Below are 57,671 nucleotides of genomic sequence, written 5' to 3'. Positions count from 1 at the left end.
GCGGGCGGAACGGAAAACATCGGAGGCCGCATCCTTATGTACAGTTGGTGGACAGTATCAATGATATGGCTGCAAATCTGAAGGCTATGGAAAAACTGCGGGAGGAGTTTATTTCGAACGTATCCCATGAAATCGGCTCACCACTGACCTCGATAATCGGATTCGCCAAGGCGCTTAAGGATGAGAATCTGGATCGTGAGCAGCGAGATCGGTATTTGACGATCATCGAGACGGAGTGTATTCGTCTATCCAAGCTAAGCGATAATCTCATGAAGCTGGCGATTCTGGATTCGGAGCGGTATCCGTTTCGTCCGTCCCTTTATCGGCTGGACAAGCAGCTGATTTCGCTTATTCTCGCCTGCGAACCGCAATGGGAGGCTAAAAAAATCGAGATGACTGTTGAGGTGGATATAGTTGAGGTCAACGCGGACGAGGATCTGATGGGCCAGGTTTGGGTGAATCTTCTTCACAATGCCATTAAATTTACACCACAGGGTGGAAGCATATCTGTTTCTCTTTCAAGTAACGGTGATCAGGCGGTTATCTGCATTGCGGATACGGGACAGAGCATCAACGAACAGGATCAGCAGCGCATTTTTGAACGTTTTTATAAAGCAGACCAGTCACGGGCCCGAACTGCTGGAGGCAGTGGCTTGGGACTTTCCATTGCTTATAAAATAACAGAGATGCATACCGGCTCTATCTCTGTATCCAGCAAGGTGGGAGAAGGAACGGTATTTACAGTTATGCTGCCGCTGCACCAGAAAGTAATGAAAGGCAGCAGCAACTGTGAAATGTACAACGGCACAGTAATTTAAAAAGGAGCGTCTTCAAAGCCACAAACGGCTGAAGGACGCTCCTTTTTAGTTCCCATACTTATACTCTTATGGCATATGCGTATGTGCTCAGGACTTAGATGTATTTACCGGCTGCATCTCCTGTATAGCTTCTTTCAAGCTTTGTGAGCATTGCTCATATAGCTGTTTTCTTTGTTGCTCACTGGAACCAGATGCGAGTTTTTGCAACTCCGTTGTGCATTGTTCCAGCAAAGTCAGCACGGCTTGATTCGAATCCTGCACCTTGTTTAGCTGTACATTGTCACTATATTGGTCAATGTACAGTTCTCCTTGCGGGTCCACCTGCGCGAAAAACACATCTTTGACTGTTAAACTCTTTTCCTTTAGCTTGGCATCCAGCCATTGTTGAGTGATCCCCATATATGCCATTTGTTGCTCCATAAGTTGTCCATCCATAATGACTGCTGTTGGTTCCTTCTCCGGTAATTGCTGCATATTCAAATCCTTAAGTGTCACAGGCTGCTTGTCTTTGGTTAACAGCACATTGACTTCGCCACTGGTTTCCATAAGAGCAAATTCAACGTCAGATACTTTGAATACATTTTTGCTTCGAAGCTGCTCCATGAGTTCATCCAGGGTGAGCCGTTCTTTTCTCAGATTATCCTCTAAAATTTTGCCGTCTTTGATCAGGATTGTTGTCCTTCCATCTGTTATATCTCTGATTTTCTTGCTTTTAATTTGCAAATATTCAATGCCAAGTGTTGTCAGTACCCATACTGACAAGGCTATGAGGCCTAGATACCAGGTGGATTCACGCTCCATAGGAATGGTAGCAGCCAGGTTACCTATCGTGATTCCTGTTATATATTCGAACAAGGAAAGCTGGGATACCTGACGTTTTCCAAGAATTTTGGTGATTAAAAATAATATAGCGACAGCCATTAATGTGCGTATAGCAACCTCGGCCCAATCCTGCATTTGCTCAACCTCATTTCATTTCGCCACAAGGACGCTACTATTCCAAGGATATCCGCGTCAAGGCACATTTAAACTCCAATTCCCCTAAATTTAAATAACCAAGCTGCCAATAAGCGATGAAATACAATATATAATTAAAATTTTCTATCGATGAATTATCATTGTCTATTGCACAAGCGATTGACGGAAAGGAGGGGGGAGGATACATTATAGATATAATTCTTATTTAATTCATCGGGATTATAAACATTAAGCTCACGGAGGTATGTATATGTCGTCCAAACCTAAAGTTGTATTGTGGAGTAAAACCGGCTGTCATTTTTGTGGAGAGATCAAATCGTACCTGGAATCCCAAAATCAGCCGTATGAAAATATCCAAGTGGACGGAAATGATGCGCTGCGTGACGTGCTGGAGACCAAATATGGTATTCGTTATGTCCCTGTCGTCGAGGTAGGCGGGGATAATAAATATGAAGCACTGCTCAACCCGGATCTGGAAGAGTTGGGTAAAGTGCTGGAAAGTTACAATCAAGTAGTATAGGCCAATAGGAAAAGGATCAGTTACTCCGCTGCCTATACAAAATAAGTAGCGGAGACTGCCCTACAAACCATTAGCAGCCTAGCTGCCCTAAAAAAATGATAGCCGTAGGATAACAATTATGTTCAAGAGAGGTGGAAGAGTTATGGCTAAGAATAGACAAATTAAATTTGGTGCTATTATTCACGGTGTTGGGGGAAGCATGACGACTTGGCGTCACCCTGAAGTACCTGCGGATGCGAGTGTTAACTTTGAATTTTATAAAACGCAGGCGCAAAAGGCAGAGGAAGGAAAGTTTGACCTCGTATTTATCGCAGATGGCCTGTTCATTAACGAAAAATCCATTCCCCACTTTCTGAACCGTTTTGAACCAATTACGATTCTGTCCGCTTTGGCTGGGGTGACGAAGCATATCGGACTGGTCGGCACACTGTCGACTTCCTATAGCGAACCGTTCACGGTAGCACGCCAGTTTTCTTCCATTGATCATATTAGCGGAGGTCGTGCAGGCTGGAATGTGGTAACTTCTCCGCTGGAAGGCTCTGCCCTTAACTTTAGCAAAGGCGAGCACCCGTCGCATCCGCAGCGCTATAAAATTGCAGAGGAATATTTACAGGTTACCAAAGGACTGTGGGACTCGTGGGAAGAGGATGCGTTCGTTCGTGATAAGGAAGCCGGCGTATTCTTTGATCCTGAAAAGCTGCATACATTGAACCATAAAGGTGAGTTTTTCTCTGTGCAGGGTCCACTGAACATTGGACGATCCAAGCAGGGACAGCCGGTTATTTTTCAGGCAGGTTCCTCGGAGGATGGCAAAAACCTGGCCGCCAAGGAAGCGGATGCTGTATTTACAGGACATGAAACGTTAGAGGAAGCGCAGCAGTTTTATCGTGATGTGAAAGAACGTGCGGTACGCTATGGTAGATCCGAAGAGGATATTGTCATTTTGCCGGGCATATCGCCGATTATTGGCAGCACGACGGAGGAAGCGGAACGTAAGTATGAAGAGATCACTAATCTGGTGACGATTGAGGCTGCGTTAAAATATTTGGGACGTTTCTTCGATCATCATGATTTCTCACAATATCCGCTGGATGAGCCATTCCCTGAGCTTGATGGTATTGGCAGCAATGCGTTCCGCAGCGGTACAGATAAAATCAAACGAGTAGCCAAGGAACAAAACTTGACCTTACGCGAGGTTGCGTTGCGTTCAGCTACGCCGAGAACCTCTTTTATCGGAACCGCTGAGCAGGTGGCGGATCGAGTGCAGGAGTGGTTTGAAAGAAAAGGAGCAGACGGATTCATCATTGGTTCTGATGTACCCTCGGGTCTGCATGACTTCGTAAATCTGGTTGTGCCTATTTTGCAGGAACGCGGTATTTACCGTCAGGATTATGAATTTAGCACACTACGTGAAAACCTGGGCGTGCCTATTCCTGAGAACCGCTATACAGCAGCCAAATCCAAAGTGAAGGTTGACGCATAACAGAAGGAGGAAAAAATATGTCCAAGGTTGTCATCCTATCAGGCAGTCCGTCTACACAATCCCGTTTATACGGCTTGATTAACTATACAACGGAGCAGTTGCAGCAGGCTGGAGCGGAGATTACATTACTGAATGTGGTTGACTTGCCAGCTGAGGATCTGGTCACAGCTAACTTTAACAGCCCCGACGTCACAGCATCACTTGCGCTGATTGCAGCAGCGGATGCCGTTATTGTGGCTTCTCCAGTCTATAAGGCGTCCTATTCAGGACTATTGAAAATATTCCTGGATTTGGTTCCGCAGGAGGGGCTAAGAGGGAAACCTGTCCTGCCTTTATTTATCGGAGGCACGCTGGCTCACCTGCTGGTCATTGACTATGCCTTGAAGCCGGTTATTAATGCACTGGGCGGAAGACATATTCTTGGCGGGGTGTACGCAGTGGATCAGTGGGTCGAACGTCTACCAGATGGAGCATACGGGTTGTCCGAAGAATTGGTTGCACGGTTGGAACGTTCTGTTAAAGAACTAAATGAGCTATTAAAATTATAGATATTTTCAATATTTCCATTGACAGGTCGTTCAGTGAGTTTTATGATACAAAAAAACCAAGTTAACATATTGGATAAATGTATATAAAACTTACTGGGGGACTTACGTATGAATATCGAGAATATGGAAGCCTTTGTATACGTGAATCATTATGGGAGCTTTAACAAGGCGGCAGAAGCCTTGTTCTTGTCCCAGCCCTCCGTTACAGCACGGATTCAGACGCTAGAGCGCGAGCTAGAATGCAAGCTGTTCGACCGCCAAAGCAAGCAAACGGTTCTGACGGAGGATGGACGAAAGTTTCTTCCTTATGCGGAGCAGATGCTTCAGGTGCTGCAAAAAGGGAAGCAAAAGCTCCAACAGCGTAAGAAAGCCCCTCAGCAAATTCGAATTGGCTGCACGATATCGGTGTCGAACTACATCATTCCTGAAATATTAAAGCAGCTTCGTGCCCGTTATCCAGAGGTTAACTACAAAATTGTGACGGCTACGACGGATCAACTGGTACATAAACTGTTGAACCGTGAGGTAGACATTAGTTTTGTCCGTAAAGTGATGCATCCGGCTATCCGTACGCTTGCTTTTTATGAAGATCCGATTTCCCTGTATGTATACGACGGCCATCCGTTTATGAAAACAGGAAAGGCCAGCATACAGGATATTCAACGTGAAACACTGGTATTTTTCGAATGCGGATCACTAGATTGGATGAGGATTCATCGCGCTTTTGAATCACTGGAGCAGCCACCGGACATTGCTTTTCAGGTAGACAATGTGGTCACGGCCAAAAAGCTGGTATTGGAAGAAGCGGGTATCGCCTTTTTGCCGGATGTCTGTGTGAACCGTGAAGTGAAAGATCAGAAACTGTTCCGTATCCATGTTCCAGAGGTAGCTGGGGTGTCTATGCAGATTAGCATAATAGCGACCAAAGAAGACTGTGCAGTGACCTCGGATTTTGCAGATGCACTGACAGAAGGTTTCCGGGGTGCTGTTTTGTTATAGGAATGTTCTATAGCTTGGTGGATTGACGTATAGGTTTCCAGGTGTTAAATTAATCACATCCTAAAACCAATTAAGCTTATAGGAATTATGAATTATTGGATGTTGTAGCTACCATGTATGTCGCAAACTGCTGATATACAAAGAGATGAGGGGGATTCATATGAAAAAGTGGTTTGCAATATTGTCTGTTATGGCAATCATCCTGGTGTTGGCAGGCTGCGGTTCCTCAGATAACGAGTCTAGCGCGTCAGGTTCAAGCGGAGACGTGAAGAAAATTATCGTAGGCACAGGTACTCAATTCAAAAATGTATGCTTTATTGACGAAAACGGAAATTTAACAGGTTTTGATGTGGAGCTGATTAAGGAGCTGGACAAGCGCCTGCCTCAATACGAATTTGAATTCAAAACGATGGACTTTGGAAATTTGCTGCTAAGTCTCGATGCCGGCAAGATTGATCTGGTATCGCATCAAATGGAAAAAAACCCGGAGCGCGAAGCCAAGTATCTGTTCAACAAAAATCCGTATAGCATTTTTCTGAACAGAGTCGCTGTAGCGAAGGATAACAATACCATTCATTCAATTGATGATTTGAAAGGGAAAAAGGTACTCACCAGCCCAACCAGTAATGCGGCGTATGTGCTGAAAGAGTATAACAAAACCCACGGAGATGCCCTGAATATCGTTTATACGAGTGGTGCAGCCAATGATACGGTGCAACAAATTACGAGCGGCCGTATAGATGCTACCGTTACGACAGACTTTGCGAACCGTTTTAACACCGATGAAAAAGGAGAAGTAGCTCTGAAGACCGTTGGTGATCCTTTGACTCAATCGGATGTACTGTATGTACTGAACAAAAATGAGCAAGGGTTGGCGGATGACCTGGACAAAGCCATTCAGGAAGTGAAGGACGACGGTACGTTGTCGAAGCTGAGCATTAAATGGCTTGGAGAGGATTTCACTAAGTCTCTGGAAGATGTGAAAAAAGAAGGTAGCAGTAAGAAATAAGGATAGACTTGGACATTTCAGCGGTCAGGGTACTCTATGTATTCTGACCGTTGATGTATAGAAAGGAGGCAGGCATATGAGCAGAGAGTTCAATATTGACTATGTTTTTAGCTTTATCCCGAAAATGCTGTCTTACTTACACATCACCTTGTTTATTGTGGCAAGCTCGCTTGTATTGGGGCTTATCATTGGTCTGTTGGTTGCGCTGCCTCGCATGTATAACATTCCATTTCTCAAACGTGTTTCTCAAGTGTATGTTTCCTTTTTTCGCGGAACACCTATTCTAATCCAATTGTTTCTGGTGTATTACGGCCTGCCAGAGCTACTAAAGCTGGTGGATATCAATTCCTCCAGATGGGATGTGCTGTGGTTTGCCGTAGCAACCTACGCGCTCAATAGTGGAGCCTTTATTTCCGAAATTATCAGGTCAGGAGTAGAGGCAGTAGATCGAGGACAAATCGAGGCTGCGCAGTCCGTCGGCATGTCAGGCTATCAGACCTTCACACGTATCATAATGCCGCAAGCGCTGGCTGTGGTGGTTCCGGTATTTTCCAATCTGGTGATTGGCAATCTAAAGGATACTTCGCTGGCATTTACGATCGGAGCGATGGAGATGACAGGGAAATCACAGACATTAGGGTCGGCTACCCAGCATTTTGTTGAAACCTATATCGCGTTATCCCTTATCTATCTGGTGATCAGTCTGATTTTACAAAAATTGTTCAAGGTGCTGGAAAATACGCTTCTCCGGCATGAGCATCGGGATGCAGTACAGAAAGAACCCGAAAAACGAAAAAGTTTTGTGGTGCGCTACCTGAGAAGTCCTCGTCTTAGTAAAGGAGGTAAAGGCATATGAGTCTGGATTTTGGATTTATATATACTGCCTTTTTAGGGTTGTTCTCCGCGCTACCCAACACTTTAATTATTACGGTGGTTTCCGTACTGGCAGGGTTGGTCATCGGTATTATAACGGCACTGGCGCGAATCTATAAGGTTCCTGTGTTGTCCCAAATTTCTCACGGTTACGTTACCTTTATCCGTGGCACACCGATGCTGATGCATTTGCTGCTTATTTATTTCAGTTTGCCTTTGTTGATTGATGCGGGAGCGAAGCATTTCGGCTGGCCTCTGCATTCCAAAGATGTTCCTTATATGGTATTTGCACTCATTTCGTTTTCCATTACCAGTGGCGCGTATATGTCTGAGGTCGTCCGTTCTGGAATCCAATCGGTCAACAAGGGGCAAATCGAGGCGGCTTATGCCGTTGGTATGACGACGTGGCAAGTGCTGAGACGGATTGTATTTCCGCAGGCGTTCGTGGTGAGTTTGCCAAACCTGACGAATTCCGTTATTGGGATGCTTCATGGCTCTACCTTGGCCTTCACGGTTTCGGTCACAGAAATCCAGGCACAGGCTGAAATTCTGGCATCTACCAACTGGAAATATTTAGAGGTATATATCGCGGCTGCACTGCTATTTTGGGGCTTGACGGTATTAATTGAGCGAATATCCGGCTTGGTGGAGAAAAAAATCAATGTGTTTAATGGAGGTCGAGCATCATGATCCGTCTGCAAAATATTACGAAGTCGTTCGGCAAACATGAAGTGCTCAAAGGCATTGATTTGACCGTGAACAAAGGCGAGGTCGTCGTTATTTTAGGCCCGAGCGGTTCAGGAAAAACGACTCTGCTACGCTGCATTAATTATCTGGAAAAGCCGAATGATGGGGAAGTTAGCATTGGCGATTTTACAGTGAACTGCAAGCGACCTGCGAAGAGGGATGTTTTGGCTCTACGTCAAAAGACGGCTATGGTTTTCCAGCAATACAATTTGTTCAAGCATAAAACAGCGCTGGAAAATGTCATGGAGGGACTTGTCGTTGTCCGTAAGGTCAAGCAGGAGGAAGCGAAAAAAATTAGCATTGAAGTGCTGGAAAAGGTCGGTCTGGGTGAAAAGCTGAATCATTATCCAAGCCAGCTATCCGGCGGGCAGCAGCAGCGTGTTGGCATAGCGCGTGCCTTGGCGCTGAACCCGGAAGTGATTTTGTTCGATGAGCCGACTTCGGCGCTGGACCCTGAATTGGTGGGTGAGGTGCTGTCGGTGATCCGCAAGATTGCGAAGGAAGGCATTACAATGATTGTCGTTACACATGAAATGGGCTTTGCGCGCGATGTTTCAAATCATGTGGTATTTATGGATGGCGGTCATATTATCGAGGAAGGCACACCGGACGACATTTTTAACCACCCCAAAGAGGAACGTACCAAACAATTCCTGAAACGGATTACACCGGAATATAACTATTCAATTTAGACGGGAGAGGGAGACATGAGTATTAAAATCGGAGTATTGGATCAAAGCCCTATACACGAGGGGGAAACGGCAGCGCAGGCCCTTCGTAATACGATTAAGCTAGCACAGCGTGTAGAGGAATTGGGGTTTACGCGCTTCTGGGTATCAGAGCATCACGATTCCGAGCAGGTTGCGGGCTCTTCGCCAGAGGTACTCATTTCCCATTTGCTGGCACGCACTGAGCGTATTAAAGTCGGTTCTGGTGGAGTGATGCTTCAGCATTACAGCCCTTATAAAGTAGCTGAAAACTTTAATGTGCTGTCCTCTCTTGCACCGGGTCGCGTAGATTTGGGAATTGGACGCGCGCCGGGCGGGTTGCCGAAATCCACACAGGCGTTACAACGAAACGTTCATGACGCGCCTTCTCTCGAAGAAAAAATTGATGAAGTAAGTCGCTATATTCATAATATTCCGTCTGAAGAAGGACCGTTAGCCGGGTTACAGGCGAATCCGATTCCAGAAACACCAGCGGATATTTACGTTTTGGGTACAAGTACAGACAGTGCTGGAATTGCTGCGCGTTTGGGGTTGCCCTACGTTTTCTCGCAATTTATCAATAGTAATGAGCAGATTGCAGTGGAATCATTCCGTACGTATCGGGAGTCTTTCGATTATAGTTATGGACGTGAGCCGAAAGCTCTTTTTGCGCTTTCAGTCATCGTAGCGGACACTTCCGAGGAAGCTGCGGAGTTAGCAGGGGAGCACAAGCTGTACAAAATTCATCTGGCCAGTGGCAAGACGGCTACGGTGGGCACGCTGGAAAGTGCAGAAGAGTTCGGCAAGCAATCAGGTGAAGAATATACAATTGAAGCTACACAAGCGCAAATTAACAAAGGGAATAAAGACGAAATCTATGCTGTGTTGACGGAAATTCAAGCGAAGTATCAGGCCGATGAGCTAATTGTTACGACAGGAATAAGGGATATACACAAGCGCGTGCGCTCGTTCGAGTTATTGCATGAAGCTTTTGCCGGGTTGCCTGTGCAGTCCTAGATGTTGTTGGTCTGAGAGAATTGTAACTATTTTGGGTTCACGAAGGAGGAATAGGGATGAGTGGATCAACCGGGACGAAGGAGCAGGTTTTGGAGCAGAAGCTGGTGGACATTCGCCGCCATCTGCATCGAAATCCCGAGTTATCTAACGAGGAGGTTGAAACTACCGCCTTTATCCGCCGTCTGCTGGAAGAACAGAACATAACCATTCTGGATGTGCCGCTGCGTACCGGATTAGTAGCGGAAATCGGCGGACAGCAGGAGGGACCAACTGTCGCGCTTCGTGCAGACATTGATGCGTTGCCTATTCAGGAAGAGACGGGATTGCCTTATGCTTCGGTGCATCCCGGCAAGATGCATGCCTGTGGGCATGATTTTCATACCGCATCCCTGTTAGGAGCAGCCGTATTGTTGAAGCAGCGGGAGCAGGAGCTGAAAGGCACGGTTCGGCTGGTGTTCCAGCCAGCTGAGGAAAAGGCCAAAGGCGCTGCCCAAGTGCTGGACAGCGGTGCGTTGGCAGGGGTGCAGGCCATATTTGGCCTACATAACAAGCCGGACCTGCCCGTAGGCACGGTCGGCATCAAAGAAGGTCCGCTAATGGCAGCGGCGGATGGTTTTTACATCGAGGTGGAGGGTCTGAGCACACATGCGGCAGTGCCGCATGCAGGGATTGACCCCATCGTGGTATCGTCACATATCATTACGGCGCTGCAATCCATTGTGAGTCGGAGCGTTAATCCGCTGGATAGCGCGGTCATTAGCGTCACGAAGCTGCACAGTGGCAACGCCTGGAACATCATTCCTGACCGCGCCCATTTGGACGGAACAATTCGCACATTTGACGAAAATGTTCGCGCCCAGGTGACTAAGCGCTTTGAGCAGGTCGTAAAAGGCGTTGCGGATGCTTTCGGCACGAAAGCATCCATCCGCTGGATCGAGGGTCCGCCGCCTGTGCTGAACGACGGTAAGTTGGCCGTCATCGCGGAGGAGGCGGCAGAAGCGGTCGGTCTGGACGTAGTTCGTCCCATACCATCCTCGGCGAGCGAGGATTTTGGGTTTTATCAGAAGAACATCCCCGGTGTATTTGTCTTTGTCGGCACTGCGGGAAGCCAGGAATGGCATCATCCTGCCTTTGATCTGGACGAACGCGCGTTGCCCGGAACAGCGAAGCTACTGGCTTCACTGGCAGAATCGGCATTGATATCCATAGAGTAGGAGTGCGAGCCTAGTCTATGGATACTTATCCCCTCCTTGTAGAGGGGATATTTTTGTTTGACGCTATATCATTCCAATGATAGTATAAAATTGTAATTTTATTCAAAATCGAGAGTGGGTGTAATAAGAGAGTAGGCGTTGTCGTTTTAGATGTTTCGTAAAAATAAAAGGTATGGAGGTTAAATAAATGCCGAAGAAAAATGGAATGATCATGGCTTCTTTTTCATTGGTAGTGGCTGCTTCTTTACTGGTTGGCGGGGCTAACGTTGGTTCAGCAGCCTCAGATTTGGAAAGCACTTCCGATATAGAGTCGACAAATATTAATTTGGCTGCTGCTGATATACCTGCTAAATTTAAGCCATCGGTAGAATGGGTTTGGAAGAATAGAATGGTCAAAGAAGGCTCCACCAACCGTAAAAATTTGATTTTTGATCAAATCTATGCGGGAAAAGGAACGCTAAATTATGTAGTGCGTTGGCAATCCTCTAAAAATATCACTCTTCAGCAGCGTAAAGATATGGCTTCCATGCTGAGTCGCCAAATCAATAATTGGAATAAGCAGTTGAAAGGGTATGATGGCTGGCCTTATAACAATATTACAGTAAAAATAGTAGGCTGGGCCGTTGCGAATCCATCACAGATTCTTAACAAACAATCTAATGAAATCGTTTACACGGATACCATTACGGATGACTTAAGTAAAACAGACCCGAATATTCCAGCTAAACTTCCGGTTGCTCCTAACGCACTATCGAGATTTGAACATTTTATGGACCCTAACTATTCTTACCCAGGTGGCCTGGACAAGCGGTTTGATATGTACTTATGGGGAACGTCCAATTTTCAAGGCGGAGCCGGCGGGGATTGGGGGCAACGTATGCCTGATGATTATATCCTGAACACCTTGAATTCGGATGAAATCCAGATTACAGAGCACGAGATGGGGCATGGATTCGGCTTGCCTGACTTCTATGAAGAACATGAGCGTCCACCCGGTGGGTTTCCTGTGCCAACTATTATGTGGGCCGGAAATTCCCCCAAAATAACAGAGTGGGATACCTGGATGTTGCGTTATACCTGGAGCCAGGTTAAGAAGGATACCTCTCGTTTTCCTAACCGCTAAAAAATGCTAGAGTAGTGTGAAAAAAGCTTATAAATAGAGCCGTTTGTTCCAAAATCAAATTCTATGGTGGAATTGATTTAGTGAATAAACGGTTTTTTCATTTTATAAAATACCAGTTTTGTGCATGCAAAGATCAAGTATATGTTCCAAGATACGATTAAAATGACTAATTTAAATCATTAAGGAAAATATTGACGATGCAATAATCCAGTGATAATATGATTTGTGATTATTTACAAAAAACGACAAGGAGATTTGATAGTGTAATCTTAATCTCCTAGATTAGTTCGCAAACACGAAAAGAGAGGTGATAGAGATAGTTATTTCAAGAAAACTATTGCAATAATACAAATGGATATGGAGGTACATACATGTTGAACAGAAAAGGAATGATGATGGCTTCTTTTTCAGTAGTCATTGCTAGTTCATTACTGATGGGAAACGCTAGTTTTGTATCAGCGGATTCTCATCTAAACGGGAATTCTGTGGTTGCGGTAACGGGTGATTCGACGTTAGCTGATATGCCAGCTTATCTCAAATCCTCAGTGGAATGGGTTTGGAAGAATAGGATGTTGACTGAAGGCTCGACGGTTCGTAAAAATACGATTTTTGATCAAATTTTTGCGGGAAAAGGGACTCTTAATTATGTTATACGCTGGCAATCCTCTAAGCCCGTCACACTGAAGCAACGCCAGGATATTGCTAAAATGATAGATCGGCAGATGAACCATTGGACAGATCATCTTCAAGGATATGACGGTTGGCCCTATAAGAATATTAAAGTAAAAGTGGTAGGCTGGGCTGTTGCCGATCCTTCACTGCTCCTGAACAAGCAGCCTGACGAGGTCATTTATACGGATACCATTACAGATACACTAGCTTCTGAAAAACCGGAAATTCCTGCTGCGCTTCCAGTTGCGCCTAATGAAATATCCCGGTTTGAGCATTTTTCGGACCCGAACTATTCGTATCCGGGTGGATTGGATAAACGCTTTGATATGTATCTCTGGGCCACAGAAAATTTTGGCGGGGGAGCCGGCGGCGACTGGGGACAGCGTATGAATGATGAATACGTTCTGAGTACGGTGAACGCTGATGAGATTGAGATTACTGAACATGAAATTGGTCACGGATTTGGATTAAACGATTTTTATGAAGAACATGAGCGTCCACCAGGTGGATTCCCAACGAACACCATTATGTGGGCCGGCAATTCCGATCATATCACCGACTGGGATGTTTGGATGCTGCGTTATACCTGGAGTCAAATCAAAAAGGATACGGCTCGTTTCCCAATCACGACTAAAGACGACGATGGCCCAATTGAAACAGATCCTGATGAGATCGTGAACATAGCACCTGCGGCAACGGCTAGCAGCTCTTATACTTCATCTTGGGAAAATGTAAGCGCGCTAAACGATGGATTTGAACCTGCCAATTCCAACGATAGAAGTCATGCTGTATATGGTAACTGGCCTGAGACAGGTACACAATGGGTCCAATATGATTTTGATCAAGAATATACGATATCCCAAACCGATGTATATTGGTTCAAAGATGGCGCTGGCATTGATGTTCCTAAGTCTTACAAGATTAAGTACTGGAATGGTCAGGGCTGGTCTAATGTCAAGCAGGCCAAAGGGCTGGACACCGCGGTAGATCAATATAATACGACTACTTTTACGCCTGTAAAAACAACCAAAATAAGAATTGAAATGGTGTCCAAAGGATCGGCATCTACAGGAATCTTGGAGTGGAAAGTAGCAGCGAATCAGTAAGTAATCTCTTGAAATGAGATGGAGGGAAACGACGAATGTTGAAGAAAAAAGGAATGATGGCGGCTTCTTTTTCAGTAGTCATTGCTGGTTCATTACTGATGGGAAACGCTAGTTTTGTATTAGCGGATTCTCATCTAAACGGGAGTTCTGTGGTTGCGGCAACAGGTGATTCGACATTGGCTGATATGCCGCCCTATCTCAAATCCTCAGTGGAATGGGTTTGGAAGAATAGGATGTTGACTGAAGGCTCGACTGCTCGTAATAACACGATTTTTGATCAAATTGATGCGGGAAAAGGGTCACTCAATTACGTTGTGCGCTGGCAATCTTCTAAGCCCGTTACACTGCAACAACGCCAAGATATTGCTAGAATGCTAGGTCGCCAGATGAATCATTGGACGGAGCATCTCAAAGGATATGATGGCTGGCCCTATCAGGATATTAAAGTAAAAGTAGTAGGCTGGGCTGTTGCTGATCCTTCACTATTACTGGACAAGCAACCTGACGAGGTCGTTTATACGGATACGACTACAGATGAGTTAGCTTCCGAAAAACCTGAAATTCCCGCTGTACTCCCGGTTGCGCCGGCAGCCTTGTCCAGATATGAGCACTATTGGGACCCATACTATTCGTATCCGGGTGGATATGATAAACGCTTTGATATGTATTTGTGGGTAACCGAAAATTTTGTAGGAGGAACCGGTCAGGATTGGGGCCAACGTGTGAATGATGATTACCTTTTTAGCACTTTAAACTCGGATGAGATTGAAATCACGGAACATGAAATTGGGCATGGATTTGGCTTAACTGATTTTTATGAAGAACACGAGCGTCCACCGGGTGGATTCCCAACCAACACCATTATGTGGGCTGGTGATTCCGATCATATCACAGACTGGGATATCTGGATGCTGCGTTATACCTGGAGTCAGCTCAAAAAAGATACTTCCCGTTTCCCTAATACGACTAGAGGTAATGAGGGTCCTATCGATACATCACCTGATGAAAACGTAAACATTGCGCCAGCTGCAACGGTCAGCACTTCCTATACTTCACCTTGGGAAGATATAAGCGCACTCCATGATGGATTTGATCCAACCAGCTCTAATGATCGAAGTCATGCCGTGTACGGCAATTGGCCTGAGACGGGTACACAATGGGTTCAATATGATTTTGATCAAGAATATACGGTATCCCAAACGGATGTATATTGGTTCAAAGATGGCGCTGGCGTTGATGTTCCTAAATCTTACAAGATTAAGTATTGGAATGGTCGTAGCTGGTCCAATGTCAAGCAGGCTAATGGATTGGGTACTTCGGCAGACCAGTATAATACGACCACTTTTACGCCTGTAAAAACAACGAAATTAAGAATTGAAATGGTATCCAAAGGTTCAGAATCCACAGGAATATTAGAGTGGAAAGTAGCAGCTAACAAACTTTAAACATCATATTATTTGTCCAAAGGTTGTCTCCTGCGATATTTGTGGGAGACAACCTGAACAGTTAGAGTCTGATGAGATCAGGCTTTTTTTTCGTCTTGATTATGATGCTTGTTTCCTTCATATTTGTATCAGTGTTTTGCTAAATTCTCGTATGAATGGATCACTAAGAATGAACGGGTGTACGATAGTATGTATAATGGACATCAGACATGAAAGAAAAGAGGACAGAAAGCGATGAGTCACGACGTGAATGCTCCTTACGATGTACATGTAGCATATGGACCGGTGTTTGAGCTGCTCAGCAGCTTACACACCTTTATTTGCCGCAAGGCTTACAAGAAGACCGATTTATCAGCCGGGTGGGCGGAGCAAGTGCGTAGAACGCTGTCTCCAGGTTTGTCTAAATTGCTGGAGTCCATGGAAATCAATGCAGATTGGAAGGTTATTTATGGACTCGTCTGTATGCTTTCTGATCAGGGGAACGTTGAAGAGGTCGTAGACCGTCTGGAGAACCGGGCTGTACAGCAATTAAATGAACAGGCATCAGCCTTTGGGGTCCCGCTGCCTGACGATATGGAGAAGCTTCGTAAACTTGCTTTGCAACTGCTATCTGGCTGGGACGAGGAGTATTTTCGCCATGTGGATACAAGTATTCTAAGCGGTCTGGAACAGGAAGCTGAACGGAGAAATAAGGAGAAGGGCTTACATAGCTCTATGGAGTGGGTGGATCGTACCACTAATGGCTTCCGGTTCGAGCCTTCCGAAGGGCTGACACGGGTGTTGCTGGTGCCTCAATACCATTTTCAGCCGATTAATATCATTTATCGATTTGGGTCGCTCCTGTTGTGCCATTATTCGGCAGGGATTTATGTTCAGGAGGACGATTTTTTATCCCCACAGGAATATCGAATGATCCGAAGTTTGGGGGAGAAGAGCAGGCTTAAGATTTTAAAATATTTGTACCAAAGCCAGTCTCCACGAACCTTTATTGAGATTGTCCGTCATCTCAAGCTGTCCAAGGGAATCACCCACGACCATATTTTTAAGCTCCGGGCCTCTGGCTTCATCCATGCACATTTTGATGGTGAAACATTGCTCGGCTATAGCGCACGGCTTTCGGCTGTGGATGAAATGCATCGGAGCATCCTGGGCTATATGGAGCGAAATTAGGCTGCACTCACCAGTTAGACTTTAACACTTTAAACAAATAGACGTCGATCATTTGGAATCCAGATGAGATGACGTCTATTTTTTTACATAAAAAATGGAGTTCTCTCTTTACAGAACCGGAATAGATTCCTATAATGAGATTTATCTTATTAATTACAACTTGTTCGATCGGAATTTACTAAATTAACTCGGGGGGATTATTTTGAAAAAGGGAATTATTCTACTCAGCAGTCTATTTCTGGCAAGTTCTACCTTATTAGCAGCTTGCTCTAGTGGTGGATCAGATAGCGCTAATGATGCTACTTCGCAAAATAGTGATGTCGCACAGACAGCCGCTACAGCGCAGCCATTAACAAGTCTGGTACAAGCTTCAGATTTATCCAAATTGCCGGAAGTGTCCAAAAAGAGAAGCGACACGATTATTGTTGGTCTGACTGACCCAGCCGGGGTGTTTACTCCGTATTTTAACCAAAGCGGCTATGACGGCAACGTGATTTCGCAGTTGTGGACTCCGCTGGTCACGGTAGACGAGAAGGGGCTTCCGCTGCCCAATCTGGCTAAGAGCTGGGATATTTCTAAGGATAATCTAACGTACACGTTTCATCTGGTTCCCGGTACAAAATTCAGTGATGGCTCTCCTTTGACAGCAGAGGATGTCGCTTTTACCTGGACGTTGATCTATGACAAAGCCTATCCTGGTGACAGCCAAATCCGAAAGCTGAACATTAAAGGCGGCAAAGACTATACGGAAGGCAAGGCAAAACAAATTGAAGGAATCAAGGTGATTGATGCGCAGACCATTTCTGCGACGTTAGAAAAACCAAACGCGCTGGCTCTGCCGATTCTGGGTGACTATGTACTGTCCAAAGCCTACTACGGCAAGGATTACAAGTTCGGACAGCTGGATTATTTTAAAAATTTACATAGTAGCCCTCTGGGAAATGGGGCTTATAAGTTGGAAAAGTTCATTCCAGGGCAAGAAGTTCGTCTGGAGGCGAATGATCACTTTTTCAAAGGCAAACCGAAAACACAGCATTTCATTTACAAAACAGCAGAAGGCGACGCTTGGCAATTCATAGAAACAGGCGATACCGATTTTGCTCAATTCACCGCAACTCAGGAAAATATCGACAAACTAAAAGGGCTTGGCTTTTTAAACATTTTGCCGTATACCCCTAGCACTTATGGATATTTGCAAGTAAATCTTGAAAATGAAAAGCTTAAGGATAAAAAGGTTCGTCAAGCATTGACCTATGGACTGGATCGGAAAAGCATTTATGTCGACGCAGCACAGGGAGCAGGGGCGGTCGCAAATATTCCAGCTTCCCCAATATTCTGGTCTTACACGACCGATGGAATCAATCCATATAACTACGACCCAGAGCAAGCGAAAAAGCTGCTGGATGAAGCGGGCTGGGCAGAAGGTAGTGACGGCATCCGTGAGAAAAACGGTCAGAAGCTGACCATTCACCTGCTGACCTCTAAACGTCCAGAAACAGATACCTTTATTGCGCTTGCGGCTGAAAATTACAAAGCGATTGGCGTTGACCTACAGCCGGAAATCTTTGCAGACTTTAATGCAATGGTCGCCAAAGTAGAAGGTAAAGATTATGATCTTGCCGCCTTTTCGACAGGCATGCTGACAGATCCATCAGATGGAATCGAGCAATTCGTCAATGGAGAAGTCAAGGGATATAACAATCCAAAGGTAAAAGAGCTATATGAAAAAGGCTTGTCTACGACGAATATGGAAGAACGCAAGAAAATATATCAAGAATTATATGTGCTGCTAAACGATGAACTGCCCGTAATTTTTACCAACTATAAGAAGACGGTGTATGCCTACAATGGTCGGATGGAACATGTAAAGGTCAGTCCGTTCATTGGCTTGTCTGGTAATCTGTTCGAATGGTCCCTTAAATAAGCCACATTTGCGGGCCCCTTGTGAAGAACATCAGGTTCGGATCAAGGGGCCTCCCAAATAGGGGAAACGTAATGAGTAGCCTGACCTTGAATTGAAAGGAGTCTGTCATGAGCTCGTTTTTAACGAAAAGACTGACGTATATGGTTATTATTTTGTTGGCCGCTTCGATGATGATTTTTTTCCTGTATGCCATGACACCGGGAGATTTCATTAGCGGCAATCTGAAGCTGTCGCCAGAGAGAAAGGCGGAGCTGAGGGAAATTTACGGCCTGAATAAGCCTATTCTTGAACGCTATGGAAATTGGCTGGGCAATGCGCTGCATGGAAATTTTGGTTATTCGCTTGCCCAGCAGAAGCCGGTGCTGACCTTATTTAATGAGTATATCTGGAACTCGTTTTTGCTGGCCGTTGTATCGACCTTCCTGACCTGGTTTATCGCGGTCATTATCGGTGTGGTTGCTGCTTATAAGCAGTATTCATGGTTTGATACTTTGGTAATGGTGGTGATTTTCGCTGCCATGTCTGTGCCCTCATTTTTTATCGGGTTGTATCTGATTAAAATCGCAGCGGTTGACCTGAAGTGGTTGCCACCCGGTGGCATGCTTAATACGGGGAGTAACGCTACAGGTATGGAGTATGTGAAGGAGGTTCTCCAGCATATGACCTTGCCAGTGATCGTTATGACGCTGCTGGGACTGGGGTCGTTGACCCGCTACTTCCGTAGCAATATGATCGACGTGATCCAGCAGGATTATATACGCACAGCCCGTGCAAAGGGCTTAAAGGAAAGAAAGGTACTTTTTACGCACGCATTGAGAAATGCATTGCTGCCTGCCATTACGCTCGTTGGCTTCGAATTACCTGCGCTGTTTGGCGGGTCCCTGATTATTGAAAAGATTTTTAATTGGCCGGGAATCGGTCAGTTGTACATGCAATCCTTTTCGCTCCGGGATTATCCGCTACTTATGGGCTTTACGATGCTAATTGCCATATTGAGCGTTATCGGGACACTGTTGTCCGATATTTTGTATCGCATCGCGGACCCGCGTGTGAAAGTGTAAGGAGGGGGCTAAGGAATGTCATCCGTGAGCAGTAATTTGAGCAAGAGCAGCGGCAGACTGCGAACAACTGTTAAATCTTCAATGTGGCAGCAAGCGCTCCGGCAGCTGTTCAGAAACAAGCTTGCTATGGCTGGTCTGCTTGTCGTGGTATTTATGTTTTTGCTCTGTTTTATCGGTCCGTTATTTTCTCCTTATTCCGATAATAAAACAAATATATTAATGATGAACAAGGCGCCAAATATCCATCACTGGTTAGGAACAGACAAGCTGGGGCGGGATGTGCTGACACGTGTGATGCAGGCAGGTCAAATTTCTCTTACTGTGGGTTTGGCTTCTATGGTGTTGTCTGTCTTTTTGGGAGCTACGCTGGGGGTCATATCCGCATATTTTCGCGGGATTGCAGATCAAATCATTATGCGCGTTGCTGATTTGCTGCTGACGATTCCCAGTTTGCCCCTGCTATTTATTATGGGCGCGCTGCTATCTGACTGGAAGGTTCCACCCGACCAACGGATGTATATCGTCATGCTGATGCTTAGTCTGGTCAACTGGCCGGGGATTGCACGGATGGTGAGGGGCCAGATGCTTAGTTTGCGGGAACGTGAATTTATGCAAGCCGCGACGGTACTGGGACTCTCGAATCGTCGAAAGCTGTTCAAGCATCTACTGCCGAATATTTTACCGTTGTTGATCGTTATCGCTACATTGAATATTGGCGGAGCCATCCTGAGTGAATCTGTGCTCAGCTTCTTTGGCCTTGGCGTGCTGCCCACAACACCGACTTGGGGCAACATGATTGATGCCGCTAACAATGTGCTGGATTTTCAGCAACGACCGTGGTTGTGGATACCGCCAGGACTGTCTATTTTTGCTACAGTCATCGCTATTAATATTTTTGGTGACGGGCTGAGGGATGTACTTGACCCGAAACATAAGAGGTAGGTGATCATACACCATGGACAATTTACTTTCTATTGAACATTTAAGTACTCATTTTTATACAGAAGAAGGAACGGTTAAAGCGGTGGATGATATCAGCTTCCGTGTGAAGCCAGGGGAAACGGTATGCATTGTCGGTGAATCGGGATGCGGCAAAAGTATTACCGCGATGTCCATCATGGGTCTGATCCAGAGTCCCGGTGGTAAAGTGGCAGGCGGAAGCATCCGCTTTGAGGAAACCGATCTGCTAGAGCTTAGCAGAAATGAGATGCGCACGATTCGCGGACATGAAATATCCATGATCTTTCAGGAGCCGATGTCTTCATTGAATCCGGTCATGACCATTGGTGAACAGCTATCCGAACCACTGATTGAGCATTTGAAAATGGGTCGTAAGGAAGCTCGTAAGCGAGCACTGGAGCTGATCGAACAGGTCGGTATATCCCGGCCGGAGCAGATTTTAAAAAGTTATCCGCATGAGCTGAGCGGGGGGATGCTGCAGCGAATTATGATTGCAATTGCTGTTTCTTGTGGTCCCAAGCTGCTTATCGCGGATGAGCCAACCACCGCTCTGGATGTAACGATTCAGGCGCAAATCCTCGATATGCTGCGTGAATTTAAAGCCCAATCCAATATGTCGCTCATGCTAATCACCCATGATTTGGGTGTTGTCGCCGAAATGGCTGATTACGTCATTGTGATGTATGCAGGCAAGATCGTCGAGGAAGGCGAAGTGGTACAGCTGTTTAATCATCCCAAGCATCCTTATACACAAGGGTTACTAAAATCCAAACCGGTGCTTAATCAGCGCCAAGAGGAACTGTATTCCATTCCCGGGCAGGTACCTAATCCGCTGGAGCTGACGACTTCCTGTTATTTTCATGACCGCTGTGGGCAGTGCATGGACATTTGTCGTGTAAAGGAGCCTACATTAAAAGAAGTTTCAGCTCAGCAGAAAGCATCCTGCTGGTTATATGAGGAGGCGGTTGTTCATGGCTGAGCCGTTGTTGGAAATAGACCGCTTAAAAACGTACTTTCCGGTGAAGTCCGGATTTATGAACCGTACTTCAGGACATGTGCGGGCGGTAGACGATATCAGCTTTACGATCCGTCAGGGTGAAACCTTCGGATTGGTAGGGGAATCGGGGAGTGGTAAAAGCACGGTGGGCCGCACGATTGTTAAATTGACGGATAAAACGGACGGTACCGTAAAATACAAAGGGGTGGATCTACACAGCTTGTCAGCCAAAGGGATGCAGGAACTTCGTCCCAAAATTCAGCTGATCTTTCAAGACCCATATAGCTCGCTGAATCCGCGTGTACGGATTGGTGATGCCATTGGTGAGGCGCTACTGGATCACGGTATAGCAACGAAGGAGGAGGTCCGGCAGATTGTGCTGGACGTGCTCAAGCTATGTGGATTGTCAGAGTATCATATCGACCGTTTTCCCCATGAATTTTCGGGAGGTCAACGCCAACGGATCGGCATTGCCCGAGCGCTGGCGCTTCAGCCGGATCTAATTATCGCTGATGAGCCGGTATCAGCGCTGGATGTGTCCATACAGGCGCAGATTATTAACCTATTCGCCAAATTGCAGGCCGAACGGGGTCTGACATATTTGTTCATCTCGCATGATTTGAGCGTGGTGGAACATTTGTGTTCCCGTATTGGCGTGATGTATTTAGGCTCCATGGTCGAAACGGCATCGCGTGACGAGCTATTCGGGAATCCGTTGCATCCGTATACGAAGGCGTTGCTGTCGGCTGTACCTATTCCGGTGCCGAAGCTGAAGAGAGAACGTATTTTGCTCAAGGGGGATATTCCAAGTCCGGTTAATCCGCCTTCGGGCTGCAAGTTCCATACTCGCTGCCCCTTTGCAATCGACCGTTGCTCCAAAGAGATTCCACTCTATCGTGAGGCTCGTCCAGATCACTGGGTAGCTTGCCATTTGGCTGAATGAACAAAGTCAGTCAGCAAATTTTAAAGCCGTTGAAACGGCAGACCGTTCACAAGAGTGAAGGGGGCTGCTGTTTCAACGGCTTTTTAATGTCGTGATTCAAACCGCTTGGGTTGACAACACACCTGGAGCAGCGTTATATTAAATAGTAATAGTAATGATTACTATTTAAGGTATAAAATCATGTCCATATCCGTGTTCATCATTCTCGCGGTAGTGATGGTGAACCTTCATGATTGGCATATATCACAAGGAGGAGCTTTACATGGCCAAGAAGTCAAAAGTCGTAAAAGAGAAGAAACGCCAGGATATTGTAGCTAAATATGCGGACCTGAGACGTGAATTGAAAGCAAAAGGGGACTACGAAGCTTTGCAAAAGCTTCCGCGTGACTCATCTCCAACCCGCCTGAAAAGCCGTTGCGAGCTGACAGGCAGACCTAGAGGATACTTGCGCAAATTCAAGCTGTCTCGTATCGCGTTCCGCGAGTTGGCACATAAAGGCCAAATTCCAGGAATTACGAAATCAAGCTGGTAAACAGGCACTTATGTCGATCGTCAGCGCATGGAGATTATCTGTGTTGTTAACCTGAGGGTATGTCTGATAGAAGGTTGTAACGGGAATGCTTCATGTCGTAGGGGGACATGGGGCATTCCTTTTCCATGGAAAATATTATCGTTTGTATTGATTCTCCTCAGATGGTTAGGTAGAATATGGACGGGTTAAAAATATACATAACAAACGATTACATAATGTGGATATATCAGATTATGTATACCTCAGGAGGAGCTACAAGATGGAAGTGAAACAGAGAGAGGACTCCTTTTGGAGTATGGTCAAAAAAGGAAACAAATCCTCGGGCTCGGCGGCGTTAGGTAATACCGGCATTGCTCTGATTAAGGGGATTGCTTTTGCCTTGACAGGCAGCGGCTCTATGTTTGCTACGATGATGCATTCCATTGCGGATGCAGTGAATCAAATGTTTGTATTCGCGGGCAGTGTACTGGCAGAGAAAAAACCGACAAAACGCTTTCCTACCGGCTTTGGACGAGTGATTAACCTGTTTTGTATGGTTGCCGTTATTGTTGTAACGATTATGGCCTATGAAACCGCATTGGAAGGCATTCATTTGCTGCAGCATCCAGCTGAATCTACACATGGATTTTGGATTAATGTAGTAGTGCTGATTTTGTCACTAGTGGTGGACGGATTTGTATGGAGCAAAGCGATGAAAGAAGTGCTGCATGAATCCAGAGTAGAAGCGAAGGGGCTAAGCATTTTCACCACTGCGTTCCGCCATGTGGGGCGTGCTGCACCGCCAACTCGTCTGGTATTTTATGAGGATCTGGTAGCAACAACGGGTGGAGTACTTGCTCTGCTAGCAGTGGTGGTCACATCGCTGACAGATTTTAAACTGCTGGACGGAATTTCGAGTATACTCATCGGTTGTCTGATGGTCGGTGTTGCTTTCCGGGTCGGTTACGACAACATGGTAGGCTTGATTGGTGTATCTGCTCCTCCTGATATCGAAGAACGTGTGGCTTCCATTATTCTAGCAGATACACATGTAACGGATATTTATCAAATGCGTATTTTACAGGAGGGACGCTACTATCACGTGGAAGGGTTGATTGAGCTTACACCGGGCATGACGCTGGCAGATGCTGACGATATTAAATTTAGAGTCGAGGACGCTTTGCTACGTGATCCTAATATCTCAGATGCAGCATTGGGTATTCTGGAAGATGACGGGATTAGAAAGTGGAAACAAGAGAAACCCACAGTTTAGAAAAAATGATCAAAGCGAATCTGGACGGGGATTGGCAATAGTGTAAAATAAGAACTTCCATGACCACAGCAACGGGGCATGGAGGTTCTTTTACTTTTTCTCAATTGTTTTACTACCCCTTTGAATTTAGGATGATTGTTAGATACAATGAAAGCGTTAACAAAAAAGAAGGTGAAACAAATGCTTCTCATGGGGAGGAAATGCAAATGAGTCTTCTGAGGGAGGCTTGGCCTGCTTCGCGGCTCGTTAAGGCGCTGGCTGGCGGCATGCAGGATTCAGCAAGGCAACGGTTAAGGAGTAATTGGACAAAAAGGCTGCGGACGACTGTCTCTGAGCCGATATACGCCGAACTTTGGATGGATATTGTGCGTGTCTGTAAAGATAATCGGGAAACATCATGGCCTGAACTGCCGTTGTCTCTGTTTCGGGAATTTACTAATACAGGAGAGCGCAAGCCGTATGAGGATGTGTACTTTGAACGGCGTGGACGACTGGTTGCTATAGTGCTTGAAGCTGTTGTCAAGCCGGAGCCTCGAAAGATGAAAGAGGTGGAAAGCGGTCTGCTGGACATATGTAGCAAGTACACATGGGCGCTTCCTGCACATGTCAATGAAGAGGACACAGTAACACCGCCTTGGCAGCAGGTGGATTTATTCGCGTCCGAAACAGCACAAACGCTGGTTGAAATTTTATTGCTGCTAGGAGAACAACTGGCTAGCCATGTGGTCGCTCAGGTGCACGAAGAGATTGAACGTCGTGTGCTGGAACCCGTTTTTTGGAAGCCTCGTCATTTTGGATGGGAAACCGCAGATCATAATTGGTCGGCAGTATGTGCTTCCGGTTGCGGAATTGCAGCATTGCTGCTGGTAGAAGACGACTTTTCCAGAGCGGTAGCCATCGAGAGTATGCTGGGCGCGCTGGATTGTTTTTTGGCAGGCTACAGAGAGGACGGGGGATGTCCCGAAGGAGTAGGTTACTGGGTGTACGGCTTTGGTTATTTCACTTATTTTGCCGATATGCTGCGTGAGTTTACCGAGGGAGCTGTGGATATTCTGAACTCGGAAAAGGTTAGGCAAATCGCAGCCTTTGCAGAGCGGGTTCATCTGTCGGATGGTATTTTCGCTAATTATTCGGACAGTAGTGAAACGGAACGATTGCCTTCCGGACTCATTTCTCATTTGAATTCTTTGCAAGGAGGACCATCTACACTCCCTTTCCGCGTACCTGGTCTGTTGGAAGACCCCTGTCGCCGCTGGGCTCATGTATTGCGCAACTTGGTCTGGACGAATCCTCTGGCATTCGGGAGCGGTGAGACCGTTACCAATTATTTGCCGCAACTCGGTTGGCTGATGTGCCGCAGCTGCAGTTCCAGCCATAGTGGACCCGAAAGCCAAAAGGGTGAATCAGGTGTCATGCTTGCATTTTCAGCGAAGGCTGGGCATAACAATGAACCGCACAATCATAACGATCTTGGACATTTCATCCTTCATGGCGGTGGCGAAAATATATTGTGCGATCTGGGAGCAGGCTTGTACACGAAAGCCTATTTTTCATCGGGACGAGAGTCGATTATTAATATCTCCTCCGGCGGTCATTCCGTGCCTGTCATCAATGGGACTATGCAGCAATCGGGCGCACAGGCAAAGGCGGCTGTGCTGGATATTGCTTTGGATGAGCAGGAGGAGGTACAGACGGGCACAAGGCTTAAGCTTGATTTGACATCTGCTTATCCTGTAGAAGAATTGGCAGTCTTCACCCGCTCCTTTACATGGAATGTGCTGGAGGGAAACGAGGGGGCAAGGCTTACCGTCACAGATCATTTTGAGTTTGAAACGTCTGGCGTGAGCATGAAGTCACGGGATGTGGAGGAGCTTTTGATCAGTCGTATTCAGCCTAATCTGGGAGCAGGCTTCGTGGAATGGAAGGGAGCGAACGCAGGGGTCAGGTTAGATTATGATGCCAGCGTGCTGTGGGCGGGGTTGGAGGCTGTGAAGCACATAGATCATGACGGAGTTCCTTTTGTGTTTTATAAAACATCGCTGCAACTGGACTCCAATCAATGGAATGGTTCTGCAAGCGTAGATTGTAATCTGTTTTTTACCATACATTAATTTTCATTTTGAATGGGAGGCAGACAGGATGAATAAGCTGCAGACAGGCAGCGTGTACCCTTGGCAGACGGAGCTGGAGAGATTTATAGAACAGGTGGAAAGCGCGCCAAATCGAGTGAATGACGGTTGGACTCACCAACATAAGCTGGCTGTGCTGGAAAAGCTGGTTCGCGCATATGCCCTGCATCAGGACGAAACCGGAGCTATCATTGACCCCCATTCTGAAAGTGAACGGTACTACTCCACCCCCTCCTATGCGTTGGCTGCGGCGGTGTTGGTCAAAGAAGGTCGGCATGATTTACTGGAATCTGCTGCTGCGGCCTTGACGCATAGCATAGCTTGTGTAGTGGAGGAAAAAGCGCCAGATCACCACCCAGACTTTTTTCCAATTATGATGATGGGAGCGTATCGGCTCCTTAAAAATCTGCTGCCAGAACAAGCCATGGCATGGAAGCAGCAACTGAGCAGAATTCAGCCGGAGCAGACCTACATTTTTACGATGAGCAAAATGAAAAATCCGAACCGGATGATCAACTGGAATGCGATTATGATTTCCGGCGAGTTTTTGCGTGCAACGGAAGGAATTGCAGCCGATTCGGAATGGATGGAGACGTATATCCGCAGCTACCATTTGCCTCGTTTTACCGGGTTGGGCCTGTATCAGGATGGTCCGTTGGATCGGCCCAATAGCCCATTTGCCTACGATATCGTTACACGTTTTCATCTGGGCGTGATGCTGGAGAACGGATATGATGGCAGCTGCGCACTCGAACTGCGTGACCACCTTCGCAAGGGGGCGCTCAGCACATTACTGGCGCTATCCCCGCACGGGGAAATTCCGCCGCGTGGAAGAAGCGCCCAGCATCAGTGGAACGAATCGGCGGCGGCCTTTGTCTTTACAACACATGCACAGCAGGCTTTTACAGCAGGAGAGCATGGGCTCGCAGGTGCGTTCCGACGGGCAGCAGATCTATGCTGGCAAGCGATTAGCCGCTGGCAGACGGATGAAGGAAAGCTGCATATCGTCCGCAACCATTATTCGCCCGAGGCACGGCATGGCTTTGAGGTGTACTCGAATCATACCTGCTACAGTCTGTGGACGGCGGCTGTGCTGGCCCACACCCTTCTACATGGGGAGGAGATGGATCGCATTTCCCCAACCTTCATCCCGGCGGAGATCGGCAGCCGGGTGTTGGCAACGGATGGCTGGTTCCAGACTGTCATTGCAGCCGTAGACGGGCAGCAAATGCTTGTGCAAACATCGGTCAACGACCCGTACAATATTCCGGGCATCGTGCGTATTCAGCAGTCTGCGCTGCCGTCGCTGATCGGTCCGTCCTCAGCAGGTCATGCAGACCGCGGCTTTACAGGCTTCGCGGAGGGAGATATTTTCCCGTTGAGCTATACCCCGGCCTGGCAAACGGAGGACGGAAAGTGGCACAGCTTGTCGGAGGGCATTCCCGGTACACTGGAGTTCGACCGGGATGGAGGGATTGACCCGCAGGATGGTGGAGGAACCGTACAGATGGAACAAAGCTCAGCGTCTGACGGAGCAACGGATTTTACACTCCTGTGGGAAGGCCCATTCCCGGGAGTGAGGGAAATCCGAACGCATTATCGTCAGGTACCCGGCAAAATTGAAGTGGCGTATGAGCTTCAAGGCAATATTCAGAATGTAGGGGCACTTATTCCCCTAATGGCGTACGACGGTCGGGAGCGCAGTGTTATTCATCATGTCATGTCAGCTGGGAAAGAAACGGAAAGCATTCGAGTAGAATACGCAGGTGCAAGCCTTGAAGTCATCCCGACGACGGAAGGAACGAATGTGGTCTGGCCGGAAGAATTAGCTTCTGTGGCCTGTCGGAATGGTTTACTTAAGGGAGCGCGTCTGGAATGTGAAGGTAATCGCATTTCCTTTATCATTCGGTTACCTGAATAGATAGAGCTGGAGCCATAAATATGGTTTAACATGTGGAAAAAGGAGAGGAAAAAGAAATGACGAAAGCAGAAGCGTGGCTGGAGCAATCGTGGGAGCTGGCTTTGGATAAAACGCTTGCCTTGGCGGCAAGACTGGGGGACGCTTTTCCACATGTTGCAGAGGGTGGACGTTATGATAATCGTGAAGAAGCGTGGTGGACAGCAGGCTTTTATCCGGGACTGCTATGGCTAGCCAATCGGGCGCGTCCTGACAGTGTGGCTGCCGGGATTGCACAGCGGTGCGAGGGTCGTTTGGAAAAAATACTCTATAATAGCGAAGCTGTAGACCATGATCTTGGCTTTATTTGGCTGCTCAGCGGCGTGGCCGCCCACCGATTGAACGGAGATTCTGAGTCCAGAAGACGTGGGTTATTGGCTGCCAATCTGCTGGCTGCCCGTTTTAACGTGAATGGCCGTTTTATTCGTGCGTGGAACTTCCCCTCGAAGGACATGGATACCCGGGGCGTTGCGATTATAGACAGTATGATGAATCTACCCCTGCTTTATTGGGCTTCGGAGGAAAGCGGAGATCCGCGTTTTGCCGCTCTCGCTGTGCAGCATGCAGATACCGTAGCACGTGAATTTGTCCGTTCGGATGGCTCTATCGCACATGTGATCGAATTCGATCCGGAGATTGGAAAAAAGGTCGCCGAGCATGGTGGACAGGGATTTGCTCCCGGTTCTGCCTGGGCACGTGGCACGGCTTGGGCTTTGTATGGTTTTACGCTTTCGTATGGGTACACGCGCGATTCGCGTTATTTGAAGGTGGCCGAGAACACGGCTGACTTTTTCCTGTCCCAGCTGGGCGATGCTTGCCTGCCTGTGTGGGATTTTAGAGCAGAAGAAGAGCACCGCGGGGCATGGGATTCATCGGCGGCGGCAATTGCGGCCAGTGGTTTGCTGGAGCTGGCAAAATATTCGACGCGTGCAGAGCATTTTACAGAAGCTGCAGCATCTATCCTCGAGGGCTTGCATCATACGTGTACGGCGTGGGGCGAGGAGCATGAGGGATTGCTGATGAACGGGACTGTACATTATCCTGAGCAAAAATACATCAACGTTCCCATTATCTATGGCGATTATTTCTTTGTCGAGGCATTGGCAAAGCTGCGCGGAGAAGAAGGTTTGTTTAGTGTTGAATGCAAAAAAATATAGTGTATAAGCGTGCAAGAACGAACTCATTTTAATCATACGGTCGTTTGTCAGATTTACGGAATGAATTGTGAAGCAGCGTGTGTGTAATTTCATTTACATATACGCTGTTTTTTTATGCATGAAAAGGCTGGATTTATTTCGATGCCAAAGTACTACTTATAGGGGGTTAAGAGATTGTGGCTGAGCTTATTTTGTACCCAATCAGAGAAAAATCATTGATATAAGCTCTTAACTCCTATGAAAATTTTCATTTTGATGCATGGAAATAGGTCCTTTTACTTGTTTAAGAGCATTTACTCGTAAATTGACAATATAGGTGGGTAACCGTATGATATCTTTTTGTGTAAAGGAATAAACTGGATTTTAAATCTCATTTGCAAAAGGAGTTATACATATCATGACAGCAACAAGTGATTGTACAAAAAGAATATACGGAGGATTTTGGATAAGAACGGCAGCGTTTGTGATTGATCTGATCATCCTTACTGCCATAGTCCTTTTAGTAGGGGGCGCAATTTACATTATCCCAGATCTTCTGGGCATAAAGGAGACGGGTTTCATACAAGTACTGCTTATGTTGTGGCCGCTGATCTTATGGCTCGTAGTGCCATGGTTGTACTGTGTGTTATGGGAATCATCGAAGGTAAGAGCAACACCGGGTAAGCTGGTGTTCTCTTTAATTGTTGTAGACAAGGAAGGAAAGCGTCTTGGATTCTTACATGCCTCAGGACGTTATTGGATTAAAGCCATTTCTTTTGTAATTGCTCATATTATTTATATTGTGGTTGCTTTTACTGCCAAAAAACAGGGACTCCACGATCTTTGTACCAACACCTTTGTTGTGAATAAAAAGGAGTTGCAGCACATGAGCAGCAATTGTCCTTCACTCCAGTAGCTTCAAATATCATGAATTAAGGAAATTTCCGTTGCAGAAGATGGGTCTATTATGTAATATTAAGTGAATGATAATGATTATCATTTTCTATAGACTATATAACTTGGAGGATACATCCATATGCTACATGTAAAAAAATCGACCAAACTCCCTATACTGGCGGGAGTACTGCTCATTATAGCCGTTGTACTATCAGCTTGTAGCTCTCAAGGAAATGTTGCCCAAACTTCCCCTACAGCAGGACAGGCTGCAAACAGCACGGTTCAAAAGGAAGAGGCATCAACAACGCCGACCACCCGAGAATATACAGACTCTCAAAAACGTAAAGTAACGATTCCGGTAAATCCACAGCGGATCGTTTATGTAGGCAGTGATCCGGGGGATTTGCTTGCCTTGGGTGTACGTCCAGCAGGTGCGAGTCTGAGTGTCATTCAGTCACAAATTGTGTATGCGGACCTTACCAAGGATATTACCGATGTAGGCTACCCAGTGAATCTGGAAAAAGTGACGATGCTGAAACCGGACCTTATTCTTCACGACAATTGGGATGAAAAGGCGATTGATACGTTAGCTAAAATTGCACCTACCGTGGCTCTTCATTCCGACCAGGCAACTTTTGAACGTATGCAGGAGCTAGGTAAACTTCTTGGAAAAACTAAAGAGGCAGACCAATTCAAAACCTTATATGACGAGAAGGCCAAACAAATGAAGGCCAAGCTGGATGTTGACATTAAGCCAGGAGAGACAGCGACGGTGTTGTTAGTTATGGGGAAGAACCTGTATGTTATGGGACATCAGGGTGCATCCGTGTCCTTGTATGATGTGCTTGGCTTTAAACCGGCTCCCAAGGTACAAACAGACCTGATTGATAAAAAAGAGCGCTTTGCTACCATTTCTAACGAGGTGCTTCCTGCATTTATCGGGGATGAACTATTTATTCTGTCGGATCAGAGTAAAGAAACAGTTGCAGTTACTAATAATCTGATGAACAGTGAAATATGGAAGACCATTCCCGCGGTTCAAAACAAACGGGTATATACACTCGACAGCTCATGGAATTTTGATGATGCCATCACGAGAGAACGGCTTCTTGAACAAATTCCAGATTTGATGAAGCAAAAGTAAACATGGAACCAGCCAGTGCCTGAAAGCATTAGCTGGTTTCTTTGTTTTCTCATTATGCTATGAATAATTCCCTTGCTTAACCTATCTCTTATCAAGCTTTCTCCACCAAATCCTTCGCCAAATCCTCCTCGTAGCGTACTCACACAAACGAACCCTGATGTCCTTTATTTATAGAATTTCATGGCGAAATAAAAAATGTAAGCTGTTCTTACAGTTTTCATGTTCTTTTTAGCTTGTTTTGCGTTATAATGAAAGGATGCACATTATGAACGAATTGGAGGCACAGCCCGATTGACTACTTACCCTTTTGCCTTTGATCCGTCCAAGCCGTTTATTGAGCAGGCAAGTGACTGGATTGCGGATGTATTTTATGAAGTTTTGCCTGAAGTCGGCTTTGAGGTTCGGGATGAACAAATTTATATGGCATTCCAGCTAGAACGTGCCTATAAGGAAAAAAAGACCATTTTTGCAGAAGCAGGTGTGGGCACTGGTAAAACGCTGGTATACCTGCTGTACGCTATTGCATATGCTCGATACATGAGAAAACCGGCGATTATCGCCTGTGCGGATGAATCGTTAATTGAACAATTGGTAAAGCCGGAAGGGGATATCGCCAAGCTGGCACGGCATTTGAGTCTGACGATTGATGCCAGATTGGGGAAGTCGCCGGATCAGTATATTTGCCTGAATAAGCTGGATGAGGTGCGAGGCGGACTGGATGAGGACGCAGATGTTTTCCGTGATATTTATCAGGAACTGCCGGATTTTGTTCATTTTCCAGATACGTTACAGTCCTTCACTCCTTACGGAAATCGGAAGGAGTATCCCGAGCTAACAGATGGACAGTGGAGCAGACTCGGATGGGATGTATTTCAAGACTGTCTCGTTTGCCATCAGCGCCATCGTTGCGGTCAGACGTTGTCTCGTGATCATTACCGCAAAGCGGCAGATCTGGTCATTTGCTCTCATGACTTTTATATGGAGCATGTATGGACCTACGAAGCGAGAAAGCGCGAGGGTCAGCTGCCGTTGCTGCCGGAGCACAGCTCTGTCGTCTTTGACGAAGGGCATCTGCTGGAGACAGCGGCACAAAATGCACTTACCTACAAGCTTAAGCACGCTCAGTTTGAGTCTATTATTACCCGACTTCTCGAGGGGGAAGTGCGAGAATCTTTGGCAATGACGATCGAAGATGCGATCTCCCAAAGTGAGGTTTTGTTCGCTGCGCTTGATAAGAACAGTCAGCCTGTACAGGGTTCTAATCGCAAGGAGTTCATCCTGAATGAGTCGCTGATTCGAGAGGTAAACCGCTTTGGTGAATTGATCGGCACGATCGAAGAAGAGCTTGTATTTGAAAGCGGGCTATTCTCTTTGGATGAGTATCAAGTCAAAATTGTGGAAGAACATTTGGAAATGATTCAAACCGCATTGGCTTTGTTTAAGCGTCCTGAACTTCTCATTTCGTGGGTGATGGAGGATCAGGATGGGTTAACGCTTGTGGTTATGCCGAAGATGGTAAAAGAGATTCTCAAAGAACGAGTATTTGCGCAGCATATACCAATCGTATTCTCTTCAGCTACGCTTTCCGTAGAGAGCTCTTTTGACTATATGGCACAGAGTCTCGGTATTGAAAATCCGCTAACGTTTTCTGTTGCTTCACCTTATGACTACAGCGATCAGATGCAAGCTGCACTGTACCCGTTGCAAGTGGGGCATGATCCAATCCAGAGAGCGCTGACACTGCTGGAGAAATCGCAGGGAAGAGCGCTTATCCTGTTTCCTTCACAGGAGGAACTGGCTGCATTCAAGAAGGATCTCGTTGCTTACCCGGAGGCATCAGCCTATCGTTTTCTGTACGAAGGTTCGGCTGAAATCAGCCATCTGATCTCAGCTTTTCAGAATGATGAGGAAAGTGTGTTGTGCGCTGTTACATTATGGGAAGGATTGGATATTCCTGGACCTTCTCTGTCGCACGTCATTATCTGGTCACTGCCATTTCCTCCGAATGATCCGGTTTTTACGGCTCTGCGCAAGGATGCAGCAGATCCGTTTATTCAGATAGATATGCCTCACATGGCACTTAGACTCAGACAAGGCATAGGGCGTTTAATTCGCTCGCGTAATGATCGAGGCTGGATATCCATCATGGGCCAGGATTTGAGACGTCAAGAAGTACGCACACAAGTTGAACAACTACTGCCTGCGGGCGTAGAATGCACCGTAATTGAAGGAAACCCGGAGGGAATAAAAACATGTTGAATTTTACAACGTACACAGTAGATCAGATTAAAGATGCTTTTGGTATTTTGACTGGACAGCGTTATGAATTTATCATTGATGTAGAGGTAGAGGAGGACGACGAGCTATACACTGAAAACGGACTGTATATCCGTTGTCTTTATTTAGTAGACGAAGAAAAGACGGGACTGCTAAAGTATGAATTAATTGAAAAAGTAACGAATAGTTACATTGATCTTGAACTTGAAGATGATGAGCTGCAAGCTGTTGAGAACTTCTGTAAAGAACATGTACAGGATGAAACAGTGAAGTAACAGTATAGAACACTTAGCTAGCACAGCTGGTGTATAGCTAACATATAATGAAGATATCAAGGAGTCCTGACATGATCAGGCTCCTTTTTTTATGGTCAAATGAAGAGAACTTATTTGCTCTAGCGCAGTCTATCCCACACATTCACCATAAACAGCACAGTCCCCCCCGCGAGTAACACCCACCCTATGGTGATCCACACTCCAGCCTCTGGAACCTCGTAAATTTCACCTATAATCGCCAATATCAACACAGGCAGACCGATATTATGCATCCAAAAATGGATATGTGCCAGAATAGTAACTGAAAGTGCAGGAAAGGTCACATAGATCAGACCTATAATTCCAAGTGCAATCCAACCTAACAAATGGATATGAGACTGAACATTGGACAGACTGTAATCACCCGACACGCCAATAATTACACTAAGCAGCACACTGAGGGCAAAATATACGGCAGCTATCTTCAGAAATTGCTTTCCCATATATGAACTCCTTCTTATGTTGCACGGGGATATTTTGTGACATCTTCTCTATCATATCGAGCAAGCAGGCAGGGTGTGTGGGTATTGTGACTGGTCCATTTGACAAAAGCTTCAAATACACATAAAATCTTATTGCATCAATACTTACCGTATTACTGTGTTTTCTCGGAGATGATAGCGAACTTCTCCGACAATAGGCGTTAATTTTTGACCATTGGTTTATTTTGGATTCGCCATTAAAAGGAGCTTGAAATTATGAATGTATATCAAAATACCCTTGAACTCATCGGACGTACGCCATTAGTGGAGCTGAGCAGCTATTCTCTACCGAGAGGAATTCGCCTGTTTGCGAAGCTGGAGTTTATGAATCCCGGCGGCAGCGTAAAGGATCGGGTAGGTAAGGCTCTAATTGAAAAAGCATTAAAAACAGGTCAGCTGAAGCCAGGTGGGACATTAATTGAAGCAACAGCAGGCAACGCAGGTATTGGTCTTGCGATGGCGGCGCTTCATTATAATATCTCGGTTATTTTTGCTGTGCCTGAGAAGTTCAGCCAAGAGAAGCAGGACCTGATGAAGGCATTGGGAGCACGCATCGTTCATACCCCGACAAGTGAGGGGATGAAAGGAGCTATCGAAAAAACAAAAGAATTGGCTGCTGAAATAAAAGATGCATACTTGCCACGGCAATTCAGTAATCCGGATAATCCCGAGGCATATTATACGACAATGGGACCTGAAATATGGAACGATCTGGACGGCAAAGTGGACGTATTTGTGGCAGGTGCAGGCTCGGGGGGAACGTTTATGGGAACCTCGCGTTATCTTAAGGAACAAAATGCAGCCCTTAAAACGGTCATCGTGGAGCCGGAAGGGTCCATTTTGAATGGCGGCGAGTCAGGTCCACATAAAACGGAAGGAATTGGCATGGAATTAATCCCTGAATTTGTGGATAAAGGATATTTTAATGCCATTCACACCATTAGCGATGTTGATGCTTTTGACCGTGTCAAGGAACTGGCTGCACGTGAAGGTCTTCTCGTTGGCAGTTCTTCAGGGTCTGCTTTACATGCCGCTTTACTGGAAGCCGAAAATGCACCGGATGGCGCACATATTGTTACCATTTTCCCGGATAGCAGCGAACGTTATCTGAGCAAAAAAATATATGAAGGCGGGATATAAAATGAAACGCAAAACAAAACTGATTCACGGCGGGCTTCCTACCGATCCCCATACAGGCGCGGTTAACGTTCCTATTTATCAGGTAAGCACTTATGAGCAAGAGGAAATTGGCGTCCATAAGGGATACGAATATTCGCGTACAGGCAATCCGACCCGGTTTGCTCTGGAGGAGCTGATTAAGGATCTGGAGGAAGGAAAGCGTGGTTTTGCTTTCGGTTCGGGTATGGCAGCAATCCATGCGGTATTTTCACTGTTTAATGCAGGGGATCATATTTTGCTGACCGATGATGTATACGGAGGCACCTACCGTATTGTAAGCAAAGTCCTCAGCCGTATCGGAATTGAGTCCACATTTGTGGATACGACTGACCTGGAAGCCATCTCCAAAGCAATTCGTCCGAATACGAAGGCATTGTATGTCGAAACGCCAACGAACCCGCTTTTGAAGGTTACGGATATCCGCGCTGTTTCGGAGCTTGTAAAAAAACATGATCTTTTATTGATCGTCGACAACACATTTGCTACCCCTTATTGGCAGACGCCAATTACACTTGGGGCTGATATCGTCATTCACTCTGCTACCAAGTATTTGGGCGGCCATAGCGATGTTGTAGCCGGTCTGGCTGTTGTGAACAGCGACGAGCTGGGAGAACAACTTCATTTTCTGCAAAACGCCATTGGTGCTATTCTCGGCCCGCAAGATTCTTGGTTATTGATCCGAGGTATTAAAACATTGGGTCTGCGTATGGAAGCGATTGAGCAAAATGCAAAGGAAATTGCAGCCTTTTTGGAAAAACATCCGAAGGTTAGCAAAGTGTACTATCCTGGACTGGAAAGCCATGCACAGCATGAACTGTCCAAAATCCAGGCCGAAGGCTTTGGCGGCATCATTTCCTTTGATGTAGGTAGCGACGCTAACGCGGTTGCACTTCTGAAAAAGGTGAAATATTTTACACTGGCTGAAAGCTTGGGAGCGGTTGAAAGTCTGATTAGTGTTCCGGCACGTATGACGCACGCCTCTATTCCAGTAGAACGTCGTGCAGAGCTAGGTATTACCGAAGGTTTGGTGCGGATTTCGGTTGGGATTGAAGATCTGGAAGATTTGATCGAAGATTTGCAGGCAGCATTGTAAGAAAATAATCGTAATGTTCAAGAGAGGTAGCTGAGGCTGCCTCTTTTTTTGTGTATTGTAGAATAAAGTATTGCTTTCCCTTAATAACCGAGTATAATACTTGGTAATAGATTGAGCCATAAGGAGAGAGACCCTATGAAACAGATAAAAACACGCAGTTACCTGCAGGTAGATGACTATCTGGATCTTCTTAATTATGCGAAACAATTGAACGATATAGAGTGGCAACAGGAGCTCAAAGAAGCCCTGCGGCATCAATTGCTGGAGAATGGCAAAGAGACTAAAGATTCTGAGATTAATACGCTGTGGCGGCATTTTGATCAGATTAACGATGAATTGCTGAGGTTGTTTGATCTCTTACGAAATAGTAATAACGCGGCGGATCGAAACTCGTGGAGCGAACAGATTTGGGAGCTAAAGTTAGAACGCATTAAGTTGGAAAAGCAAATTCAAGCGAGTTATGCACATTTTTAAAATAGTAACTTCACCCTAAACATACTATACCCTAGTATTGTTAGCAACAATCATGGCAGCATTAAATAGGTTTTAGATATAGAAATTTTTAATAACGAAGTGAAGCACTCTGCTTTCTTCGTTTTTTTTGTTTTATCATAGCTACTTTTTTGAGAAGAACAGAGGAGTACGTAGAGGTAATAACGAATAGTTTTATATAGTTAAATTGAATGTTAAACGGAATATAACCGCGACTACGTCTCTGAGGAAACAAAAACCTGGAGGGGGAATGTTATGAGGTTCACACATCTGGAAAAAGCAACAACTGTGCTGTCGGATCATCCGGTACGTCTGAGGTCTGCTTATGCAGTCGGTCCGGTCATGCTCCCGGAAAATTGCGGTGTGGGCAGGGAATGGACAAGTTATTTTGCCCATGAGGAATGGAATTTGGAAAAGGCTTGTGATGAAGAAGGAGTAGAGCTTTCAGCCGGAGGAAAGGCAGCGTGCCGATTATTGACCGAGCTGGACCCTCGGACTGCCGAACTAAATCTAGGTGTTTTTCCGCCTTTGGCCGAACAAGAAAGGCTTTTGCTGGTTTCAAATCTTCGTTGTATGGCTGCACAGGAAGTGATTTTCAGACCCTTTGAAGGAACGGGACAAATTTGGATAGATGGCACACTGGTATATGCGGAATCCGGTCCTTTTCGCTTGTATCTGGAGGAAGGCGATCACACGGTAGTTATCATTGCTGCGTTTATTCCCGAGGAGGCCCGCTCTATTCGTATCAGTGGAAATCAGGTATGCGACGAACCAGATGTGACAGAACTGCAACGTGAATTTGTAGAGCGTAATATACGTTTTCATATGGCTTGGTTAGAGGTTGAGAAAAGTGCTGGCAGGGAGGGTGAAGACAGCCCGATCTTATTTTATTTACTGCGTAAGGATCGGATAGATCTTCCCTTAGATCAAACGTTATGGGTCGAGGTAACGAATGATGAAGGCATGAAGCTGGATCGCTTTCCAGCACATTGGGAGCAGGAGCAAAGCTATGACTGGGACGAGGAAAAGGCCAGGAATACGGGAATGCTGCACTTCACCGTTACATATCGGGATCATGAGGCTGTGGAGCATCATTTTGTGTATTCGGCACTTGTGCGGCCTTTGTCAGTCGTCGTGGAGGGCTTGCAGGAAGAGTATGACCGGTACATTCAAGCCCGCGCTATAGATATTCTTCATTCTGCGCAGAAAATACAAATAGAGGGCCTGCTTGAGGAATTAAAAAGGTTAACGGATTTGCCGGAAGATCCTTTTGAAATCTGGGATTACCGGGTTGTACGTGAATATATCAAGCTATTAAAACAAATCTTCACGTGTGGACATGCCGAACAGTCACACTCCCCGTCCTTACTTCAAGAAGAACACATCTTTTTGTCTAATGACGGAATTGGGGAAGGATTTTTTGTCTCCCGTTTGGATAATAGTTTGCAACGCTATACCATTCAGCTTCCCAGAAGCTATTCGACTGACCGACAGTATCCTCTGATCGTTCTGATGCCAGGCAAGCGATATGAACTGGGCTTGCCGGATTTTCAGAATCGAGGTTTTGGGCAAGGCTGGGAAGAGGAAGCTATATTCGTTACTTTTTCATGCCGTGGTGTAACGTTGGGCAGTTATATTGGAGAAGCTGCTTTTTTGGAGGCGCTGGATGTCATACTGCAAGCGTACCGAGTGGACGAAGAGCGGATCTATCTGACGGGTTATTCGAACGGAGCATATGCGGCCTGGGCGATGGCACAGGCTTATCCTTCTCGGTTTGCGGCTATTGCGGTTATCTCTGGAGCGCCACATCCCAAGCATCTGATAAATCTGTTGAATATGCCAATATTGAATGTATGCGGAGATCAGGATTACTTATTTGCACAAGCATACACAGCCCCTGTAACAGAGCTTCCATCTGATCATTTTAAAGGTGTCGTAGAGCGGCAGTCTAATCACTGGGATACGCATGAGCTGAGACTTCTGGACGGCGTACTGGGTTGGCTTATGCAATGGAAAAGGGATGTCGTACCTCAGCGTATTGCCTATCGGACGGAACGGGGCAGACATAACCGGGCTTACTGGCTGGAACTGACGCGAATGGATGAAAATGAGGAATATGCCGAGTTGTACGGTGAAATGAGTGCCACAGGTGAGTTGGATATTGAGGCAGTTCACGCCGAAGAATTTATCATTCATCTTTCTCAAGAGGTCATGCCCTTGGAATTGGCCCAAGTTCGTATCGGAGCCCGTATTTTCGTGTTGGACTTGCGGGAATACAGCCGCTTTCGCTTTGTTAAAACACACTCACATAAACGTCCCTCACCTGAATACCGTTTGATTGCCGAACGGGAGGAAGAAAGCAGTGAATGCTTTTCAAAAGAATCGGATGCCAAAAAGGAAATTGTGGATTCGAAAAGCGTGGGAAGAAACGTTTTGAGCCATGGTATGGGTGTGCTTGACGTTTATATGGATCGTCTTCACATTGTCCTTCCATCCAGCTATGCTACACCGGAGGAAGAGCAGGCGGTGAGACGGACGGCGAACGCCTTGGCTAGCCCACGAACAGCGACTTGGAATCCGTATATCGGTGTTCATTATCCGGTGGTGTCTTCCAATGATATTACAGAGGAAGCACTGGCTGATAGCAACGTGATATGTGTCACTTCGGGCTTGTCCAGACATGAGCTGCTTCAGAAGCACCAAGCTGATCTGCAAATTACATGTACGGAGGAAGGGTATACATTGGGCGGCGATTTTACGGCAGGCGAGTATTGTCTGTCATATATTCAACCTAGCCCATGGTCTGCAACCCAGCAAATGCTTGTCGTAGCGACCAATTCCCCCCGTATGTTGGGTAAAAACCTATTTATGCGCAGACTGATTATGCCTGGATATTTTAATGGTTTACACCCATATTTGAATAAAGAGATTATTGTGTATGATAGCAAGGGAGTGCGTGCTTTTAACTTTACTTCCATCAGACATGCGCAGCAAAAACTGCAAGGCCAATAAAGAAGACAGCTAATTAGACACGATAATCCTAAAATAAAAAAACGTCCGGAGTTGGGGAGGGGGACTGACCCCTTAGTGAGACAAATCAAAACTCCTTCAAGAGAGCTCAACCATGTCGAGATATGGAAGTAGCCTTGTGCGTCCACTTTATTGACAAAGCTAAAAAATGTGAATATCATCATAAACGTTTTGAATCCTTCTTCTATCCAGGGAAAGGCACATAAAGTGCACAGGAAAAGATTAATCTAGTCATGCAATCTATTAATATTCTTATAAGATATTTTTTTTGATCTATTTAGAGAGCAAATGCTCTCTCTCCGAAGGAGGGAAAACATAATGGAAAATTCATTTGAAAACAAGTCGGTTATTGTAACTGGTTCGAGTAAGGGGATTGGTAAAGGAATCGCCAAAGTCTTTGCTGAAAAGGGAGCTAAAGTAGCCATTATTTCTCGTAACCTAGATGAGGCCGAGATATGCGCTGCCGAAATCAGAGCATCCGGTGGATACGCGCAAGGCTTTAGAGGTGATGTCACGGATCGATCTTCTATGGAAATGATGGCACATTCAGTATCGGTGGCCTTTAGCGGCATTGATGTGTTATGTGCTAACTCAGGTATTGCCCCTATGACTACAATTGAAGAAATGGTTGCTGAAGAATGGGATAGCGTGATGAATACTAATGTGCGTGGAGCTTTATTTTCTGTACAGGCTTGTCTGCCATTCTTAAAAAAAGCTGAATATGGAAGAGTGGTGTTAACATCTTCGATTACGGGGCCGGCGACAGGATTTGTAGGATGGTCGCATTACGGTGCGAGTAAGGCTGCCCAACTCGGTTTTATTCGCAGTGCAGCGCTTGAGTTAGCTCCGTTTGGTATTACAATCAATGCGATCATGCCCGGTAATACAATGACTGAAATGATACAAACCTTCCCAGAATACATTGAAACCATGCTTCCAGCTATTCCATTGAAACGGTTTGGAACCGTTGAAGAAATGGGACATGCAGCTGCGTTTCTTGCCTCTAAGGAGGCTGGCTTCATCACGGGACAAACAATTATTATCGACGGAGGACAGAGCTTGCCTGAATCTTAATAAAAACAAGTTTGTACCAAGAGGAATAAAATGAATCCTTGAGTAGTCATACCCCTGTCAAGTAGACGAATGAAAAAAGCTAAGCTGCAAGCGCGTGCCGATACTCGATCGGGGCGCGCTTTTTGAGTTTATCCTGAAACCGCTGAGCTTCGCTCCGTCACCAGATTTGAATATCGCTTTTTAAGTAGTCCACCCCTGAGCTATCAAGTAATCTCGTTCTTCTTTGATACTGGAAAAGGAGGTACGTGTACGCCCCTTCATCGGGCTGGATGAACCCTTGCGCCAATCGAGCGGTTCAGCATTTCGAACCTTCTTCACCCAAACTTTGAGTTGGTTAGCCATACGAAAATCCCCTCCAGGTTCACTCATACCCTCATGGTAACACACAAGGTTTTTTTAGAGTGTCTACTTGAAGGGGATGATACCACCCAGGCGATCCTGACGGTTTTTTGCTGCTTTATTGCAGTGGTTTGTCATGGTAATGACGTCATATATAGAAGGGCGTTAGGACAGATCAGTTTTTATACTGCTCCATCAGGTACATGATCTTTACTTCATCGGCCAAATCTCCAAAGGGTTCTAACGGATTCTCTTGAATGATATGATATAAACGCTGGACTCGTTCCTTTGGCAGTTTGCGTACATATCTGGAAATGAAAGCGGCATGGGTGACTACGTAGCGCTTTTTACGGACAGCTGCACTGGCTACGCGGACGAGAATATCTTCGCCCCCTGCCAATTCCAGAATACGGCGCTCATAAAAGACTACGTATCGGAATGTCCGGTCCTTGATCAGCTCACGATTGAGTCTGGCAATCTCTCCGATATATCTGACCATAAGCGGCTCGAAGCTCTTGATCAGGAGAGGATCGAGCGTTAATTCCATGTCTTTGCGGAGAACAAAAGATTGCAGCAGGGCGACCTGCTGGAGCCTTATCCGATCATTGTGAATGAGTACAGCCATCTCACGCAGCATTTCATAGGAGACACGCTCACTGAGCTGCCGCAGGGCAACCGCGTTTTTATGATTAACGTTTAGTCCTTCCTGGATCTGCCCTATACGACCTCTGAACAGACGTATAAGCTGCCTACGCTGTTCATAAGGATAAATACCCTGCTGTAGAAGCACCAAGGGCAGCAGAAAGAACGCACCGACGATACCGCATAGAAACATTTGTTGCTGCGAGTGGCCGAAAAAAACAGTAGCGGCCAGCAATATGACGCCGACGGCAAGGTCTTTACGAAAATAACGTTTGGCTCTAAGTTTGGCATATTGCTCTACAGGAACTAGTGTATCCCGACCACATGATGTACATTTCTCTTCCCAAAGGGCGGTGAATTGTCCACAACGCTTGCAGACTCTTAGCTTTTGGAAGGCGTGCTCTGTGCGGGTAAATGGGCGAAATTGTACAGCTTGTTTGGAACTATTCATTGCGCTCACTTCTCCGGTTCAGCAGTGCCAGAAGCTCGGTGTCGATTTGTGTAATCGACGGGGCGCGTTTTTTATGTATATAGTAAATTAGTGATTTGATGGCGACAAAAAGAAACATAATCGCCAGACATCCGTATGAGATCATAGTGTACTTCCTCTTTCTGCTTGGATTTTTACTTCAATATTTTACATGGGCGGGTTTCGCTACTGTCATTTTTGTCGTATAAAGGAGAAGGCTGGTGCCCGATCGCCCTTGTTGGGGTATAATTATATCATTACTGCAGGATATTGGTAAAATCTCGCGGTATGACAGGCTTTTTGGTTGGATTCAGACCATTTGGGCAGTATTTTCAGCTGGCGTTCATGTAAAACTCATTATAATTTAATAGTAGGGGAGTACAACTGTAATTTAGAATGAGAATTAACCGGCAAAGGGGTACAAGCGATGTTTAGTAGAGACAGAAAATGGTTTTTGGTCATCGGAATCATATGTACAATGATCATGACCTCGATTTTGGCATGGCAGCCACAGATGGCGAATGCCGCTTCGCCCTCTGCTTCTAAGGTGGATGCGGTGCTGGTCGTCGATGTAAGTAATTCAATGAACACCAGTGATCCTGGGAAAATTGGCAATGAAGCCATGAAAATGTTCATTGATATGCTGTCGACGCAAAATGACAAGGTCGGGATTGTAGCGTATACGGATGTCGTACAGCGCGAGAAAGCCTTGCTTAATATTACATCCGAAGCGGATAAGCAGGAACTGAAGACGTTTATTGACGGACTGAACCGGGGGGCGTATACTGACACCTCCGTGGGTGTCAAGGAAGCGATCCGCATTTTGCAAGATGGTAAAACAGCTGGACATGCGCCTATGATCGTCATGTTGGCCGACGGTAACAACGATTTTAATAAGACGACAGGCAGAACCGAAAGCCAATCCGATCAGGATATGGCACAGGCTGTAGCCGAGGCTAAAAATAGCGGCGTTCCGATCTACACCATCGGCTTGAATGCAGATGGGAAGCTGAATAAAAACAAGCTTGCCGACATAGCGCAGCAAACGGGCGGCAAGTCCTTTATTACAAGCTCAGCGGATGACTTGCCGAACATTTTAAGTGAAATTTTCGCCAGCAATTTGAAGTTGAAAGTGGTGCCTTTGCAGTCCATTACGGCAAACGGCGACTATCAGGATGTAACGGTAACCGTACCGAACGATAGTGTGCTGGAGGCTAACATTTCGATCATGTCCTCGAAACCGGTGGATGCGAGACTGATAGACCCGTCGGGCAACACCAAGCCGATTCCTTCGAGCGATGTGCTGCTGTCCAAGTCCAAAAGCTACTCGCTGATTAAACTGCTCAAGCCTGTGGCTGGTGACTGGAAGCTCCAAGTCAAGGGAGTCCAGCAGGATCAGATTGATATTAATCTGGTGTTTAACTACGATCTGGAGCTGAAAATGGACGCACCGTCCGCCAAATCATACAAAAAAGGCGATGCAGTTCAAATTCGTTCCTACCTGACGAGCAATAGCCAGCAGCTTCAGGATCAGGAATTGTATGCGAATATGAATGCTGTTCTGAAGGTCAAGGATCTGGATTCCGGTACAACGAATGAGGTGCCGTTAACCAATGCAGGGGATTCTTTTACCGGTAGCTATACGATTCCAGATGAGCATGACTACGAACTAACCGTTAGAGCAGAGGAGAAGAGCTTCTACCGTGAAACACAGCCTGTAACCATCAGTGCTAAAGCAGGGGCGACGAGCGGTACGAATACAGGCACAACGCAGCCAACAACACCTGCTGAAAAGTCCAAGCTAATGCCACTCATTCTTTTAGGGCTGGGGCTGCTCATTCTGCTGGTTGCCGCATATTTCATCTGGAAGGCTGTCAAAAAGGCCAACCGTGGCTTTGTCGGTCAAATCGTACTGGAAATCCGGGATGAGAACACTGGCGAAAAAACGTATCCACAATACAAGAAGCTGAACACCTTCCGGGGCAAATTTAATCTGCACCAGTTGCTGCAACTGGCACCGGAATTTGCTGGAACCGACAAGGTCGTGTTCACACCAGCCAATCAGGATCGTATCATTGTGCGCAGTACCCCCGAGATTACGATTGAGAAATCCGGACGGGCTGTAGACACAGGCAACGGTCTTGAACTCAAAAACGGTGATCGTCTGACCATCCCGTTAGCCAGTGTGGACAAAACCATTTTACTGGAATTTATTTCAGTAAACAGCTAAACGAACCCTTAGGAGGTCATATCTATGAAACCAGTAGTTAGAGAGCATATCCAACAATTAGACGTATCACTCGGCGGGGGGATCGTAAGCGATAAGATCAGAGTTGATACTATTGATAATCCTATTTTAATTATCGGACTCGGAGGCACGGGAATTGATGCCCTTCTCCGCTTGAAATATCAAATTAACCGCAGATTCAAGCTTCCAGCAGATCCGATCTCCAAGAAAAAGAGCGATAAACCGGACAATGTGGAATTTCTCGCTTTTGAAACGAATGAACAAGACCGCAACAAAAAATACAAGGGGATTGGTTTGGACCCCATCAATGAGTTTGTACTGCTATCCAATGCGGAAATCGGCGGATTGCTGCAAAACCGCAGCATTCTTGAGCCGTACATTACCGATTGGCTGTCTCCAGAGCTGAGCATTACCGATGGTATGAATGGGGCGGCAGGGGTACGTCAGGCAGGACGATTGCTGTTGTTCACCAAAATCAATCAGGTCGTACAAAGCATTGACAAAAAAATCAAAACCTTGTCTGAAGGCACCAACAAGAAGCTTATGGTGTTCCTGCTGTCCGGTTTGTCCGGCGGTACAGGAAGCGGTACTTTCCTCGATATCTCATATATCGTCCGAGGAATTATTGAGCGTGACTATGGCTCTGCAGGTGTAGACCGTGTAAATACATTAGGTTATCTGTTTACACCGGATATTAATTTAGCGAACAAAAGCCTGAGCGAGCATACACGTGAATATATTAAAAAGAACGGCTATGCTGCACTGAAAGAGCTGGACTATTGGATGAATGTAGACAGCCGTGGTGAACGCTTTAAGCAGCAGTACGGAAATATTTTGGCCGTGAACTCGCCGCTTCCGCCGTTTAATCTGTGTCATCTCATTTCGGCCACGAATACGGAAGGCAAGCTGTTGGAAAATGCTTATGATTACTGCATGAATGTCACCGCCGAGAACATCACCAACTTTATGGCGAGTGAGGAAAAACAGTCAGGCGAAGAGTTTGCCATTCATGACTATATCAGCAATATCCGTACCAACATCGCACAAATGAATAAGGCCTATCCGGCAAACTACGATTACAATATTATCGGGGCTTCCTCGGCGGTACTGCCAATGGAGGAAATGACGACATATCTGGCCTATCGAATGTTTGGCAAAATGTCCAAAATGTTTGAGCAATCGCCAAATCAAGAGGATGTAGAGAAGTTTGCCCGCAAGCTGGGCGTGGATCTGGATAGCATGATCAAAAACTTTGAATCCCGTGTACCTGAGCCGCTTCCGGGCTTTGAAAACAGTGAACGGTTGAGTTATAGCAATGTTGTTAAAATGCAAGTTGTCAATATGGACACCGAGCTGGAGCAAACGTTCCTGACGCGTGCCCGCGAAGAGTATATCAAAGCGAAGAAACAGCTTCCTGGCGAAATTACAGGACAGTTTACGGACCAAATCCGCCGGATGTTTCTGCATCCTGAGCAAGGGCCGTTTTATGTATCCCGCATGATTTATACTGAAAAAGGATTTAGCTTGCTGAAAATGCTGCTTTCATATGTTGAGACGTTGCGTGAATCACTGCACCGTATTCCAACGGACATTGAATGGGCGCGTGAGCAGGCGAACGAAAAGCTGGGCGATGCCAAGAGCGCGTTTGTGTCCAAGGATAAAAAGAAAAATGCGTACATTGAAGCGAAAATTAATGAATATTGGCTGCGGGCTGATGTGGAACGTACAGAGCAGCTCATTGAATTTTATGAAGACCTGTATGACCTGTTGAACAAGGAAAATAGCCGCATTTATAATGTATTTACTGAAATTTTGAACGCATTGAGCGCAATTTTCGAGAAGAATGGCGATCTGCTGATAAATGGCGAAGAACAGTCCGATCACAAAGGTAACAAAACGTACTATTGGAATCTGGTAAGTGTACCGGATATTTCTGAAGTTGTGACCAAGCTGCTGGATAACCGCAACGGTGACGATTTGATTCGTGATTTTGCCCAAGAATTGCTCGAAAATTCAGATCAATGGGTGAAGGATCAGGATATGGACATCATCAGCTCAATCTCCAATTTCTTGACTGATAAGTTCGGTGATCTCATTACCCGTTCCATGGAGGATTTCCTCGTCATGAAATACGGGCAAGATGAAGCCATTGAAAAATTTGTGGAGCGCTACATTGCGAGTAAACTGGATGAGGAAGCTGTACCTGTGTTCCATCTGAGCAATAGCTCTGGCAACTTGTACTTCCCGTCATGGGGATTCGTTTCAGTACCTGTACAGTCGCCTAATATCCTGAAAGGCGTTCGCAATTATCAAAATAATGCAATTGGCAAATCACACTTTACTATTAAAGAGAGTGAAGTTCGTAACCGGATTTTCTGGCTCAATACGCGTAATGGTGTTCCTCTGTTTGTATATACGCCGCTCAAAGTGTATGAAGAAAGCTATGAAAAAACGATTCTTGACCGCGAAGGTATTGGCCGTCATCTGGTGCAAACAGGTCAGAACAATTGGACTAATCTGCCGTCGCCGATTCCTGAAAAGTCATGGGGCGAAACTTACGTCAATTCGCGTGTGCAAGCTTACAATGCCCGCATTCGTAATGATTTTGACCGTGCCAAGTCACTTGGCGTGATTCGGGAAAAGGATGTCGATCAGAATACGAGCAGCCGCTTCACTGTAATCCGTTCACATGCGCTAGATCTGAATGCGATGCTGGCAGGCTACGATATGCGCTTGCAGGAATCCAAGCCGAATTTGGGTGAGGTGAAAAGAGCATGGTCTGAGTTGAAACGTCTGCTGGCTGAAGGGCTGGAGCAGGCCGGAAGCAAGGACATCTTTGGCAGCATCAATGAAGAGATGGCGAAGGAAAACCTGATCCGTTCACCAGAATTAACACAGGTGGTTCGTGAAGAACTGGCGAAATATACACAAATTGAAGCGAAAGCTGCTGAATTGGAAGCTTTGCTGGGCAAATATCAGGATGAAGAAAAATGGCTGGATCAGTTCATTCAGGCACTCTATACGGACACGATTACGAAAAAGGGTGCTTTGTACGTCTATGATCGCGACGAAGAGGAAGAGGCTTGGGAGCCATTTGCCAATGTCATGAAGAGCCGTAATTATGTGGAGTTTGAAGTGTTTACAAACTTCCGTGGTTTGGAAGAAAAGAAATTTGCTGCTCTAATGCGCAAGGCGGATCGCCGTGATGCTGTATTGACTTCATCTGAGGATATTACACCATTGCTGGCGAAGCTGGATGAACTGGCTGCAACTTACACTGAGGCCCGCAATCAATTGGAATATGAAAAGGTGGAGCTGGCTAACGGAGCGGAACTTTATGCATTCTATGCTCAAATGGCTGGAAAATTAAACGACATCCGCAGAAAGTTGAAGTAAAGTATGAGAGAACAGCTGTTACGTTATGCGGCTGACTATGCAGCCGCAGAGGACCAATTAATCGGAAGCGGGGATGGACGCAGTAGCATCCATTTCCCGTCCGTGTTTCTTTTTATCGGTGATCGCATGAACCCAGTGATGAACACCATTGCAGATATCAACCGGACCAAGTGGGATAACAGCACGGGAGTAACGTATATTCAGATCCGCTCGCAGGAAGAACATGCGGCTGTAGATCGTTCGGTGGATGCTATTGTTCATACGATAGCGGTACCGGAGGAAAGTGGCCACCAAACGATACGCCGTGACTTGCACCAGGCTTTTTATACACATGAATCGCAGCTAATTGAGCTTAACACCGCGTTGCGCCGGGCTAGTGGACATCTGGCAGATTACGGTCGGTTGTATTCTTCGTTCGAGCGTGTTCATTTGTCGATTTTGACGACAGCGGATGACCCCATGAACGTATTAATCCCTGAAATTACGCTGTTGGCGGAGTATATTTTTGCACAGTCTTTTAAATCGGTACAAATGGATCTGTATGTGTTGGTGAATGAAAGCGATCAGGCTGTCCAATTCGGCTACAGTAGTGCAACGTCCGTGGCTTTTATGCGGGAGCTGGACTATATCCAGAGTCCAGAGTATACGTTTACGGCACCGCTTCATATGACTGAGGACAAATTGACCATTCCAGTATCCCATGCTCCATCACCGTTGTTCGATCTCGTCTATGTGCTGTCCGACAAGAACGAACGCGGCGTAACGGTGCCGAATAGCCTGCGGGAAAGCTGTGACATCATTTGCCACATTCAGCTTCTTAAAAACCGCTATCAGGCAGGAGATTCCTATCGGTCACAGGATGGGGGATACAACAATACATCGTTTAAAAACAACATCATGACGGAATCCGGGCGGCAGGGTTATGTGTCGGCTGGATTTTCCCGAGTCAACCGCCCTAACCAGTCAATCGCACTTACGGTGCTGTATCATTTTTATGTGAAGCTGCTAGAGCGTATGAGAACAGAGCAGGAGTGGGACATACGCGATAAGCTGAATTATTTTGGTTTAGATGCTGCTGAGCGCGGTCGCACGCGAAATGATCTCGTTCCTGGTAATGAGGCGATCACGGACATGAGCGCACTGATGACCAGCGGAGCCAGCTACGGCTCCTTGAAGCGAATGACATTACGTGAGGCGGAGGGAGCCTTGTTCGGTCAGGGCTGCGAAGCCTTTTTCCGCGATAACTGTGAACGGATTATGCACAAACGGTTGGGAGATTTTCAGGCGGAATCAGGTCTGCAGTTGGCTGTGAATGCAGCTTCCAAGGAATATCCTGAAATCGGCTTATTCGAGTTGACAGACTGGACGGATGAAAATAAAACAGGAAATGTGCTTACGGCCATTCGGGGGCTGATTCGGGATACGTCCAATGACTTGCAGATTAGTACCGCTGAACTGGACACCCTGTATAGCGGTCAGGTGGAGGACCAGCCTTTTCAACGACTGCCACTCATGGATAAGCATAATGTGCGCAGCTTGATTCGTTACCTGACCGAGACGGTTTACGGGCACAAACTGCACATGCTGCGAATTCAAGCCGATTTGGAGCTGCTTCGTCGCTATGAACTGGCACTAGAAAAATGGCATGCACAGGCGAAGCATATTACAGTACAGCTTTCCAGCCTGGAGCGTGAACTGCATCAAGCTGCAACGGATAGTATTCGGCAGGCTGATAGTTACACAGGTCAAAACCTGTTCGAGTATTACGAGCGTGTGACGGAGGATGTCATGCGTGAGCTGGAGAGCAAGCGGGGAAAATCTATATTCTTTGATACCCGGCATATGGGGCCTGTATCCGGATTGCTGGACGGGGGCCTGTCCGCATTGGTGGATCGACTTACGCAGACCTGTCGAACCTTGATTCTCAGTTCACAGCCGTTTAATCAGACCTTCGAAGAAGAATTATTGCGGCGTGCGAATGTAGCTGCTGCATATGAAAATCGGCTGGTCGTTCCGAAGGATGAGCTGTTTAAGAAACTGTATCAAACGTTAGAGGAACATGGTGGAATTAACGTACGTTTGCTCGACTATACCCATGAGCATCGGTATGAAGAAAAGTACTTCTTTGGTGACTACGAAGGCGAATTTCTTCCTTATGCGATGGATGTGGACATTACTTCGCGTATTTACAAGTTGGGTTTTGTACATGAGCGTCGCAGCAGCGGGGTGGAAAAGCTGCATTTGATGGGCGGCTTCCATCTGGAGGATCTGATGGTTTACCGCAACGGCAAAACGTATTATGAGACATATACTGCGAATGGTTTCGTGTTTCACGGAATCGACGTGGACCGGTTGCCGGAATTGCGGTAGCCACATATTCATCCTACTTTAATGATGGAAGGAAGCAACGATTCTTATGAAGCAACGTAAATTTAACGTTCTCCTATTACTGTTCGGCTTGTTGGGTGCTGTAGTAGGCTTCATCTTGGGAGAGCTTATTCTTCACAAATTGATAGGGCACTGGCCGCATATCGTCGTGATTGGGCTGTATTTTGGCATCATGGCACTGTGCATTGGCCTAGGTTGTCTGATTGGCGAACTAATTTCGCCACAGTTAAATGGGCATTCATGGCGGCAGCGCTACTCCGGGTTATCCTGGAAGTTACTGGTGCCTGCTACACTAGTGATGTTGTTCGTGGCAGGTCTGCTATTGGAGTTGGGCTATCAGGTTAACCCTGAAGGGCGCAAGAGCGTACAGGACCTCGTGCTTGTGATTGATAATTCCGGGAGTATGCAGCAAACAGATCCCGATAATGAGCGCCTAACGGCTGCCAAGAGTCTGATTGGCCAAATGGATGGAGACAAGCGGGTAGCCATTGTTTCATTTGAATCTGCTGCGCAGTTGGTTCAGCCATTTACTCCCATTGGCACAGATGCAGAGAAGCAAGCGGTTTATTCCAAAATCGATAGTATGCAGACTATAATGTCAGGCGGTACAGAGATCGGGCTTGCTTTGGACGAGACGATCAAAGAGATTGAAACCCAAGGTAATGCAGAAAAAGGTTCTCTCGTTATCATGCTCTCTGATGGCTTTAGCGATCTGGATACCCAGACAGCATTGGCTCCTTATATCGCCCGCCAGATTCCGATTAATACGATCGGGCTGAAACTGGCAGAGTCGGATGGTATAGCCTTATTGCAAAATATTGCTGACCTGACGGGCGGAACTTATTCTAATGTAGCCAATGCCCAAGGACTTACTCAGGCGTTCGGAAAAATATATAACAAAATCGGTGATCGCACACTGGTAACGGAGCGGACAGGTGAGTATGCCGACAGTCTGTATTTTGCCATTTATCGCGTAACGGCGCTGGTCATTATCGGCGCTTTATTGGGATTGGCTCTTGGGCTGATGTTCGATAACCGTTTTCTCGCACGGAATTTTGCGATTGGAGGAGTCCCGGCAGGCTTGCTCGCTGGTTTTATTTTGGAAAAGGGACTATCTGGCTCGCCTATAGGCGACTTGATGATTCGTTTGGTGGCAGCGCTCGTACTGGCAGCCCTTATTGCTGTCTTTTCGCTTGTTCTGCCGATTGCGGAAAATACTCGCCGATCTTCCGGTGGAGGAAGTCAGGGTGCGCCATCAGGACGCCGGAGAGGGGCACCGGAAGCCCCGACGCGCAATCGACGCAGCAGTGGATTTTAGAACGGGAGGCTGGAACTTATGCAGTATAGGGAAGCACAGCCCGGTGATCCTATTATTTCGGAGCTGAGCCACAAAATTGATGACAACCGGGTTGTGTTACGCTGGCAGTGGCCTGAGGGCGCAGCCGTGGTATATATTGCGAAACAATCAGCCGATGCAGGTGTGAATGGGCAAAATGAAGGTGAAGTTTTACCGCCTTTTTCAAGCCTAAAACTTTTTACACGCGAGGAGTATAAGGCTGCTGGCAGCTATCGTGACCGAATTGAAGGCATTGGACGCGTGCGGTATATCGTATATCCAGCTGTTCGGGAGGATGGAGACACTTACGTGATCCGTCAGCAAGACGGAGCCAACCAACTGGAGTTGAGCACGGGGAGGGCTAAAATCAGATATGCAGTTCACCATAAAAAAAGCTGGTTTCGCAGCCGCAAAACCGTCCAGATTCAGGTGACAGCCGAAGTTCCTGTCCCGCAAGAGGCGCTTTGCTACGTGAAGAAGCGCGGGGGTTATCCAGCAGACCGGGACGATGGAACCTTGTATCCGTTCACGGCACCTTTTGCCGCGGGACGGAATGTTTTACCCGCTGTTGAAGTGGGGGGAGATGAATATGTGCGGCTGTTTTTTACGGATGGCCAGAAATATGGCACGGTATATGAATTAGTCCCTGAATGAAAGGAGGCCGCAACCGATGAGTTTTCTTAGCAATTTATTCAGAAGAAAGCCACAGGCAGCGCCAAGGCCGTTATTTTATGATATTGTGTGCCCTTATTGCTTTAGTAAATTTTCCCCGGAGGAAGTGGTATTCCGTGCTTCTCATCACCGTGAAGATGACGAGGACTACGCTTTGGGTGAAGATGAGCTGTTGAACAAATATCGGGAGCGTTTTGGTTTGGACAGTGTGCATGATATGGAGGCGATTTTGCATCCCCATGATGTCCCTGAGGAACATCGATTGTATTCTGATCATGTACTGACAGGACTGACCGACCGTTATGGCGAGCTGACGCGTCACCGACTGTGCCCGCACTGCCATAACGAACTGCCCGTGACCGCGGGTAAGGTGCCTAGCAATATCATTTCGATCATTGGAGCTTCGCAGGCGGGGAAATCTGTTTATATGACCTCACTGATTCACACGTTGCAGCATGTTACGGCCGATCATTTTGACGCGGCTTGCATGCCGCTCAATGCAGAGATCAGCCGAAAGTTCCGCACCATGTATGAGGAACCCCTATTTGAACGAGGGGATCTGCTTACATCGACACAAAAAGAAAAGATGCAGGAGCCTTTTATCTTCCAGTTTGTATTTAAGGATGAGGAAAAGCCGCCACTGACGCTGGTATTTTTTGATGTCGCCGGTGAGGGAATGGTAGATCAGGACTATCTGGGACTGCATGGACAGCATATTAAGAATTCTGCAGGTATTCTCTTTATGGTCGATCCACTGCAAATCCGCTCTATTCGGGAGCGCATTAAGATTAACCTTGGCGATAAGCCGGGTGAATGGGTCTCGCAATACGATGAACCGCGTGATGTCGTACTTACGATGTTCGGTGATTTTATCGCTTATCAGGAAAAAGGGAAAACGGATATTCCGACCGCTGTCGTCCTGACCAAAAGTGATATGCTTACTGCGTTGGCAGATGAAGAAGGCACATACATCAAGACGAACAGCAATATTTTTAATCCGATGGAGCATCGCAAATATATGGATTTGGATGAGTTCGCGAACATTGATGGCGAAGTTCGACGCTTCATCGAAAAGGTGGATAAGCCGTTCAAGGGCACGATGGATGTATATTTTACGGATACGGCCTATTTCGCAGTTTCCGCGCTGGGTAGCAATCCGGTGGAGCAAAAGCTGCAAGGGTTGGTTAGTCCGATCCGTGTGGATGAGCCATTCATTTGGCTGCTTTATAAGTTGAAGTACATTGAGGGGAGAGAATCACAGTGAGTTATTCTACCTCTCATTTAATACAACAGCAGATGTACACACGGGAACGGCGTGGTATTTTCCGTTCTACGGAAGGCTTCGATACAGTGGCTAATTCCAAAGGATTGGATGCTTCTTTTATTAAAAAGGTGCTCCATCCCTTATGTGTATATGATGCGCCTGCTGCTTTGACGGCGCGTGGTGAGAAACAGGAAAGCGTCTATCCGGAAGCTATACATCTGGTACGGACGGAGTCCGGGGATGTAGTGCTTGGCCGCAGTATTTATAAGGCCGCGGATTTTACTGGGCTGCGGAGCGCCTTTTTCACGCACAACTATGTGATTCCAGCCGGACATGGTGAATCTCCGTCTGACTATAAGCAGTGGCTGAACACATCCTTTGTTGATACCTATGATATTGAGCAGGGAACGGATTTGCCGGAATTGGAGCGTCTACCGGGTGGAAGTGTATTTCCGGCTGTTGACCCGTCTACAGTGCTGACTCAATTACAGCTGAGCGAAGAAGTGTTCAAACAGCTTTTATACGCAGTCATGATGTCCGCAGCAGGTCGCAAAAAGGTATATGTAGCGCTGAATGTTCCTGTAGAAGCGGTCGGATCTTCAGCCAAGCAGCTACTGGGTGTGCTGTATGCGGCACTGCCTTATGCATTTCGTAACAGACTCGGATTTCTTACATATGCACAGGAACCGAACAGCAGAAAAGGCATTCACTTGATGTTCGTTGAGCCTTTTAGTTTGCGTCCCGGTGATCGGAATGTGGAAAAGGACTTTGTATTTGACCTGTCTAACCATAGTCGAATACTTAATGTGGATGCAGAGCAGGTGAGACAGCCGTATTTTGACTGGATTGTTCGTACGTTGCTGAATGGTGAGACGCCGGACGATTTCTTCAAATTTGCCGAGCAAATGCTGACGGGTATGGAGGCCGGGCGTGATTTGACGCCATCCAGCTATCATGAGCTAATTACGTTGTACAGAATTGAGCAGGGAGAGCGGGCATTATACAACGAACAACGAATCGCTGTGTTACGAAGCTTGACTGATTATTTATCGCCACCCGATGCGCTGCCACGTAAAATGAGGCTGAATGATCTGTTTCTGTCGTTTTTTGATCATGAATTTGATCGGGTGAAGGATGGATATATTCCAGACGTAGGTCTAGTCGATAGTTTCAAGGACTATTATAAAGTTCATGCACGCAGCAGCGAAAATCGGTTGGTGGAATATTTAATCCGTTCGCTAAACAATGCTTATACTGCCAGAAATACGGAAGCAGTTACGTATATTTATCATACGATTGAAGAAAATCCATCATTAGGCAAGGCATATTTTACGAAAGTGTTGGGTAATCCAGCACTTACAAAAATGCTGTTCATTCCCTACATGGACAGTCAGATGAAAAGAACACCGGATGCCAAGGGACTGCTGGCTGTTGTGCACGAATGGGGCAGTCGGTATATTGAAGTGTCGGCGAATGCCGATTTTCAGCTTTTGGCAGAATCTGCGCTGATGGGCAGACTGCGTGCCGAAAGAAAACCAGTAGAGGCTGTGGCTGCCATTCACCAACGCTTGCGTCAATGGGACAGCAGCTCTGCCGTAGGCAAACTGTCCCCGCTGGAGCAATCTGGATTGACAGAGCGCTTGCAGGAAGCGTCGGATCGGTATTTACTTACCGAAGTAGAGCTAAAAGAAATATCACCCGATCAGGTCGTACAGATTCCATTTTTCACACGGCCCGATTTGGTGCAGTGGGTTGGAAAGCTGCCTGCTCCTCTCAAGGGACAAGCAGTGCGATTGATTGCGGCTTACGATTGGTTTAATACGGAGGAACCGGAACCGGCGGTGCTGGACGGCCTGGAGCCTGGCGAAGTAGAAAAGGTACAGGATTGGGCTTATGGCTGGCTGCCCCAGCAGCTTGCGGAAGGCCATTTTGCCCGTCTGTTGCCTGCTTTCTATCGTTCTGACGGGCCGGGAGAAGGAATATTGGACTTCGCTCGCCTAGTCGGTTCGATCCGCAAATGGGCGAAGGATAACGATACGATGTACCGTTTTATCCGATGGTCAGAGGAACACCCCGAGTTTGCTACTCCACGTGGCGGTTTCGAACCGGCGTATCGACGTGCGCTACTTCTATTCTTCCAAAAGGAAGGACGAGAGGGATTGCACAAAAAAACGCTGTGGCGTCAATATTTTGAACCTGCAAAGCCTGCTTTTAAAAATTTCTATTTGGCAGCAAAGCGGGAGACGGACACGCCCTTGGTCAAAACACTTCGTCGTTTCCGTAAAGGTGGGGTGATTTCCGGGATTGTGCTGATTGTCATTGCAGGTACGCTAGGTGGCCTTAAAGCAACCGGAGTGATCGGATCTGTTGACACACCTGCGCCTGTTGCTGCTCCGAAGCCTGTACAACAGCCTGTAGAGCCTACAGTGCCCGTAAAAGAGGAGCCTACGGCGATAGTGACACATGTGCCTAATACCAAGTCCACTACGAAAATGGTCAAGCTGTTGTTTGCGTTTCAGACATCGACAGAGCAGGCAGAATTTAAGCCGAAGAAGCTCGTCATTGTCGGGACGGATCAACAGGAGCACTTATACGAAAATTTTACGCTTGCTGAACAGAACGACAAGGAAGCAGCCATTAAAGCGAACAATGATCCATCCAGTGACGTAAACACTGGGAGCGCCACTACAAAAAGCACGACAGCAGATGGACAATCCACAGACAGTGATTCCACAGCCAGTGGTGGTACATCCAGCGGAAAAAGCGGCGATCAGTCTGGAGCAGTGACAGACAATACGGACGGAGGCTCGACTTCAGAGATTTCTACTGAGGGTAGTGGTAATGGAACCAACACAGACACTGACGCACCATCGGAGTATGATCTGAAGAAGTATCCTTATCGTACGCTGTTGACCATTTGGCAACGGCTGGAGCTGAATGATGCTAGTACGGTTACCGTTGATGGAGAAGAATATCCGCTAGTTCAAGTGAAAACTGCAGACTAAGCAACTATAAAACAGAAATGAATGATGAATGAAGTAAAAGACGGGTTTCCTTCAAGGGCTCGTCTTTTATTATGCCTATATTTACATGAAAAATGAATTCGTAATTTGAAATTCACCTTATCTAGTAAAACATCATTTTACGAAAGTATTGACACCAAGTAGACAGCTGATTAAAATTAGTTGGAATTCAAACTATTAAAATTAGATAGATATGGAGGTTAGTAGTGAGATGGGAAGTGAGGTGTATCCCGTTTGTCTTCCTTGGGAGGAAGAGAGCACGATGTATTTAATTAAATGGATTTTCACTACCGTCCGGCGCGAAATTGAAACAGCACTGCGCCCTTTGGGGCTCACCTCCCCACAATCGCAGACGCTCTATATACTGGCGATATCGCCTGGAGTCACCAATACGGATTTGGAAAAGCTATTGCTTATTGATAAATCAAGCGTTACCAGCCTGGTTAACGGGATCGTTAAGAAAAACTGGGCAGTACGCAAAAGTCACCCGGAAGATGCACGAATGAAGCAAATCTATTTGACTGAGGAAGGTTTGGAGATTCACAAGACAGCTGAACGTACCATTGAGGCAATTAAAAGCTCGGTAGGTGAA

At 46.4% G+C, this 57,671-nt stretch carries 47 protein-coding genes (2 of these 47 cut by a window edge); 42 read left to right on the top strand and 5 right to left on the bottom strand.

The features are described from left to right. Nucleotides 1-818: the 3' portion of a sensor histidine kinase gene (locus NSS66_RS00520; protein WP_110455447.1), read on the top strand. Its footprint begins 307 nt before the window's first position; only the last 818 of its 1,125 coding nucleotides appear in the window; its start codon lies off the left edge, out of view; it ends in the stop codon at nt 816-818. 87 nt (nt 819-905) lie between these two features. On the opposite strand, the gene NSS66_RS00515 is transcribed toward NSS66_RS00520, so the two are convergent. Beyond that, nucleotides 906-1,775: a DUF421 domain-containing protein gene (locus NSS66_RS00515; protein ID WP_028542379.1), complete on the bottom strand. Its 870-nt coding sequence runs from the start codon at nt 1,773-1,775 to the stop codon at nt 906-908. Nucleotides 1,776-2,046: 271 nt separating this feature from the next. Here NSS66_RS00515 and NSS66_RS00510 point away from each other — a divergent pair, with 271 nt between their 5' ends. From NSS66_RS00510 to NSS66_RS00375, 28 genes are all read left to right on the top strand, one after another. After that, nucleotides 2,047-2,316 (top strand): glutaredoxin family protein, encoded by a 270-nt coding sequence (locus NSS66_RS00510; protein ID WP_023988351.1) that lies wholly within the window; start codon nt 2,047-2,049, stop codon nt 2,314-2,316. 142 nt (nt 2,317-2,458) lie between these two features. Beyond that, complete coding sequence (locus tag NSS66_RS00505) at nt 2,459-3,799, top strand: LLM class flavin-dependent oxidoreductase (protein WP_023988352.1); 1,341 nt, start codon at nt 2,459-2,461, stop codon at nt 3,797-3,799. A 17-nt stretch (nt 3,800-3,816) separates the two neighbouring features. Continuing rightward, the gene (gene ssuE / locus NSS66_RS00500; protein ID WP_075154122.1) at nt 3,817-4,347 is read left to right on the top strand and encodes an NADPH-dependent FMN reductase; all 531 of its coding nucleotides are present in this window, start codon (nt 3,817-3,819) and stop codon (nt 4,345-4,347) included. Between the two features lie 108 nt (nt 4,348-4,455). Further along, complete coding sequence (locus NSS66_RS00495; RefSeq protein WP_013310069.1) at nt 4,456-5,346, top strand: LysR family transcriptional regulator; 891 nt, start codon at nt 4,456-4,458, stop codon at nt 5,344-5,346. 160 nt (nt 5,347-5,506) lie between these two features. Beyond that, a complete protein-coding gene (locus NSS66_RS00490) occupies nt 5,507-6,355 on the top strand; it encodes a transporter substrate-binding domain-containing protein (RefSeq protein ID WP_220027735.1) in 849 nt (282 codons plus the stop codon). 76 nt (nt 6,356-6,431) lie between these two features. Continuing rightward, a complete protein-coding gene (locus tag NSS66_RS00485; RefSeq protein WP_023988355.1) occupies nt 6,432-7,211 on the top strand; it encodes an amino acid ABC transporter permease in 780 nt (259 codons plus the stop codon). Then, nucleotides 7,208-7,918, top strand: coding sequence for an amino acid ABC transporter permease (locus tag NSS66_RS00480; RefSeq protein WP_023988356.1), 711 nt, complete (start codon nt 7,208-7,210; stop codon nt 7,916-7,918). The genes NSS66_RS00485 and NSS66_RS00480 overlap by 4 nt, the downstream gene beginning before the upstream one ends. Continuing rightward, nucleotides 7,915-8,667, top strand: a complete 753-nt coding sequence (locus NSS66_RS00475) for an amino acid ABC transporter ATP-binding protein (RefSeq protein WP_023988357.1) — start codon at nt 7,915-7,917, stop codon at nt 8,665-8,667. Before NSS66_RS00480 ends, NSS66_RS00475 begins: the two co-directional genes overlap by 4 nt. A gap of 15 nt (nt 8,668-8,682) precedes the next feature. Then, entirely contained in the window at nt 8,683-9,699 is a 1,017-nt protein-coding gene (locus NSS66_RS00470) for an LLM class flavin-dependent oxidoreductase (protein ID WP_053325313.1), read from the top strand. Nucleotides 9,700-9,755: 56 nt separating this feature from the next. Beyond that, nucleotides 9,756-10,913 (top strand): amidohydrolase, encoded by a 1,158-nt coding sequence (locus NSS66_RS00465; RefSeq protein ID WP_310168615.1) that lies wholly within the window; start codon nt 9,756-9,758, stop codon nt 10,911-10,913. A 187-nt stretch (nt 10,914-11,100) separates the two neighbouring features. Further along, nucleotides 11,101-12,036 (top strand): dockerin, encoded by a 936-nt coding sequence (locus NSS66_RS00460; RefSeq protein WP_068940757.1) that lies wholly within the window; start codon nt 11,101-11,103, stop codon nt 12,034-12,036. A gap of 371 nt (nt 12,037-12,407) precedes the next feature. After that, entirely contained in the window at nt 12,408-13,814 is a 1,407-nt protein-coding gene (locus NSS66_RS00455; RefSeq protein WP_340958227.1) for a discoidin domain-containing protein, read from the top strand. 35 nt (nt 13,815-13,849) lie between these two features. Continuing rightward, entirely contained in the window at nt 13,850-15,259 is a 1,410-nt protein-coding gene (locus NSS66_RS00450; RefSeq protein ID WP_340958225.1) for a discoidin domain-containing protein, read from the top strand. Between the two features lie 234 nt (nt 15,260-15,493). Further along, nucleotides 15,494-16,429 (top strand): ArsR family transcriptional regulator, encoded by a 936-nt coding sequence (locus tag NSS66_RS00445; protein ID WP_279830658.1) that lies wholly within the window; start codon nt 15,494-15,496, stop codon nt 16,427-16,429. 202 nt (nt 16,430-16,631) lie between these two features. Continuing rightward, complete coding sequence (locus NSS66_RS00440) at nt 16,632-18,353, top strand: ABC transporter substrate-binding protein (protein WP_209435658.1); 1,722 nt, start codon at nt 16,632-16,634, stop codon at nt 18,351-18,353. Between the two features lie 107 nt (nt 18,354-18,460). Next, nucleotides 18,461-19,414, top strand: coding sequence for an ABC transporter permease (locus tag NSS66_RS00435; protein WP_023988364.1), 954 nt, complete (start codon nt 18,461-18,463; stop codon nt 19,412-19,414). 15 nt (nt 19,415-19,429) lie between these two features. After that, complete coding sequence (opp4C, locus tag NSS66_RS00430) at nt 19,430-20,356, top strand: oligopeptide ABC transporter permease (protein WP_023988365.1); 927 nt, start codon at nt 19,430-19,432, stop codon at nt 20,354-20,356. 13 nt (nt 20,357-20,369) lie between these two features. After that, complete coding sequence (locus NSS66_RS00425; protein WP_023988366.1) at nt 20,370-21,353, top strand: ABC transporter ATP-binding protein; 984 nt, start codon at nt 20,370-20,372, stop codon at nt 21,351-21,353. Then, nucleotides 21,346-22,314: an ABC transporter ATP-binding protein gene (locus NSS66_RS00420; RefSeq protein ID WP_340958217.1), complete on the top strand. Its 969-nt coding sequence runs from the start codon at nt 21,346-21,348 to the stop codon at nt 22,312-22,314. The genes NSS66_RS00425 and NSS66_RS00420 overlap by 8 nt, the downstream gene beginning before the upstream one ends. A 262-nt stretch (nt 22,315-22,576) precedes the next feature. Next, a complete protein-coding gene (gene rpsN / locus NSS66_RS00415) occupies nt 22,577-22,846 on the top strand; it encodes a 30S ribosomal protein S14 (protein WP_023988368.1) in 270 nt (89 codons plus the stop codon). A 259-nt stretch (nt 22,847-23,105) separates the two neighbouring features. Further along, nucleotides 23,106-24,098, top strand: coding sequence for a cation diffusion facilitator family transporter (locus NSS66_RS00410; RefSeq protein WP_023988369.1), 993 nt, complete (start codon nt 23,106-23,108; stop codon nt 24,096-24,098). Between the two features lie 206 nt (nt 24,099-24,304). Continuing rightward, nucleotides 24,305-26,209 carry a heparinase II/III domain-containing protein gene (locus NSS66_RS00405; protein ID WP_340958213.1) on the top strand — a complete coding sequence of 635 codons (1,905 nt, stop codon included), beginning with the start codon at nt 24,305-24,307 and terminating at the stop codon, nt 26,207-26,209. 28 nt (nt 26,210-26,237) lie between these two features. Beyond that, nucleotides 26,238-28,148, top strand: coding sequence for a glycosyl hydrolase (locus NSS66_RS00400; RefSeq protein ID WP_340958211.1), 1,911 nt, complete (start codon nt 26,238-26,240; stop codon nt 28,146-28,148). Nucleotides 28,149-28,204: 56 nt separating this feature from the next. After that, nucleotides 28,205-29,341, top strand: coding sequence for a glycosyl hydrolase (locus tag NSS66_RS00395; protein ID WP_340958210.1), 1,137 nt, complete (start codon nt 28,205-28,207; stop codon nt 29,339-29,341). 397 nt (nt 29,342-29,738) lie between these two features. Further along, nucleotides 29,739-30,236, top strand: coding sequence for an RDD family protein (locus tag NSS66_RS00390; protein ID WP_023988373.1), 498 nt, complete (start codon nt 29,739-29,741; stop codon nt 30,234-30,236). Nucleotides 30,237-30,356: 120 nt separating this feature from the next. Further along, on the top strand, nt 30,357-31,361 hold the full coding sequence (locus NSS66_RS00385) for an ABC transporter substrate-binding protein (protein ID WP_023988374.1): 1,005 nt from the start codon (nt 30,357-30,359) through the stop codon (nt 31,359-31,361). A 291-nt stretch (nt 31,362-31,652) separates the two neighbouring features. Further along, on the top strand, nt 31,653-33,620 hold the full coding sequence (locus tag NSS66_RS00380; protein ID WP_023988375.1) for an ATP-dependent DNA helicase: 1,968 nt from the start codon (nt 31,653-31,655) through the stop codon (nt 33,618-33,620). After that, nucleotides 33,614-33,913, top strand: a complete 300-nt coding sequence (locus NSS66_RS00375) for a DUF6509 family protein (protein WP_023988376.1) — start codon at nt 33,614-33,616, stop codon at nt 33,911-33,913. Before NSS66_RS00380 ends, NSS66_RS00375 begins: the two co-directional genes overlap by 7 nt. 119 nt (nt 33,914-34,032) lie before the next feature. Here the strand turns inward: NSS66_RS00375 and NSS66_RS00370 are convergent, their stop codons facing one another. Beyond that, nucleotides 34,033-34,395, bottom strand: coding sequence for a hypothetical protein (locus NSS66_RS00370; RefSeq protein WP_068940772.1), 363 nt, complete (start codon nt 34,393-34,395; stop codon nt 34,033-34,035). A 255-nt stretch (nt 34,396-34,650) separates the two neighbouring features. On the opposite strand from NSS66_RS00370, the gene NSS66_RS00365 reads away from it, so the two are divergent. From NSS66_RS00365 to fabG, 5 genes are all read left to right on the top strand, one after another. After that, nucleotides 34,651-35,574: a PLP-dependent cysteine synthase family protein gene (locus NSS66_RS00365; RefSeq protein WP_053325324.1), complete on the top strand. Its 924-nt coding sequence runs from the start codon at nt 34,651-34,653 to the stop codon at nt 35,572-35,574. Between the two features lies 1 nt (nt 35,575). Continuing rightward, nucleotides 35,576-36,706, top strand: a complete 1,131-nt coding sequence (locus NSS66_RS00360; RefSeq protein WP_025724184.1) for a bifunctional cystathionine gamma-lyase/homocysteine desulfhydrase — start codon at nt 35,576-35,578, stop codon at nt 36,704-36,706. Between the two features lie 135 nt (nt 36,707-36,841). After that, the gene (locus tag NSS66_RS00355) at nt 36,842-37,180 is read left to right on the top strand and encodes a hypothetical protein (protein ID WP_023988379.1); all 339 of its coding nucleotides are present in this window, start codon (nt 36,842-36,844) and stop codon (nt 37,178-37,180) included. 273 nt (nt 37,181-37,453) lie between these two features. Beyond that, the gene (locus tag NSS66_RS00350) at nt 37,454-40,210 is read left to right on the top strand and encodes a PHB depolymerase family esterase (RefSeq protein WP_068940774.1); all 2,757 of its coding nucleotides are present in this window, start codon (nt 37,454-37,456) and stop codon (nt 40,208-40,210) included. 336 nt (nt 40,211-40,546) lie between these two features. Beyond that, nucleotides 40,547-41,302: a 3-oxoacyl-ACP reductase FabG gene (fabG, locus tag NSS66_RS00345; RefSeq protein WP_068940776.1), complete on the top strand. Its 756-nt coding sequence runs from the start codon at nt 40,547-40,549 to the stop codon at nt 41,300-41,302. Nucleotides 41,303-41,482: 180 nt separating this feature from the next. Here the strand turns inward: fabG and NSS66_RS00340 are convergent, their stop codons facing one another. The 3 genes from NSS66_RS00340 to NSS66_RS00330 form a co-directional block, all read right to left on the bottom strand. Continuing rightward, entirely contained in the window at nt 41,483-41,644 is a 162-nt protein-coding gene (locus NSS66_RS00340; protein WP_023988383.1) for a hypothetical protein, read from the bottom strand. A gap of 172 nt (nt 41,645-41,816) precedes the next feature. Then, nucleotides 41,817-42,734 (bottom strand): hypothetical protein, encoded by a 918-nt coding sequence (locus tag NSS66_RS00335; RefSeq protein WP_023988384.1) that lies wholly within the window; start codon nt 42,732-42,734, stop codon nt 41,817-41,819. After that, the gene (locus tag NSS66_RS00330; protein WP_023988385.1) at nt 42,727-42,879 is read right to left on the bottom strand and encodes a hypothetical protein; all 153 of its coding nucleotides are present in this window, start codon (nt 42,877-42,879) and stop codon (nt 42,727-42,729) included. Before NSS66_RS00330 ends, NSS66_RS00335 begins: the two co-directional genes overlap by 8 nt. Before the next feature lie 300 nt (nt 42,880-43,179). Between NSS66_RS00330 and NSS66_RS00325 the strand changes: the two genes are divergently transcribed. The 8 genes from NSS66_RS00325 to NSS66_RS00290 all read left to right on the top strand — a co-directional run. Next, nucleotides 43,180-44,982 (top strand): vWA domain-containing protein, encoded by a 1,803-nt coding sequence (locus NSS66_RS00325; protein WP_023988386.1) that lies wholly within the window; start codon nt 43,180-43,182, stop codon nt 44,980-44,982. A 24-nt stretch (nt 44,983-45,006) separates the two neighbouring features. Then, nucleotides 45,007-48,396, top strand: coding sequence for a tubulin-like doman-containing protein (locus tag NSS66_RS00320; protein ID WP_075154131.1), 3,390 nt, complete (start codon nt 45,007-45,009; stop codon nt 48,394-48,396). A gap of 3 nt (nt 48,397-48,399) precedes the next feature. Next, nucleotides 48,400-50,766, top strand: coding sequence for a transcription initiation factor TFIID (locus NSS66_RS00315; RefSeq protein ID WP_068940784.1), 2,367 nt, complete (start codon nt 48,400-48,402; stop codon nt 50,764-50,766). 46 nt (nt 50,767-50,812) lie between these two features. Beyond that, nucleotides 50,813-52,102, top strand: coding sequence for a vWA domain-containing protein (locus tag NSS66_RS00310; protein WP_023988389.1), 1,290 nt, complete (start codon nt 50,813-50,815; stop codon nt 52,100-52,102). A gap of 18 nt (nt 52,103-52,120) precedes the next feature. Further along, the gene (locus NSS66_RS00305; protein ID WP_071558813.1) at nt 52,121-52,774 is read left to right on the top strand and encodes a beta-mannanase; all 654 of its coding nucleotides are present in this window, start codon (nt 52,121-52,123) and stop codon (nt 52,772-52,774) included. A 16-nt stretch (nt 52,775-52,790) separates the two neighbouring features. Beyond that, entirely contained in the window at nt 52,791-54,056 is a 1,266-nt protein-coding gene (locus NSS66_RS00300; protein WP_023988391.1) for a TRAFAC clade GTPase domain-containing protein, read from the top strand. Then, nucleotides 54,053-57,061 carry a GAP1-N2 domain-containing protein gene (locus NSS66_RS00295; RefSeq protein ID WP_340958198.1) on the top strand — a complete coding sequence of 1,003 codons (3,009 nt, stop codon included), beginning with the start codon at nt 54,053-54,055 and terminating at the stop codon, nt 57,059-57,061. The genes NSS66_RS00300 and NSS66_RS00295 overlap by 4 nt, the downstream gene beginning before the upstream one ends. 229 nt (nt 57,062-57,290) lie before the next feature. Then, a protein-coding gene (locus NSS66_RS00290; protein ID WP_340958195.1) for a MarR family winged helix-turn-helix transcriptional regulator crosses the window boundary here: on the top strand, nt 57,291-57,671 show its 5' portion. It continues 87 nt past the right edge of the window; the window shows 381 of its 468 coding nt (coding positions 1-381); its start codon is at nt 57,291-57,293; its stop codon lies off the right edge, out of view.

Source organism: Paenibacillus sp. FSL R10-2748, assembly GCF_038005565.1.
In the GTDB taxonomy this organism is placed as follows: domain Bacteria; phylum Bacillota; class Bacilli; order Paenibacillales; family Paenibacillaceae; genus Paenibacillus; species Paenibacillus polymyxa_B.
The sequence above is the reverse complement of the archived record's forward strand: the minus strand, read 5'-3'. Positions and strand labels throughout refer to the sequence as shown.

What these genes read in the sequence shown, in the direction of transcription:
- NSS66_RS00515 (WP_028542379.1), bottom strand. Translation starts at nt 1,775, where the DNA reads ATGCAGGATTGGGCCGAGGTTGCTATACGCACATTAATGGCTGTCGCT.
- NSS66_RS00510 (WP_023988351.1), top strand. Translation starts at nt 2,047, where the DNA reads ATGTCGTCCAAACCTAAAGTTGTATTGTGGAGTAAAACCGGCTGTCAT.
- NSS66_RS00505 (WP_023988352.1), top strand. Translation starts at nt 2,459, where the DNA reads ATGGCTAAGAATAGACAAATTAAATTTGGTGCTATTATTCACGGTGTT.
- ssuE (WP_075154122.1), top strand. Translation starts at nt 3,817, where the DNA reads ATGTCCAAGGTTGTCATCCTATCAGGCAGTCCGTCTACACAATCCCGT.
- NSS66_RS00495 (WP_013310069.1), top strand. Translation starts at nt 4,456, where the DNA reads ATGAATATCGAGAATATGGAAGCCTTTGTATACGTGAATCATTATGGG.
- NSS66_RS00490 (WP_220027735.1), top strand. Translation starts at nt 5,507, where the DNA reads ATGAAAAAGTGGTTTGCAATATTGTCTGTTATGGCAATCATCCTGGTG.
- NSS66_RS00485 (WP_023988355.1), top strand. Translation starts at nt 6,432, where the DNA reads ATGAGCAGAGAGTTCAATATTGACTATGTTTTTAGCTTTATCCCGAAA.
- NSS66_RS00480 (WP_023988356.1), top strand. Translation starts at nt 7,208, where the DNA reads ATGAGTCTGGATTTTGGATTTATATATACTGCCTTTTTAGGGTTGTTC.
- NSS66_RS00475 (WP_023988357.1), top strand. Translation starts at nt 7,915, where the DNA reads ATGATCCGTCTGCAAAATATTACGAAGTCGTTCGGCAAACATGAAGTG.
- NSS66_RS00470 (WP_053325313.1), top strand. Translation starts at nt 8,683, where the DNA reads ATGAGTATTAAAATCGGAGTATTGGATCAAAGCCCTATACACGAGGGG.
- NSS66_RS00465 (WP_310168615.1), top strand. Translation starts at nt 9,756, where the DNA reads ATGAGTGGATCAACCGGGACGAAGGAGCAGGTTTTGGAGCAGAAGCTG.
- NSS66_RS00460 (WP_068940757.1), top strand. Translation starts at nt 11,101, where the DNA reads ATGCCGAAGAAAAATGGAATGATCATGGCTTCTTTTTCATTGGTAGTG.
- NSS66_RS00455 (WP_340958227.1), top strand. Translation starts at nt 12,408, where the DNA reads ATGTTGAACAGAAAAGGAATGATGATGGCTTCTTTTTCAGTAGTCATT.
- NSS66_RS00450 (WP_340958225.1), top strand. Translation starts at nt 13,850, where the DNA reads ATGTTGAAGAAAAAAGGAATGATGGCGGCTTCTTTTTCAGTAGTCATT.
- NSS66_RS00445 (WP_279830658.1), top strand. Translation starts at nt 15,494, where the DNA reads ATGAGTCACGACGTGAATGCTCCTTACGATGTACATGTAGCATATGGA.
- NSS66_RS00435 (WP_023988364.1), top strand. Translation starts at nt 18,461, where the DNA reads ATGAGCTCGTTTTTAACGAAAAGACTGACGTATATGGTTATTATTTTG.
- opp4C (WP_023988365.1), top strand. Translation starts at nt 19,430, where the DNA reads ATGTCATCCGTGAGCAGTAATTTGAGCAAGAGCAGCGGCAGACTGCGA.
- NSS66_RS00425 (WP_023988366.1), top strand. Translation starts at nt 20,370, where the DNA reads ATGGACAATTTACTTTCTATTGAACATTTAAGTACTCATTTTTATACA.
- NSS66_RS00420 (WP_340958217.1), top strand. Translation starts at nt 21,346, where the DNA reads ATGGCTGAGCCGTTGTTGGAAATAGACCGCTTAAAAACGTACTTTCCG.
- rpsN (WP_023988368.1), top strand. Translation starts at nt 22,577, where the DNA reads ATGGCCAAGAAGTCAAAAGTCGTAAAAGAGAAGAAACGCCAGGATATT.
- NSS66_RS00410 (WP_023988369.1), top strand. Translation starts at nt 23,106, where the DNA reads ATGGAAGTGAAACAGAGAGAGGACTCCTTTTGGAGTATGGTCAAAAAA.
- NSS66_RS00405 (WP_340958213.1), top strand. Translation starts at nt 24,305, where the DNA reads ATGAGTCTTCTGAGGGAGGCTTGGCCTGCTTCGCGGCTCGTTAAGGCG.
- NSS66_RS00400 (WP_340958211.1), top strand. Translation starts at nt 26,238, where the DNA reads ATGAATAAGCTGCAGACAGGCAGCGTGTACCCTTGGCAGACGGAGCTG.
- NSS66_RS00395 (WP_340958210.1), top strand. Translation starts at nt 28,205, where the DNA reads ATGACGAAAGCAGAAGCGTGGCTGGAGCAATCGTGGGAGCTGGCTTTG.
- NSS66_RS00390 (WP_023988373.1), top strand. Translation starts at nt 29,739, where the DNA reads ATGACAGCAACAAGTGATTGTACAAAAAGAATATACGGAGGATTTTGG.
- NSS66_RS00385 (WP_023988374.1), top strand. Translation starts at nt 30,357, where the DNA reads ATGCTACATGTAAAAAAATCGACCAAACTCCCTATACTGGCGGGAGTA.
- NSS66_RS00375 (WP_023988376.1), top strand. Translation starts at nt 33,614, where the DNA reads ATGTTGAATTTTACAACGTACACAGTAGATCAGATTAAAGATGCTTTT.
- NSS66_RS00370 (WP_068940772.1), bottom strand. Translation starts at nt 34,395, where the DNA reads ATGGGAAAGCAATTTCTGAAGATAGCTGCCGTATATTTTGCCCTCAGT.
- NSS66_RS00365 (WP_053325324.1), top strand. Translation starts at nt 34,651, where the DNA reads ATGAATGTATATCAAAATACCCTTGAACTCATCGGACGTACGCCATTA.
- NSS66_RS00360 (WP_025724184.1), top strand. Translation starts at nt 35,576, where the DNA reads ATGAAACGCAAAACAAAACTGATTCACGGCGGGCTTCCTACCGATCCC.
- NSS66_RS00355 (WP_023988379.1), top strand. Translation starts at nt 36,842, where the DNA reads ATGAAACAGATAAAAACACGCAGTTACCTGCAGGTAGATGACTATCTG.
- NSS66_RS00350 (WP_068940774.1), top strand. Translation starts at nt 37,454, where the DNA reads ATGAGGTTCACACATCTGGAAAAAGCAACAACTGTGCTGTCGGATCAT.
- fabG (WP_068940776.1), top strand. Translation starts at nt 40,547, where the DNA reads ATGGAAAATTCATTTGAAAACAAGTCGGTTATTGTAACTGGTTCGAGT.
- NSS66_RS00340 (WP_023988383.1), bottom strand. Translation starts at nt 41,644, where the DNA reads ATGGCTAACCAACTCAAAGTTTGGGTGAAGAAGGTTCGAAATGCTGAA.
- NSS66_RS00335 (WP_023988384.1), bottom strand. Translation starts at nt 42,734, where the DNA reads ATGAATAGTTCCAAACAAGCTGTACAATTTCGCCCATTTACCCGCACA.
- NSS66_RS00330 (WP_023988385.1), bottom strand. Translation starts at nt 42,879, where the DNA reads ATGATCTCATACGGATGTCTGGCGATTATGTTTCTTTTTGTCGCCATC.
- NSS66_RS00325 (WP_023988386.1), top strand. Translation starts at nt 43,180, where the DNA reads ATGTTTAGTAGAGACAGAAAATGGTTTTTGGTCATCGGAATCATATGT.
- NSS66_RS00320 (WP_075154131.1), top strand. Translation starts at nt 45,007, where the DNA reads ATGAAACCAGTAGTTAGAGAGCATATCCAACAATTAGACGTATCACTC.
- NSS66_RS00315 (WP_068940784.1), top strand. Translation starts at nt 48,400, where the DNA reads ATGAGAGAACAGCTGTTACGTTATGCGGCTGACTATGCAGCCGCAGAG.
- NSS66_RS00310 (WP_023988389.1), top strand. Translation starts at nt 50,813, where the DNA reads ATGAAGCAACGTAAATTTAACGTTCTCCTATTACTGTTCGGCTTGTTG.
- NSS66_RS00305 (WP_071558813.1), top strand. Translation starts at nt 52,121, where the DNA reads ATGCAGTATAGGGAAGCACAGCCCGGTGATCCTATTATTTCGGAGCTG.
- NSS66_RS00300 (WP_023988391.1), top strand. Translation starts at nt 52,791, where the DNA reads ATGAGTTTTCTTAGCAATTTATTCAGAAGAAAGCCACAGGCAGCGCCA.